Source organism: Pseudoalteromonas rubra, from assembly GCF_004212645.1.
Classification (GTDB): Bacteria; Pseudomonadota; Gammaproteobacteria; order Enterobacterales; family Alteromonadaceae; genus Pseudoalteromonas; species Pseudoalteromonas rubra_G.
On sequence record NZ_PPUZ01000018.1, the window covers coordinates 57,672 to 115,342 of the forward strand.

49 protein-coding genes (2 of these 49 cut by a window edge) are annotated in these 57,671 nt (G+C 49.7%); 9 read left to right on the top strand and 40 right to left on the bottom strand.

Annotation, left to right across the window (positions count from 1 at the left end; all coding sequences use genetic code 11):
- The 14 genes from C3B51_RS07030 to C3B51_RS07090 form a co-directional block, all read right to left on the bottom strand.
- Positions 1 to 1,592 carry the 5' portion of an amidohydrolase family protein gene (locus C3B51_RS07030; protein ID WP_240701863.1) on the bottom strand. Its footprint begins 436 nt before the window's first position, so 1,592 of the gene's 2,028 nt are visible here — the first part of the coding sequence; its start codon is at positions 1,590 to 1,592; its stop codon lies beyond the left edge, outside the window.
- 115 nt (positions 1,593 to 1,707) lie between these two features.
- A complete protein-coding gene (locus C3B51_RS07035; RefSeq protein ID WP_164519207.1) occupies positions 1,708 to 2,328 on the bottom strand; it encodes a substrate-binding periplasmic protein in 621 nt (206 codons plus the stop codon).
- 303 nt (positions 2,329 to 2,631) lie between these two features.
- The gene (locus C3B51_RS07040; protein ID WP_130244586.1) at positions 2,632 to 4,377 is read right to left on the bottom strand and encodes a PAS domain S-box protein; all 1,746 of its coding nucleotides are present in this window, start codon (positions 4,375 to 4,377) and stop codon (positions 2,632 to 2,634) included.
- Between the two features lie 150 nt (positions 4,378 to 4,527).
- Entirely contained in the window at positions 4,528 to 4,854 is a 327-nt protein-coding gene (locus C3B51_RS07045; protein WP_130244587.1) for a gamma-glutamylcyclotransferase family protein, read from the bottom strand.
- Between the two features lie 20 nt (positions 4,855 to 4,874).
- Complete coding sequence (locus C3B51_RS07050) at positions 4,875 to 5,774, bottom strand: helix-turn-helix transcriptional regulator (RefSeq protein WP_130244588.1); 900 nt, start codon at positions 5,772 to 5,774, stop codon at positions 4,875 to 4,877.
- A gap of 54 nt (positions 5,775 to 5,828) precedes the next feature.
- The gene (locus C3B51_RS07055; protein WP_130244589.1) at positions 5,829 to 8,921 is read right to left on the bottom strand and encodes an efflux RND transporter permease subunit; all 3,093 of its coding nucleotides are present in this window, start codon (positions 8,919 to 8,921) and stop codon (positions 5,829 to 5,831) included.
- On the bottom strand, positions 8,918 to 10,057 hold the full coding sequence (locus C3B51_RS07060; RefSeq protein WP_130244590.1) for an efflux RND transporter periplasmic adaptor subunit: 1,140 nt from the start codon (positions 10,055 to 10,057) through the stop codon (positions 8,918 to 8,920). The genes C3B51_RS07055 and C3B51_RS07060 overlap by 4 nt, the downstream gene beginning before the upstream one ends.
- Positions 10,047 to 10,679, bottom strand: coding sequence for an ABC transporter six-transmembrane domain-containing protein (locus C3B51_RS07065; RefSeq protein ID WP_430929837.1), 633 nt, complete (start codon positions 10,677 to 10,679; stop codon positions 10,047 to 10,049). Before C3B51_RS07065 ends, C3B51_RS07060 begins: the two co-directional genes overlap by 11 nt.
- Positions 10,666 to 10,929 carry an ABC transporter six-transmembrane domain-containing protein gene (locus C3B51_RS24165; RefSeq protein ID WP_430929838.1) on the bottom strand — a complete coding sequence of 88 codons (264 nt, stop codon included), beginning with the start codon at positions 10,927 to 10,929 and terminating at the stop codon, positions 10,666 to 10,668. Before C3B51_RS24165 ends, C3B51_RS07065 begins: the two co-directional genes overlap by 14 nt.
- Before the next feature lie 86 nt (positions 10,930 to 11,015).
- The gene (locus C3B51_RS07070; RefSeq protein WP_130244591.1) at positions 11,016 to 11,342 is read right to left on the bottom strand and encodes a hypothetical protein; all 327 of its coding nucleotides are present in this window, start codon (positions 11,340 to 11,342) and stop codon (positions 11,016 to 11,018) included.
- Between the two features lie 4 nt (positions 11,343 to 11,346).
- Positions 11,347 to 11,778: a GNAT family N-acetyltransferase gene (locus C3B51_RS07075; protein ID WP_125717467.1), complete on the bottom strand. Its 432-nt coding sequence runs from the start codon at positions 11,776 to 11,778 to the stop codon at positions 11,347 to 11,349.
- A 111-nt stretch (positions 11,779 to 11,889) separates the two neighbouring features.
- Positions 11,890 to 13,227 carry an N-succinylarginine dihydrolase gene (gene astB / locus C3B51_RS07080; RefSeq protein ID WP_130244592.1) on the bottom strand — a complete coding sequence of 446 codons (1,338 nt, stop codon included), beginning with the start codon at positions 13,225 to 13,227 and terminating at the stop codon, positions 11,890 to 11,892.
- A gap of 258 nt (positions 13,228 to 13,485) precedes the next feature.
- Positions 13,486 to 14,451, bottom strand: coding sequence for a calcium/sodium antiporter (locus C3B51_RS07085; RefSeq protein WP_130244593.1), 966 nt, complete (start codon positions 14,449 to 14,451; stop codon positions 13,486 to 13,488).
- 80 nt (positions 14,452 to 14,531) lie between these two features.
- Complete coding sequence (locus tag C3B51_RS07090) at positions 14,532 to 15,518, bottom strand: zinc-dependent alcohol dehydrogenase family protein (protein ID WP_130244594.1); 987 nt, start codon at positions 15,516 to 15,518, stop codon at positions 14,532 to 14,534.
- Positions 15,519 to 15,616: 98 nt separating this feature from the next.
- Between C3B51_RS07090 and C3B51_RS07095 the strand changes: the two genes are divergently transcribed.
- The 3 genes from C3B51_RS07095 to C3B51_RS07105 all read left to right on the top strand — a co-directional run bounded on the left by C3B51_RS07095 (position 15,617) and on the right by C3B51_RS07105 (position 17,442).
- A complete protein-coding gene (locus C3B51_RS07095; protein WP_130244595.1) occupies positions 15,617 to 16,510 on the top strand; it encodes a LysR family transcriptional regulator in 894 nt (297 codons plus the stop codon).
- A gap of 63 nt (positions 16,511 to 16,573) precedes the next feature.
- Positions 16,574 to 17,092 (top strand): RNA polymerase sigma factor, encoded by a 519-nt coding sequence (locus tag C3B51_RS07100; RefSeq protein WP_130244596.1) that lies wholly within the window; start codon positions 16,574 to 16,576, stop codon positions 17,090 to 17,092.
- A complete protein-coding gene (locus C3B51_RS07105; RefSeq protein WP_130244597.1) occupies positions 17,089 to 17,442 on the top strand; it encodes a DUF6768 family protein in 354 nt (117 codons plus the stop codon). Before C3B51_RS07100 ends, C3B51_RS07105 begins: the two co-directional genes overlap by 4 nt.
- Positions 17,443 to 17,458: 16 nt before the next feature.
- Here the strand turns inward: C3B51_RS07105 and C3B51_RS07110 are convergent, their stop codons facing one another.
- The 6 genes from C3B51_RS07110 to C3B51_RS07135 form a co-directional block, all read right to left on the bottom strand.
- On the bottom strand, positions 17,459 to 17,827 hold the full coding sequence (locus tag C3B51_RS07110) for a hypothetical protein (RefSeq protein ID WP_130244598.1): 369 nt from the start codon (positions 17,825 to 17,827) through the stop codon (positions 17,459 to 17,461).
- A gap of 28 nt (positions 17,828 to 17,855) precedes the next feature.
- Positions 17,856 to 18,506, bottom strand: a complete 651-nt coding sequence (locus C3B51_RS07115; protein ID WP_130244599.1) for a flavin reductase family protein — start codon at positions 18,504 to 18,506, stop codon at positions 17,856 to 17,858.
- A 63-nt stretch (positions 18,507 to 18,569) separates the two neighbouring features.
- Positions 18,570 to 20,132, bottom strand: a complete 1,563-nt coding sequence (locus C3B51_RS07120) for a cryptochrome/photolyase family protein (RefSeq protein ID WP_130244600.1) — start codon at positions 20,130 to 20,132, stop codon at positions 18,570 to 18,572.
- On the bottom strand, positions 20,125 to 20,277 hold the full coding sequence (locus C3B51_RS07125; RefSeq protein ID WP_130244601.1) for a DUF2256 domain-containing protein: 153 nt from the start codon (positions 20,275 to 20,277) through the stop codon (positions 20,125 to 20,127). The genes C3B51_RS07120 and C3B51_RS07125 overlap by 8 nt, the downstream gene beginning before the upstream one ends.
- A gap of 15 nt (positions 20,278 to 20,292) precedes the next feature.
- Positions 20,293 to 21,744: a cryptochrome/deoxyribodipyrimidine photo-lyase family protein gene (locus C3B51_RS07130; RefSeq protein WP_130244602.1), complete on the bottom strand. Its 1,452-nt coding sequence runs from the start codon at positions 21,742 to 21,744 to the stop codon at positions 20,293 to 20,295.
- A complete protein-coding gene (locus C3B51_RS07135) occupies positions 21,741 to 23,099 on the bottom strand; it encodes a DASH family cryptochrome (RefSeq protein ID WP_130244603.1) in 1,359 nt (452 codons plus the stop codon). Before C3B51_RS07135 ends, C3B51_RS07130 begins: the two co-directional genes overlap by 4 nt.
- A gap of 161 nt (positions 23,100 to 23,260) precedes the next feature.
- Here C3B51_RS07135 and C3B51_RS07140 point away from each other — a divergent pair, with 161 nt between their 5' ends.
- On the top strand, positions 23,261 to 24,100 hold the full coding sequence (locus tag C3B51_RS07140) for an alpha/beta fold hydrolase (protein ID WP_130244604.1): 840 nt from the start codon (positions 23,261 to 23,263) through the stop codon (positions 24,098 to 24,100).
- Positions 24,101 to 24,168: 68 nt separating this feature from the next.
- Here C3B51_RS07140 and C3B51_RS07145 read toward each other — a convergent pair whose 3' ends face one another.
- Positions 24,169 to 24,609, bottom strand: a complete 441-nt coding sequence (locus tag C3B51_RS07145; RefSeq protein WP_125717454.1) for a hypothetical protein — start codon at positions 24,607 to 24,609, stop codon at positions 24,169 to 24,171.
- 117 nt (positions 24,610 to 24,726) lie between these two features.
- Between C3B51_RS07145 and C3B51_RS07150 the strand changes: the two genes are divergently transcribed.
- On the top strand, positions 24,727 to 25,947 hold the full coding sequence (locus C3B51_RS07150; protein ID WP_130244605.1) for an endonuclease/exonuclease/phosphatase family protein: 1,221 nt from the start codon (positions 24,727 to 24,729) through the stop codon (positions 25,945 to 25,947).
- 83 nt (positions 25,948 to 26,030) lie between these two features.
- Here C3B51_RS07150 and C3B51_RS07155 read toward each other — a convergent pair whose 3' ends face one another.
- The 4 genes from C3B51_RS07155 to C3B51_RS07170 form a co-directional block, all read right to left on the bottom strand.
- Positions 26,031 to 26,534, bottom strand: a complete 504-nt coding sequence (locus C3B51_RS07155) for a hypothetical protein (protein WP_130244606.1) — start codon at positions 26,532 to 26,534, stop codon at positions 26,031 to 26,033.
- The gene (locus C3B51_RS07160) at positions 26,524 to 27,141 is read right to left on the bottom strand and encodes a DsbA family protein (protein WP_130244607.1); all 618 of its coding nucleotides are present in this window, start codon (positions 27,139 to 27,141) and stop codon (positions 26,524 to 26,526) included. The genes C3B51_RS07155 and C3B51_RS07160 overlap by 11 nt, the downstream gene beginning before the upstream one ends.
- A 191-nt stretch (positions 27,142 to 27,332) precedes the next feature.
- Positions 27,333 to 28,316 (bottom strand): hypothetical protein, encoded by a 984-nt coding sequence (locus C3B51_RS07165; RefSeq protein ID WP_130244608.1) that lies wholly within the window; start codon positions 28,314 to 28,316, stop codon positions 27,333 to 27,335.
- Positions 28,317 to 28,410: 94 nt separating this feature from the next.
- Positions 28,411 to 29,295: an NAD-dependent epimerase/dehydratase family protein gene (locus tag C3B51_RS07170; protein WP_130244609.1), complete on the bottom strand. Its 885-nt coding sequence runs from the start codon at positions 29,293 to 29,295 to the stop codon at positions 28,411 to 28,413.
- Positions 29,296 to 29,665: 370 nt separating this feature from the next.
- Between C3B51_RS07170 and C3B51_RS07175 the strand changes: the two genes are divergently transcribed.
- The gene (locus tag C3B51_RS07175; RefSeq protein WP_165389121.1) at positions 29,666 to 30,400 is read left to right on the top strand and encodes a substrate-binding periplasmic protein; all 735 of its coding nucleotides are present in this window, start codon (positions 29,666 to 29,668) and stop codon (positions 30,398 to 30,400) included.
- Between the two features lie 91 nt (positions 30,401 to 30,491).
- Here the strand turns inward: C3B51_RS07175 and C3B51_RS07180 are convergent, their stop codons facing one another.
- Both C3B51_RS07180 and C3B51_RS07185 read right to left on the bottom strand, forming a co-directional pair.
- Positions 30,492 to 32,894, bottom strand: a complete 2,403-nt coding sequence (locus C3B51_RS07180; protein ID WP_130244611.1) for a TonB-dependent siderophore receptor — start codon at positions 32,892 to 32,894, stop codon at positions 30,492 to 30,494.
- Positions 32,895 to 33,063: 169 nt separating this feature from the next.
- Complete coding sequence (locus C3B51_RS07185; protein ID WP_130244612.1) at positions 33,064 to 34,263, bottom strand: MFS transporter; 1,200 nt, start codon at positions 34,261 to 34,263, stop codon at positions 33,064 to 33,066.
- Between the two features lie 161 nt (positions 34,264 to 34,424).
- Between C3B51_RS07185 and gtfA the strand changes: the two genes are divergently transcribed.
- Positions 34,425 to 35,912: a sucrose phosphorylase gene (gene gtfA, locus C3B51_RS07190; RefSeq protein WP_130244613.1), complete on the top strand. Its 1,488-nt coding sequence runs from the start codon at positions 34,425 to 34,427 to the stop codon at positions 35,910 to 35,912.
- Positions 35,913 to 35,918: 6 nt separating this feature from the next.
- Here the strand turns inward: gtfA and C3B51_RS07195 are convergent, their stop codons facing one another.
- Both C3B51_RS07195 and C3B51_RS07200 read right to left on the bottom strand, forming a co-directional pair.
- Positions 35,919 to 36,962 carry a LacI family DNA-binding transcriptional regulator gene (locus C3B51_RS07195; protein ID WP_125717443.1) on the bottom strand — a complete coding sequence of 348 codons (1,044 nt, stop codon included), beginning with the start codon at positions 36,960 to 36,962 and terminating at the stop codon, positions 35,919 to 35,921.
- Between the two features lie 6 nt (positions 36,963 to 36,968).
- The gene (locus tag C3B51_RS07200) at positions 36,969 to 37,838 is read right to left on the bottom strand and encodes a LysR family transcriptional regulator (RefSeq protein ID WP_206076608.1); all 870 of its coding nucleotides are present in this window, start codon (positions 37,836 to 37,838) and stop codon (positions 36,969 to 36,971) included.
- Between the two features lie 126 nt (positions 37,839 to 37,964).
- Here C3B51_RS07200 and C3B51_RS07205 point away from each other — a divergent pair, with 126 nt between their 5' ends.
- Positions 37,965 to 38,339 carry a nuclear transport factor 2 family protein gene (locus tag C3B51_RS07205; RefSeq protein ID WP_125717441.1) on the top strand — a complete coding sequence of 125 codons (375 nt, stop codon included), beginning with the start codon at positions 37,965 to 37,967 and terminating at the stop codon, positions 38,337 to 38,339.
- A gap of 21 nt (positions 38,340 to 38,360) precedes the next feature.
- On the opposite strand, the gene C3B51_RS07210 is transcribed toward C3B51_RS07205, so the two are convergent.
- From C3B51_RS07210 to C3B51_RS07240, 7 genes are all read right to left on the bottom strand, one after another.
- Positions 38,361 to 38,747 carry a DUF805 domain-containing protein gene (locus C3B51_RS07210; protein WP_130244615.1) on the bottom strand — a complete coding sequence of 129 codons (387 nt, stop codon included), beginning with the start codon at positions 38,745 to 38,747 and terminating at the stop codon, positions 38,361 to 38,363.
- A 135-nt stretch (positions 38,748 to 38,882) separates the two neighbouring features.
- Complete coding sequence (locus tag C3B51_RS07215) at positions 38,883 to 39,671, bottom strand: tetratricopeptide repeat protein (RefSeq protein WP_130244616.1); 789 nt, start codon at positions 39,669 to 39,671, stop codon at positions 38,883 to 38,885.
- A gap of 185 nt (positions 39,672 to 39,856) precedes the next feature.
- The gene (locus C3B51_RS07220) at positions 39,857 to 42,250 is read right to left on the bottom strand and encodes a glycoside hydrolase family 15 protein (RefSeq protein WP_130244617.1); all 2,394 of its coding nucleotides are present in this window, start codon (positions 42,248 to 42,250) and stop codon (positions 39,857 to 39,859) included.
- Positions 42,251 to 42,269: 19 nt separating this feature from the next.
- Positions 42,270 to 43,760 (bottom strand): MFS transporter, encoded by a 1,491-nt coding sequence (locus C3B51_RS07225; RefSeq protein ID WP_206076609.1) that lies wholly within the window; start codon positions 43,758 to 43,760, stop codon positions 42,270 to 42,272.
- Position 43,761: 1 nt separating this feature from the next.
- Complete coding sequence (locus C3B51_RS07230) at positions 43,762 to 45,618, bottom strand: alpha-amylase family protein (RefSeq protein WP_130244640.1); 1,857 nt, start codon at positions 45,616 to 45,618, stop codon at positions 43,762 to 43,764.
- A 160-nt stretch (positions 45,619 to 45,778) separates the two neighbouring features.
- Positions 45,779 to 47,287 (bottom strand): tryptophan halogenase family protein, encoded by a 1,509-nt coding sequence (locus C3B51_RS07235; protein ID WP_130244619.1) that lies wholly within the window; start codon positions 47,285 to 47,287, stop codon positions 45,779 to 45,781.
- A gap of 67 nt (positions 47,288 to 47,354) precedes the next feature.
- Positions 47,355 to 50,210 carry a TonB-dependent receptor gene (locus C3B51_RS07240; protein WP_130244620.1) on the bottom strand — a complete coding sequence of 952 codons (2,856 nt, stop codon included), beginning with the start codon at positions 50,208 to 50,210 and terminating at the stop codon, positions 47,355 to 47,357.
- Positions 50,211 to 50,942: 732 nt separating this feature from the next.
- Between C3B51_RS07240 and C3B51_RS07245 the strand changes: the two genes are divergently transcribed.
- A complete protein-coding gene (locus C3B51_RS07245) occupies positions 50,943 to 52,565 on the top strand; it encodes an alpha-glucosidase family protein (RefSeq protein WP_130244621.1) in 1,623 nt (540 codons plus the stop codon).
- 55 nt (positions 52,566 to 52,620) lie between these two features.
- Here C3B51_RS07245 and C3B51_RS07250 read toward each other — a convergent pair whose 3' ends face one another.
- From C3B51_RS07250 to pheS, 4 genes are all read right to left on the bottom strand, one after another.
- On the bottom strand, positions 52,621 to 54,183 hold the full coding sequence (locus C3B51_RS07250) for an EAL domain-containing protein (protein ID WP_240701864.1): 1,563 nt from the start codon (positions 54,181 to 54,183) through the stop codon (positions 52,621 to 52,623).
- Between the two features lie 188 nt (positions 54,184 to 54,371).
- Positions 54,372 to 54,671 (bottom strand): integration host factor subunit alpha, encoded by a 300-nt coding sequence (ihfA, locus tag C3B51_RS07255; RefSeq protein ID WP_010384797.1) that lies wholly within the window; start codon positions 54,669 to 54,671, stop codon positions 54,372 to 54,374.
- Between the two features lie 2 nt (positions 54,672 to 54,673).
- Positions 54,674 to 57,061: a phenylalanine--tRNA ligase subunit beta gene (pheT, locus tag C3B51_RS07260; protein ID WP_130244623.1), complete on the bottom strand. Its 2,388-nt coding sequence runs from the start codon at positions 57,059 to 57,061 to the stop codon at positions 54,674 to 54,676.
- 13 nt (positions 57,062 to 57,074) lie between these two features.
- Positions 57,075 to 57,671: the 3' portion of a phenylalanine--tRNA ligase subunit alpha gene (gene pheS / locus C3B51_RS07265; RefSeq protein ID WP_125717431.1), read on the bottom strand. The gene runs 384 nt beyond the window's last position; 597 of the gene's 981 nt are visible here — the last part of the coding sequence; its start codon lies off the right edge, out of view; it ends in the stop codon at positions 57,075 to 57,077.

The following is a 57,671-nucleotide window of genomic DNA, read 5'->3' on the forward strand; positions in this document are numbered from 1 at the left end:
CTGCGTACAAAGTTGGGGGGCAGATGTGATGCGATTTCGGCAAACTCCTGATCAATTTGTTTATTTTGACTCATTAAAAGACTTCTGAAGGTAGACACGGTCGGGTCTATGACAACATTTTTATCAGCAAGCAGCTTGATAAAGGCGTCCATTTGCTCGCCTGTCATTGGCATGTCTGCGGCTTTTTCACCGATCAAGGAGAAGCGCTGCTTGGTGCGCGTGTCGACTTCTTCACCCGCCAGAAAGTTCAAAAACAACATGTTGATATGCTGGATCTCATTATATCCCGCGTGCACTGCCTGCTCTGCCGTCATAAAGGCCGGAATATGACCACTGAGACGCAGACCACGGCTGTGCGCCCGCTCTGCAATCGGTTTTACCCACTCAGGAGCAATCGAAGAATATAGCTTGATCTGAACATAGCCATTGTCGGCGAAAAAATCGACCATATCGAGCGCCTCTGTCAGGGTCTTCACACTTAAACCGGCAGAGTTCTCACTGTATTTGTCCATAAACCCGGCTCGGTATACGCGTGTGCCAAGCACTTTACCCGTATCAAATAAAGATTGGATCTCCATCAGGTTTTGATGCTCACTGCCCATGTCTCGTACGCTGGTGACACCGGTGGCAATGTTCAGGATCCCGGTATCTTTACTTAAATGGCCATGCATGTCCCACAGGCCCGGGATCAGGGTTTTACCCTCGCCATTCACTTTTGCCACTTGGTTACTAATCTTAATCGCCGGTGCAATCTGAACGATTTTGCCTTGTTCAATTAACACCTGCTGACCCTTAAGCACAGTGCCGGTATCCACGTCAAACACGTTCACTTTATCCAGTAATAACGCAGGATGATACTCGGTAAGTTGCTCCGACAGATTTTCCAGGTATGCCTGCTCGGCCTTAAGCTGACGGGTTTTTAGCTGCTCAAACTGTGCTTTATTAAAACCATCGCGGATCACATACATGCCACCCCAGCTCTGCGCAAAGTAGTTACCCGATTTGTCATACCAGGCAAAATCCGGCGTCATACTCAACCCCGACTTGGCATACAAGTAGACTTGCTCGTCACCCAGCTTTACCTCATCCAGCTTAGTCAAAGTCACTTTTCCGTAGGGCAACACGTCAGTCTTTTTCAGATCGTTTTTGATCATATAACGGATCAAGGCGTTATCTATCGCCAACGTGCTATTTTTCGGCACATAAAATTGAGGGTGGGCCGCTTTGGTGCTGCCCTGCTCGTCATCATTACGCCACTTTGCGTGACCATTTTCCCATTTATAAGACTCACTGATCTTCGCGCCAAAAGCCGACTGCCCCTCGGTTTTAAACGCAAGTACCCGGCCTTTATCATCAAGCTTGAGCGTTTCATCCAGTATAATTCGCCGGTTGTTCCAGCCAAATCGAGACTCAGACGTATAAGTATTTTTATCCACCTGAGTCTGGCTCATGGTGCCCGCAAGCCCCTTTTCTGAGTAGATGTTGTTGACTATGGTTTCGGCCAGTGACGAGGGCAGATACATGACAGATAAAAAGGTGGTTGCTGTTAGCAGATGTCGTGCTGCACAGCTCCTTGTGATGTACTGTTTCACTCTGTTTTCCTTAAATATTATTGTAATCAAGGATGTTTATATCATATTCAGCCGCGAATTCTTAGAACCGCTGAAATAATCAGCTGATTCATACCGGGAAATCACTTGTGATAACTTAGTTCTGCTCAGCGAGTTTTTGCTGGAGCAGTAAAATAATATCAGCTGAGGTCTGCCTGTTAGCTGCAAGATAAAAATCGTTGCTAAGCTCATCCAGTTCGAACAAAAAGCGAAAATCACTGCGCTTACAGCCTATTTTCTCACACATGTAGTCAAGGTGTATTGGTGAGGCAGCTATGATATCGGCGCGGCCTTTTAGCAGCATTTTTACTGTGACAAATGTCTCGGGCAACACCACAATGGTGTCTAGCATCCCCTTGCTTTGTAAGTACTGGAATACGACATCATCACGTTTTACCCCGACCCTGTAGTTAAGCAGGTCTGACAGTCTCTCAACTTTAATGTCGGATCTTTTGCGCAATGAGATAAGGTAGGTTTTGGTGCTCATTAATACACCCAGCCAGTGAAACAAGTCCTCTCTGGCAGGTGTTCTGACAATAGAAAAAATCAAGGTCCCCGGTTCATTCACTGCTATTTTATAAGCCCTGGCCCATGGCATAACCTGAATGTCGGCTTTAATGTTCAAATCGGACAGTAACTTATTGACCTTTTTGGCAGCCACTCCCTGAACTTTGCCATGCTGGTCTGGCATTTGATAGGGCGGCAAATTTTCAGTCACAATTTTGATTTTACTAAGGTCCGCCATCTGAGCATTTTGGCTTGCAACTGCAACTGAGTACAGCAAAAGTACAATAAAAAAGCAAAGGTTAGCGAAACGCATTTATAACCGACTTAAAGAGTGTAATAACCATAACAACATGTATTCTTTAATACGTCTGAGATTGTTTTTCAGATGCTCTACACCTCAAAAAATATACAATGTAGTGCAAACTATCGCTGCAAGCCCAACAAGGGCTTACATTTACTCCATGCAGCCCATTTGATTGAGATTACTTTCTGGCTGCTCAGTGCTGCGCTCACTTCACTTTGACTGTATGTAGCTACTTAACTGATCAACATGATGACGTGTTTCATCAATCAGTCCACCGCTCTCTCCGGCCGACTCTGTGGTGCGCATCGCAAGGCTTCTGACTTCATCTGCAACCACAGCAAACCCTCTGCCCGCATCGCCCGCCCTGGCCGACTCGATGGCCGCGTTGAGCGCCAGCAGATTGGTCTGATCTGAAATGCTATTGATGGTATTGATAATCGTGCTGATTTTTGACAATACCTGTTCCATGGCATGATGCGTTTCAGTGAGTACGGCGTTACGCTCAGAAACATCCGTACCGTAGAGCAAGATTTTATTCAGCTTGCCGTCTTCATCTAATACCGGAGAAATGGCGGCGTCTATCTGCACTTCACTCAAGCCAGTGGGCAAAGTAAGCTGGGTTTTAACAAACTGACCGGTGCGTATAGATTGCCATTGCTCATCACTGAGATAACTCGATAAGGTATTAAGCATTTGTTGTACTGCCCGTTTGTCGGTCGCGCCCAACGCACTAAGGCCCATCGGATTGATGAGCGTCAACTCGCCATGGGGATCAAACTCCAGCACAATATTGGCTTCGCCTATGGCTTTGAGGCGTACATCGTTTTCCAGCGCCACGCGCTTGGTGCTGTCAACATTCGCCTGAATAGAGACAAAGCGCACCAGGCTGCCCTGCTCGTCAAAAACCGGGTTAATGGCCAGACTTATCCAGTATGGCTCACCCTCTTTGGTGTAATTAAGGATCTCTTCATAAAACGGCGTGCGCTGTTCCAGGTTTTTTTTGATACGCTTTTTGGTATCTGGCGAGGTATGTTTACCCTGTAAGACATGTCCGGGCTTTTTCCCCAGCACCTCATGCTGTTCAAAACCAGAGAGCTTAGTAAAGCCAGGGTTTACGTATTCTATGAGCCCATTCGCGTCTGTAATAATCACTGAGTTATCGGTTTCATTGGCCACCAAGGAAAGCAGCGCAATCTGGTCCCGCTGAGCTTTTTCTTCGGTAATATCCTTAACAAAAGCGGTGTAAGCGATTTTTCCAGCCACATTTACTTTAGATAACGACAAATTTGCCCACAGCACCTGACCATCACTGCGTTCAATTTCCACATCCCGTGACGTGCCCACAATTTTGTCTTCGCCGGTCCGGCGATTACGGTTGACCATTTCATCATGGTTGCCCTGAATAACTTTGGGCACCAGCATTTTAACGTTATGGCCGATAACTTCTTCGCGCTGATAGCCCCATAATCGCTCCGCTGCAGGGTTAAAAAACGTCACTATGTTGTTGTGGTCAATAGATACAACAGCATCAATGCACTGCTCGAGCGTTTGGTCAATGCGCTCCTGGGCTTCTTTTTGCACCGTAATGTCTTTGATAAATGCAGTGTAATGAATGCCATCGGACTGGCGCACCTTAGACAATGACAGGCTGCACCACTTTTTATCACCACTGCGGGTTTCAATCTGGATATCGCGAGACGTACCGACAATTTTATCGGGCCCGCCATTGCGATTGGCATTAACATACTGGTCGTGATTGGTCGCAAATTCGCGTGGCACCAGCATTTTAACGTTTTTCCCCAGCACCTCTGTTTTGCCATAACCAAACAGTTTTTCTGCTGCCGCATTCATATAGGTAACATTGTTGTGTGTATCGATACTGATAACGGCATCAATAGCCTGGTCGAGGATCGCGCGAGTATTGTCCGACTTACTAAAAAAGAGTGACTGGATCATCAATTAACCTCAGAGCAAAGGTGAAAGCACGCCGCTAACAAGTTTAATGTGCTATGCAGATAAACATACCAGCATTACACTGCGGTTAATTAAACGTAGACCGAATTGTGGAATAGTGTCAATTTTAGGCATACCCGAATAATGCAATTTTTAGCGGGCAAGCGTATATACATAAACCTCTATAAATTGGCCGCCCTCCAGCTGGGCATTCGTTAGCACCCTGGTGTAATGCGCACCTTCAAAGTCATCCAACCTTTGCCAGTGGGCATCCAAGTCATCTGAAGTAAATACCAGACCTGTCACCTCCCCTGCGTGCTCATCCAAAATCAAACCGGGATAGCCTAACTTAGCGCCCCACCCCTCATTTTGTAGCTGGCCTTTTACTGTTGCGCTTTGCCATTGCCCGGTGAGTTCGGCCAGAATATGCGCATTCACGCGGCCCGGTGCCAAAGTACCATAGACAAATAAGTGCGCCATAGTGCCTCCTGAGATAACCATCAACAAAGTATGGGGATCTGAAATTGCATTGTGATCCCACCATAGTGCGCCATATCCACCTCTTCAATGTGCTCAATAAAATAGCCGTGCGGATCTATTTCGTACCCAGCGGTTTGCGCTTTGTCAAACAGGGTACTGAGCACCTGACTGTAGGCGACGTCCGACAACAAGTAAGCGCGGCAACAAAAATACGCACCGCCCGGAATGACAATATCATAGGGCTCAGACTGACTGACCATTCTTGCTATCTGAGTATTAATCGCAGACCAACTTTTCTCCAGTTCACTGCAAGGAGTAACGCCCAGCAAACCCACAGACTGCTCACCATATTGATCTAATATTTGGTCCCAGTCTGTGGTTGCACTGGCGATTTCCTTAATGTAGCGGGCATCTAGTCGCTCAAGCGTGCAGGGCAATGCCTCCGCCAGTTGCTTCTCCAGTGAACCTGCGTTACCCGGATGTGCCAGTTTGTCGAGCAGTACGGTGGTTTGCGCCGGGGTTGCCTGTTGACCCATCAAACGTACCGCTTTAGCGGTAAGCCCCAGTTCACGCTTAAGGGCCTTGGCCAGCGCTTGTGACGAGGCAAATCCGCACAATTGCGCAATGTCAGTGACAGACAGGGGGTCGTGATAGAGTAGATAATACACCGCATGTTGCAGTCGTATGCGGCTCAGGTAGCGCCCGGGTGTTTCATTGAACAGCTTGCTAAACTGACGATGAAAATGAAACGCAGAAATGGCGCTTTTTTTGGCTATTTGCTGCCAGCTTAACCCTGCTTCAAGCTGCTCATGCATCAGCAAGAGTGCCTGCTCAAAGCGATTGCGCATATGCTCGGGTAAAGGCGCCAGCAAAGCAATCTCTGGCACCAGATTAAACGCGGGTTCTTGTTTTTCAGACATAGGGGCTCACAGCTGAATCCTGGGCGACAAATATCACCCAGGCGGTGCCCCAAGTCAACCTGCTGTAACAACCTCCTGCTGCGACACGGTGACGGGTTTTGGCTTACGGTAAAACGCCCCCAGTAATACAGGAATTAAAAACAAGGTGATCAGAGTCGCAAACAGTTCACCAAACACCAGCGAGACCGCCGCGGGTTTAAGGTACTGGACCTGCTCCGATGTACCGAATAACAGCGGCAACAAGCCACACACCGTCGTTACTGTGGTCAGAAAAATGGCCCTGAAGCGGGCGGTCCCGGCAACTATTAAAGCTTGTCCGGGCTCAGTGCCCTTGCGATATTCGCTGTTAAAACGGGTCATTAACACCAGCGCATCATTCACCACAATCCCCGTCATGGCCATCATGCCAAACAGCGACAATAAACTGACCGGTAAGTCCATCACGGCGTGGCCAAAAATGGCACCGGCAAAGCCAAATGGGATCACGGCCATAATGATCAGCGGCTGCCAGTAAGACTTTAACGGGATCGCCAGCAACACGTAAATCAGCATCAGGGTCAGAATAAGCGCTCCTTTAAAGCCTTTGCTGACCTCTTCGATTTCTTCATACTCACCGGCCGGCTTAATCCTGACGTCAGGATACAGAGTGTTTAGTTGCTCAATGTCGCTTGCCAGCAGTGCCAGAGTTTGTTCCGGCGAGCCTGCGGTGCGATCCTGAGACCAATAGAGGTTGATCACCCGCGCGCGCTCACGCCGCTGCAGTGTCTGAGGTTCATATTCGTCATGCAGCTCAGCCACATCCCCAAGCGCCACGCTTTGCCCGTCATTGAGCATAACCCGCATGTCGAGCAATTCATGTTCGGTACGCACGGCGTGCCGTGGAAACCGCAGCACCACTTTTAGTTCCTGGGCCTGATAGAGGAGCCGATGTACTTCGCGCTCACCCAGGGCATTGGCAACCAGTTGCGCCAGGTGTGCCTGAGTCAGCCCCAGCTGACGACCAAATGCATTCAGCCTGACGCGAATTTGCCGCTGCGCAGCCTGATGATCGTCTCGCACATCTTTAACCCCAGGCAATCCTGCCAGTTTGCTGCTAAGTGTTGCACTCACCTGCTTAGCCAGCTGCGGATCAGCGGCTGAAATCGCCAAAAATGTCCCGCCCGCCGGTGGCTCCGCGGCACTGAAGTGCTGTGCATAGCTTCCTTCTATCAAGCCAGTCTGCGCACGCCATGCATCACTCAGTGTGTTTGCTGGTAAGGCATTTAAAGCCTCGGATGTGAGCTCGGCAGTCACCTCAATGTCGCCATGGCCGTTAGACCAGGCCAGAACATTGTTCATCGGCGCTGTGCTCAGACCATACTCAGCTTGCAAAGCCTGGTTAGTCTTTTGTGCACTCAGCTCAAGCTGGCTTAAGGCACGCGCCTGCAAGCCTAATGGCGCGCCCTCTTCCAGCGTCACTTTGGCAGTCACATAGCGCCCCGGAATTTCCGGGAACAAAGTACTGCGAATTGCGCCACCAAGCCACAATCCATATGCCAATACAAAGGCCGACACAAACATCACCAGGGTTGAAAGCTTATGATCCAGGCTCAATTGCAGTAAAGGTTTATAAACACGCTGAATAAACTGAGTTAACGCCCAGCGCGCCTTATTCTGAATTGTTGCAATTATGCCGCTTCGCGCTCCTTTTTTTGCCATTGCGGCCAGGTGGGATGGCAGAATAAATTTACTTTCAACCAGCGAGAAACACAGTGCCAGAATCACCACCGCCGAAAACCCCGCAAACAACTTGGCCAAGTCGTTATTGATCCACAACATGGGCGAAAACGCCGCAATACTGGTCAACACACCAAACACAGTGGCAACCGTCACAGACTCCACGCCGCTGTACGCCGCTTGTTTATAGTTTGCGTTACTGGTTTGATGCTCCTCAATGGCTTCACCCACCACCACGGCATCATCGACCAAAATGCCCAGCACCAGAATAAACCCAAATAAAGTGATGTCGTTAAGGCTGTAATCCAGCAGCTGCATGCCATATAAAGTGCCGCAAATGGCAACCGGGATCCCGGCAGCCACCCAAAATGCCAGCCTGAGATTTAAAAACACCCCCAACAGCAAAATTACTATCAGCAACCCCTGCCAGGCACTGGTGCCCAGTCGTTGCAGCTGCTCTTCGATGTAAGGCGCCATATCTGCCATAGTGGTCAGCTCAATGTCTTCAGCAAGCAAAGGCCTGAGCTTTGCCAGGGTATCGCGAATAGCTGCGCTGACGTCCAGCAGATTATCGCTTTGACTGGTGCTCACCATCAGTGCTATGCCCGGCATGCCATTGTTTCGCACAATGGCGTCACTTTGCTCATAGCCACGTCGCACTGTTGCAATTTCGGCTAAGGTCACTTCACCCGACGGACTCTGGATCACCGGCATCGTCTGCAACTCACCCAGCGCACTTAAATAACCGTCGCCGCGCAAAGTGATACGGCCGCCCTCGTGTTGCAACTGACCGCTGCGGGTTTCAAGTGACATTTGAGTCATGATATTGGCCAGTTGCTCTATCGTCATTCCATAACGCTGCAAGGCTTCAGGTCTGGGCTCGATTAATAGTCTGGGCTCCCGTGCGCCCCAGTTGCTGACTTTAGAAATATCCGGATGTGTTTTCAGGGCCAGCTCCACACGCCTGGCAACCTGCTGCAATGCGTCATCGCTGCGCGGCGCCGAGACAATGACAAAAGCTGCAAGATTAGTAAACTCGTCGCGCGTGACTATGGGTTTTTCGGCCTGCGCCGGAAAGTGGCTGATCGCATTAACCTGATTACGCACTTCTTCCAGTAGCTTGCCAAGATCGGCATCGGGCTTTTTACGCACGGTAACGCTCGACAACCCCGCCTGAGACTGGCTGGTAATTTGTTTGATACCGGCAATTGAGCTGACAGACTCCTCAATGCGCTGGGTAATACTTTCATCTATCTGCCTGGCAGTCCCTCCCGGATAGGCAACGTGAATACTGATGCTCGATGGGGCAATCTGTGGAAAAGACTCCACCCTGAGCTGACCAAACGCCAGCAGACCGCCGGCGATCACCATGGCCATCAGCAGGTTGGCTGCCACCGGATTGTCGATAAACCATTTACTCAGCCAGCTCATAGTGCCTCCTGTTTATCTGCGACCTGCACCGCATCGGGCTGAGTGCTGACACGTTTACCGGCCATCATGGAGCGCAGCGGATAACGCACCAGCTGTAAGGTATCAGGCTGCTCGCCTTCAAGCGAGGCGATCACTTTGTCCCCTCTGACTTCAATCACCTGCACCGGGACCTGACGCAATTGCTGCGCCTCGGTTACTATCCAGATTGTCTGGTCCGGGTCGACCGCACTCAGTGGCAGCTTATAGAGACCTTTGTGTGTAATTAGCTCAAAATGTACGGCTACTTGTTGATTTGGCAGCAGCCGGGTTGAGTGCTGGTAAGGCTCAGATACCGCCAGCACCAGGGTACGCTGACGGGTCATTGCATTCACCTGAGGTGACAAATAACGAACGAATGCGGGCCATTTTACGCCTGTGCGGCTAACGACTGTGATTGGTTGTTCACCCAGTGTCGCGCCAACTTTGTTCCAGTCACGCTGAGATAAGGGCACATGCACGTCAATGCTGTCACTGGCCACCACCTCAAAAAGCGTTTGTCCCGCTTCCAGCCACTCACCCGGGCTCACCAGCCGCTGCGTGATAACGGCGTCATAGGGCGCGACAATGATGGCATCGTCCAGTAACTGACGGGCACTTTCTACATTCTGTTGGGCGCGTGCCAGCTCAGAGCGTGCAGCAGCCACGTGCGGCTCCATTCTGGCAAAGGCCGAACTGGCACCCGGGCGCATGGTTTTGGCCACTTGCTGCTCATGTAACTGCTGTTGCAAGTTAAGCTCGGCCTGTTTCACTGTGCTCTGGGCCTGGGCAAGCTGAGATTCAAGTAACCGGGTGTTAAGCCGCGCCAGCACCTGACCTTTTTTTATGTGATTACCCGGCTCCATGTCCGCGCCTAAATAGTCTAATCTGGCACTGCTGGTTGCTTTGAGTTGCAACGGCCAGCGGGCCTGCGTGTTGGCCTGTATTGTTAACTTTGGATTAAGCTCGCTGCGCTGCACCGTTAACACCGAAACAACGGGCGGTTGTGCTTCTTCTGCCTCTATCTGTGGCTCAGATGGCGTCATTAATACGACGGTCACAAGCGCCAGCAGCAAGGTACTTGCGGCAACGATGGCCGGTTTTCGGAATTTAAACGTCATGGATAACCTCCTGGTTCGTCACCGAATCAACGGGCTGATTCAGTCGTTTACTAATTTCGCTTAAGCGCGACAGCGTCTGTAACGTGATTGGCAACATGATGGCTGTGTCGACAAATTCCAGTGAATAAGTCACGATGGAAAACACCTGACCGACACTGATATCGGGGATCAGCTGGACCATCCATAAATTGCTGAGCACCGCAATGAACAGCACCAAAAAGATCAGCCCATACACCCAGGCTTCGGTATCTGACAGGCGGATCTCACAGCGCTTAAGGCGCTCAAAATGCGCACTCACTGCAGCCAGTGGCCGATGGCTCAGCACCCACACTTGCTGCTCCAGTTGGTCATTCAAATTGCTGTTTAAGTGGGTGAAGCGATCATGAAACAGGCCATAAATCAGACACATTAAACCTGCGGCAAAGACCACACTGAACGCCAGATAGATATGAAAAGCAGCCAGGATAACCACAGTGGCAATTAGCTGAATAACGGCGGTAAACACCCCTGGTAGATCATTTTCGAGAAAGTCGACCAGCTCCCGTGACATCGTCAGGCGCGCATCTTTCACCGAGACGGGCGCGGCGCGCAGTCTAAAGGCCAGCATTTCAGCCAGTTTCACCCTCAGTGCGCCAAATACGCGAGTATCGTAAAAGCGCCTGAGCATACTGACGACTACCAGGGAAAACGCAGGCAAACCAGATTAACGGGGTCAATGACTGTTCAAGTACACCGTCGATGGCATAACCAATAAATAACGGTAATAGAATTAGCAAGATATTTTCTAAGATCACCATAGTCCAGGTGAGCAGAATTTTAACTGGGCTGGTGCGAATAATCGCACCAAATGAAATTGAATTATGGAGGTTCACAACCGGCTCCGCGAGTACTACAAACTTACGGCCAGTGTGACAGAGCACGGCACTAAAAAAGTGTCCCAGATTGCGCTTTACACTTTCTAACGTTTTTTGATTCGCTCTGCAAAACGTTTATGTAAAGCGATTATTTCCTCCTCTGAGGTGTCCTTTTTGAGCATATGAGCAGGCACTTCAATCACATTATTCGCCTGCTCTTGGGGTAAATCGGTTCCACACTGAGCACAAAAGCTACGGTACTTCCAGGTAGAGATCTGGCCTTTTTGAAGCCATCGAAAGTCGTTGCGATTTATCAAGTATTGTCTGTCGGATATTTCTCCGCACCGCCTGCAAATACCGGTCGAGATGTCATACATAGAATCCCCAACCTGGAAAATAAACGCTCCGCATTCGCACTGACCTAATTCCATAAGGTCACTCCTTAGCCTGATAAATATCGGGCTTACAAATTTGCATCAGGATACTTGGGTCTTCCACAGCAGCAAAATCAAACTGGGCATATAAGCCGTGCGCGTCCTTGGTTGCGAGCATCATTCGGCGCAGGCCTTGTAATTCAGGGTGATTAATCACCGCGTCCACCAGCTGCTTACTTAACCCCTGGCCTCTGTGCTGGTCTAGAATGAATACATCTGCAAGGTAAGCGAACGTGGCTTTGTCGGTGATCACACGGGCGAACCCCACCTGCTCTCCCCCCTCGCAGTACACGCCAAAGCACAGTGAATTGTCAATTGCCCTGGCCATAGTCTCGCGGGGAATCCCTTTTGCCCAGTAAGAGCCAGAGATAAAGTTATAAATTACGTCAAAATTGAGCCGGGTCGGATCGTTGCTGATGGTATAAGCAGGCATAATGTTCCTTTTAAGTAGTGCATGGTCTAGTTTTTATTATCAAGACCATTAAACCTGCTAACCCTTAACTCAGGCAAGCCCGCAAATGAAATTTGTTTCAGACAATGCAGTCTACGCCTGCTGAAACGGGTAAACCGACCCCAAATTCAGGATAGTCGTGAGCGTATCCAAAGCCGCCTGACTCTCTGCCATCAAACTTGGATCTGCGAGATCGGCTTCGCTCAACCTGTCGCGATAGTGCGTGTTTATCCAGTCACGCAGGCGATGATACAAACCCTCGTCCAGTAAACATGCCTGGTTCACTGCACTGAGCTCTTGCTGCGACAAAGTAACTCGCAGACGCAGGCAGGCCGGTCCGCCACCATTTTGCATGCTTTGTTTAAGATCCATATAGATCACTTCGCTTACCGGGTTGCTGGCCTGACACAGCGCAGATAAATACTGCTCCACTTTGCCTACCATCTGGCATTCTCCCGGCGCAATCACCGCCATACCACCGGACGGCAAGCTGACCAGCTGGCTGTTAAACACGTAACTCTTAACCGCATCCTCAACACTGATATCGGCATTTTTTACCTCAATCAAATGCAGCGGCCGGTCGCCCTGATAGCCCGCTTTGATCTGCTCAATCACGCTTTGCTGCTGATAAAACGCCTGCTCATGGAATAAAAAGACATTTTCATTGCCAATGGCAATCACATCATTATGAAACACGCCCTGATCAATTACCTCAGGGTTTTGCTGAATAAATAAAGTATGCTGCGGGTCCAACTGGTGGCTGCGCGCAACCGCCTCGGATGCCTGGCGCGTTTGGCGAGCAGGGAATAATTGCGGTTTGACCTGAGTATGGGCGTCTTCGCCATAAACGAATAATGCCAGACCCTGATGGCCGTAGCTGTCTGCCAGACGCGTGTAGTTTGCCGCGCCTTCGTCGCCATACAATGGGTGCTGTGGCAGTGCATCATGATGACTAAAAAAGTCAGGATCACTGAACATGGCCTTGAGGATCTGGCTGGTTTGCGGTGCTTCAATGGCCCTGTGAAGTTTGTTATTTAGATTAGCGGGTGTGATATGTAGTTTCCCGTCGGCCGAATCGCAGCTCGGCGAGACGGTCGCGGCATTCGCGGTCCACATTGAGGAGGCGGAATAACACGCCTTGAGCAGCTGAGGCTGGACTTTTGCCGCTTTGCTAATCACCGCACTGTCTGAGCCCTTGAAGCCGCAAGCCCTGAGCGTGAGCAGGTCCGGTCGGGCATTAGGTGCAACTACGCCCTGGTGCAGACCCAGCTGAACCAGGTGCCACATTTTCTCAAGCCCCTGAAGTGCCGCCTGTTTTGGGTTCGAGATTTTATTGGCATTTGATTTAGACGCCACATTACCATACGACAGCCCGGCGTAATTGTGCGTTGGGCCAACCAGGCCATCAAAATTTACTTCGTAGTAGTTCATATTGCCCCCTTTTGGTGCAAGCAGCCTGTTTCGGACTCATGGATTGCACCAGGTTGGTTATTGTTTTTGTTGATGATCTGCCTTGCATTTTGTCTATCCCCCTATAACTTCATACATTTCATAATGTTAGGTTTTCAATGTTCGCAAGACTTTAATTATTCCCCAGTGACAGAGTCAAAAGCTATGCCATGTCAGCCTGCCTAATGGCGTATCCTTTATTAGATAGAAGCAAGCTCCCTTAAATCGGTTATGTATTGACTACCTGCCAAAGACTTTAAAACTGAGGATCAGATAAGCTATGTAGCCGCAAAGCAACATGCCGCCTTCCAGTCGACTTAGACGACGCCCGGTGAACAGAAAAAACAACAAAATAAACGCACTGGCAAGTAGCACCCACAAATCAAACTGCAACACGCGAGGGTGAGCAGGTAGTGGTTGTAGTAAAGCAGAAACACCGAGGATCCCAAGGATATTAAAGATATTACTGCCCAGCACATTGCCAATGGCAACATCGGCATGGCGACGCATTGCGGCAATCAAAGAAACGGACAATTCGGGCAAGGAGGTGCCCACCGCCACTAAGGTTAAGCCGATCACCGCCTCTGAAATAGCAAAATGCTGAGCCAGGCCCACCGCACCTTTTAGCAGTACCTGAGAGCCCAGTAATAACAGCGCCAAACCGGCGACCAAAAACAAGATAATGCGCCAGGTAGCATCTGGCACGACTTCAATTTCTTTTGCCTCATCAGCATACACTTCAGAAGCAGGAGAACTGTGGTTTTTTTCGCTCCAGTAAGCAATACCCAGATAACTCGCAAGGGCTCCCAACAGTATAGTGCTGTCTGTAGCCGAAAGCCCCTGACCACCTATCAGTACCGCCAGCAACACAGAACTCAGCACCATGATAACCCCATCACGCCGCAGGATCAGCGGTTGCACCGACATGGGGCTTATCAGCGCACATAAGCCTAATATCAACAAGATATTGCCAATATTACTGCCAACTACATTACCCATGGCTATATCGGGCTGAGCCTGAGCGGCAGCATCCACCGAGACCACCAATTCCGGCGCTGACGTGCCAAACCCGACAATCACCAGGCCACTGAGCAAAGGAGAAACGCGCAACCGACGCGCCGCTGCCACCGCACCGCGGATCAGCGCCTCACCACCCAGTGTCAGCATGGCAATACCCGCTAAAATGAGTCCCAAATCCAGCATCATAAGTTGTTAGTCCTTGTCAATTAAGCACTTATACTTTAGACGCTGTTTCCTTTCTTTAACAGAGGTAATAACAAATAGCGCTAAACATCAATCACGACTTTGCCCATCGCCCGACCACTTTGCAGACGCGCATGTGCTTGCCCTGCCTGAGCCAACTCAAATCGCTGTTCATCCAGAACCGGCTTTAGCCCACCAGCTTCGACTATGTTTGTTAACTCGTTGAGAATGTAATGATGTGCTTCACGTTTGTGGTTATGCAGCATGGGGATCAGCATAAAGACGACATGCAACGACAACCCTTTAAAGTGCGCCTGCGAAAGATCGAGGTCCACCATGGCCACCGTTGAGGCAACATGACCATTGAGTGCAGCCGCCTCAAACGAGTTTGCCATATTAGCTCCGCCGACCGAGTCAAAGATCAGATCAAACCCCTTGCCATCGGTGTGCTTAGCAACATAATCGGCAACCGACTCGGTTTTATAGTTGATTGGTTCGGCGCCCAGACGCTGAATTAAGTCCAGCTGCGCTTCACCGCCGCCGGTAGAATAAACACGGGCGCCAAAATGCTTGGCTAACTGCAGTGCCACATGACCGACCCCACCAGAGCCGCCATGCACTAGCACCTGTTGGCCTGCGCTAATACCCCCACGCTGTAACCCTTCATAGGCGGTGATCCCAACCAGGGGTAACGCCGCTGCTTCTCGCATACTCAGATTGCGCGGTTTTCGTGCAATCAGTCGTGCATCTGCCAGCATATATTCGGCCAGTGCACCTTGTAAGTTCGCCAGCCCACCGGCGCAGCCATAAACTTCATCGCCTGGTGCAAAGCCGGTTACGCCTTCACCTACCTCAACCACGGTACCGGCAAAGTCCATCCCCAAAATGGCGGGTAAAGCTGGTGACAAGGGCAGCGCCTCACCCATGGTACGGATCATGGTATCCACGGTGTTAACACTGCTGGCCGCAACCTGCACCAGCACATGACCGGCGCTCACGCAGGGTTTAGCCACATCTGTAAGAGTAAACTCAGCGTCATCGCCATATTGATTCAAAACCATTGCTTTCATAATTGTGCTCTCCTGTGTTGATGACGAAAACTATACTTGCCTTTCACTATTTTGATAATAGACTTGGTTTTATAATCACTTTATGTATTTTGTTGATAATGAACATTGAACATCTGAAGCTGTTTATCCGCATTGCCTCCACCCACAACATCAGTCAGGCAGGTCAGGATCTGGGGCTGTCAGCCGCGGTCGCGAGCAGTCATATTAATAAACTTGAAACCGACTTAGGCGTAAGACTACTGCACCGCACCACCCGCAAGGTCGCTTTGACCGAAGAAGGGTTGGCGTTTTTACCCCATGCCGAGGATGTCTTGAATGGCGTTGAAGCCGCCCGCGCCGCCATCGGCGCAGGCACCACCAAACCCAGTGGCACACTGAGGCTGACCATGCCCGCCTCCTTTGGCCGCATGCACGTTCTGCCGGCTTTACCCGGCTTTTTTGCGCTTTACCCGGACATTAAGCTCGACCTGAAACTCTCTGACACCATTGCGGATCTGGTTGAAGGCGGGTTTGATCTGGCCATTCGAAATAGTGCGCTGAAAGACTCAACTCTGGTGGCCAAGCGGTTAGCAACAGACACTCGCCTGCTCACTGCGGCACCCAATTATCTGGCCCTTAAAGGACAGCCACAAAGTCCTGAGGATTTGCGGGATCATGCCTGCATTACGCTCTCTGGGCTGGAACACTGGTCTTTTCAAACCCCGAACGGCGTCCAGACCATTAAAGTTCAGGGCCAGCTGCGCGCCGACAATGGCGATGCCATCAGAGAAGCCTGTCAGCTTGGCCTTGGGATCACCATTAATTCGCGCTGGAGTGCGTATCAGGCATTACGCTCTGGTGAGTTAGTTGAGGTGCTCGCGGCCTACCCTCTGAAGTCTGATACCGCAATCTGGCTGGTTTACCCCAGCTCCCGATTACTCGCGCCTAAAGTACGGGTTTTTATTGATTACCTGACCCGCTATTTCGGCGATATCCCTTACTGGGAAAAATAATGTGATGTTCGTGAACCTTTTTATGTGCTGCGCCGTCTTGTAGAAAAAGCCACAAGGAATAGCATGGAACCATCAAAGGCCGCACTACTGGTATTGTCTGCCCAACAGGGTAACCGGCGTGCGTTCGAAACCTTATGCGAAGCGTTTTATCAGCCAAGCTGGCGGTTTGCAATGAAACTCAGTGGCCAGCGCGCCTGTGCAGATGATATCTGTCAGGATGTCTGGACCAGTGTGGCAAAAAAGCTGGGGCAGCTCAAAGAGCCCAGTGCGTTTCGCGCCTGGGTGTTCAGGGCCATCTATCGACGCTTTATCAGTCAAAAGCAAGGCGAAAGTCGGTTCGAAGACAGTCAGCCTGAACAAGCCTACGAGACACCGGATCTGGATACCTCGCTGAGCATTCTGGCACTGATAAATCAGCTTGGGGATGACGAGCGCCACTGCGTGTATTTATTTTATTTAGAGCAGATGTCGCTCAGAGACATCGCCAACATACTGGATGTCCCCCAGGGCACCGTTAAATCAAGATTAAACCGCGCACGAGCCCAATTGCGTGCCATGGTTAACGAGGAGCAAGCATCATGAATTTAGACAAAGAGATCAGTAAAGCATTACAGCAAGAGCAAGCAGAGATGGCCCCGATCCTCGCTGAGGAAAAAGGCCTGTTCACTATGTTAGGCAATGTATATCAGGGCAATACCCGCTTTTGGGTGATTTTGGCGTCTATCAGCGCCCTGTTGATCACTCTAGGTTTTGTGTACAGCGGTTATCGTTTTTATATTGCCACATCGGTGATGGATCAGGTCTTCTGGGCGGTGTGGTTTATTGTCGGGTTAGTGGTGCAAATAGCCACCAAACTGTGGATCTTTATGGAAATGAATCGCCAAAGTGTTCTTCGGGAGATCAATGCTCTGGCGATGCGATTGAGCAAATAAGCGCAGGGCCCCGCTTTTAGTGAGATGCAGCTGGCGGGGCTAGTTCACAGATCACTTTTCCAAACACGCTGGCGTCTACCTCAAGGCATTGCAAGCCATTGTTGACTGACTTTAAAGCGTCGCTGCAACGTTTCTCCCGCACCACCGGGTGACCCTTTGGCTCTACGCGATAAGTGCCACCTGCACACAACTCTTTTGCTGTGCTCAGCCACAATGTCTGCAATTCAGTTGCCAGCTCATCGGGATCAGATACGGATACCAAATACACTCCGTTTACCCGAGAGTCTGTTACCTCTATTTTTGGCGCTGCCAGACCCGTGCTACAGGCTAATAACAGCGTTGCTGCAATGGTTGCATGCCATAGCTTATGTGAAACGGTTGTCACCTTGCCTCAATGCTCCTTTTTGTGGTGCCTATTCGCCATCCAGACTCAGCGCTCTGGGCGGCTTTTCAGGCTTTGCATAACTCAAACGGCCCAGTCTTTGGGTTTTATGATAACTGTCGAGCCCGGATATAGCGACTGTGTTGAGAGACTCGATGTCGATATAACCATCGGCCTTGATGCTCTGTTGCGGCAACTGAATGTCCATCACCTCGCCAATCACCAAAATGGTGCCATTGATCTCCAGCTTATGCACTTCACGCAACGCCAGCGCAAACTTAAGCTGGCTTTGCGCCACATAAGGGGCAGCAATACCCGCTTCATGCTGAGTGTCCAGCCCGACCTGCGCAAATTCCGAAACGCCCGGCGCGTAGCGCGCCGATGTCTGATGTGCTTTCTGCCAGATGTCGGAGCTAACATGATTCAGTGTATAATGTCCTGTAGCCTGAAGATTGCTTAGCGTGTCTCTGGGTACCGTATCAGGGCGAATGATCATGCCTATCAGCGGCGGGTTAGCCCCGATATGAAATACCGAGCTGACAATGGCCAGATTCGGGTTGCCCTGCGCATCCTGAGTCCCCACCAGGTTAGCACTTTTAAACCCAGACAAGCTATTGATCAGCCGTGCCCTTTCTCGCTCCTGCATACTGGCTATGTCTTCCCGGTTGAGCTGTTTGATCATCTGTATACCTTCCTCATTTATCACTGTTTTTACTGCACTGAGTCCTCTTTTGGGACGCCAGTGTTAAAGCTGTTCAATATTATCGAGCACCTGCCTGGCGCGCTCGAGCACGGCTTGTTTGTCTTCGTCTGACTTTTTCAGCCAGTTGCTGTATACCATTTTGGTGCGCGGGTTACTGGCAAACTGTGCATGGTGCTGCTGCATAAAGTGCCAGTACAAGGCATTGAGCGGACAGGCAGAGTCAGTGACGGTTTCTGTCACCTTGTAGGCGCAATCGCCGCAATAGTCGCTCATTTTTTTTATGTAGTTGCCACTGGCCGCATAGGCCTTAGAGCCAACAATGCCGCCATCGGCAAACTGGCTCATGCCCCGGGTGTTTGGCATTTCAACCCATTCGATGGCGTCGATATAAATGCCCAGATACCAGTCATCCACCTCATCCGGGTCAATGCCAGCCACCAGACAAAAGTTACCTGTGACCATCAGGCGCTGGATATGATGCGCATAGGCATAGGTCAGCGATTGGGTAATGGCATGGCTGAGACAGCGCATTTTGGTCTCACCGTTCCAGAACCAGGATGGCAGAGCACGCTTGGCCTGCAAATGATTGAGCTGTGCATACTGGGGCATATTGGCCCAATAAATCCCCCGTACAAACTCACGCCAGCCAATGATCTGACGGACAAAGCCTTCAATTTGAGCCAGGCTAATGGCCCCCTGAGACTGCTCGAATGCTGCAATGGCTGCATCGACCACCATTTTCGGACTGAGTATTTTGGCATTAATCGCAAAAGACAGGCGGGAGTGATACAAGCTCCAGCCACGGTCTTCACCCAGCTCTATCAGCTTGCCCGTCATGGCATCCTGAAATCGTCCGAAAGACGGCAAACAATGTTGGCAAAAAAACGTCAGCAAGTCTTTTGCCTGAACCCGATTAACCGGCCACAATAACTGCTTATCTGCCTGCCCTATGGTTTTGATCTGGTGGCGTTCCAGTCGCGCTAAAATGTCAGTGACATCGTTGGCGAACACCAGTGGCTCGGGGATATCGGCAAGGTCCGCCGCTTTGAGTTTGTTGCGGTTATCGCTGTCAAAGTTCCACTGCCCCCCCTGTGGTTCACCATCGACCATCAACACGTTAAATTCACTGCGCATCTTGCGATAAAAGTGCTCCAGGCGATGACGCTTGTCGCGCTTGAAATAACGACTTAGCTGTTCGTCGGCGAGATAAAAATGCTCAGTGTCATACACACTTGATGTGATTGAAAGCGACTCACAAAACTCAGCCAGTTGCGTGCGCAGCCGATATTCGTCAGGAAGCTGATAGGCAAAATGACTGATGTTGTGCTCGATAAACAGATGCGTCAGTAGCTCAGGGAGAGAGACAAAATCCTGAGTATCATCCAGCGTCAGGTGAAGTACCCGGTGCCCGGCCGACTCAAGTGCCTGCGCAAAGGCTTGCATTGCAGCGAAAAACGCACACACCTTTTGAATATGATGGCGTGTGTAACTGGCTTCCTGATGTAGCTCGGCCACCACATACAGTACATCGTCGGATTTTTCTTTGTACCAGGTGTGACCAGCATTAAGCTGATCGCCCAGGATTAATCTCAGTTGCTTACTCATGAGGTTCTCTTTGTGTTGACTTGCTGCCTGCACAGCGTTTGGAGCAATACTTAACATTGGGCCAGTCCCGTTGCCATTTCTTGCGCCAGGAAAAAGGACGCTGGCAGACTGGACAGGTTTTTTGCGGTAACTGTGATTTCTTCATTCTCTCATCCAGCTTTTAACTTGGCCGTACGTGCCGTTTTAAGATCCGCTGCGCCTCTTTTTTTACCTGGGGTTTCTTGCGCCACTGCCACAGCAACTCCTGGGCTGCTTTATAGCTTAGCTTTAAATCAACAATCGGCTCGGGGTAATCTTTGCCAAGTTCAATGCCGTACATCAGCTGCTCCATTGGAGAAAGTGCCCAGGGCTGATGAACCAGCGGCGATGGAATATCTCTGAGCACTGGCAGCCAGGTTTTCACAAATTCGCCATCGGGGTCTTTTTCTTCCCCCTGCTTAACAGGGTTGTAAATACGGATGGTGTTAATGCCCGTCACGCCTGCCTGCATTTGAAACTGGCTGTAATGAATGCCAGGCTCGAAATCCAGAAACAAGCGAGCCAAATGCGCGACCCCGGCGCGCCAGTCAAGCTCAAGGTGGTGGCATAAAAAGCTCACCAGCATAGCGCGCATACGAAAGTTGATATAACCGGTTTCGAGCAGGCACTTCATGCAGGCATCTACCATGGGGATCCCGGTGTTGCCCGTTTCCCAGGCGTGCAACCTGCGCTGCGCCTCATCGCCAGTGCAGCGCGGCAGCTGCTCATAGCCCCGGTTAATGTGCCTGAACTGCATCTCGCATTCGCTTTCAAACTTCTGAATAAAGTGACAATGCCAGTGTAGCCTGGAAGAAAAGGCCACCAGAGTGCGACGCCACCCTATCATTTGCCAGTGGGCCAGCACACTCTGGTACACCTGACGCAAACTGATGTTACCCCATGCCAGATAAGCAGACATGCGTGAGCAGGCCTGCTGACTCAATAAAGGGCTTGAGAGACTGTATGAATAGCCTTTGCCCCGTCCCTGATAAAACTCGTCCAGTACCCGCTGCGCCTGCAACTCACCGCCCGACTGAAAATTCCCCGGCGGTGCACTAAAGCGTTGCTGAATGTCGCTAAGCTGACCAATGGGCTTCCCCGCCGTAAACCAGTTAACCTGCGACAGGTCGGGTGTGGCGCAAATTGCGCGCATGGTTTTTTGCCATTGTTTATCCCAGCTTTGCCTTTGCCTTAAGCCACGCTGGACCGCACCACTGCGCGACTCTAGCCAATCGATCCCCTGTTCGCGGCACCAGGCAGCAACGACCTTATCCCGCTCAAATGTATTCGCCAGGCCAATTTCCTGATGCGAATAAAGCCCCGCGATCTGGTGATCAGCATGGATCTGCTTAAGGGTTTGCAGTGCACTTTGCTCACACACCCACAATGCCGAGTGTGGCACACGTGCCTGAATGTCCTGTAGCGACTGTAAAACAAACTGCCAGTGACGCGGCGAATAATGCGGATCTTCCAGCAGCATGGGCTCAAAGCAGTATAACAACAACACAGGGTGACCACTGGCCACTGCCCGGCACAAAGGCTCGTGATCAGACAACCTTAAATCACGCTTAAGCCAGACCAGCGCCACACTCATACATCAGCCTCGGCAGGCATCGGCCAGTCAGCCGCATCCACACTATCCACAGCTGTTATACCTTGCTTACCCCGCCACTTAGCCACGAATACGCCTTGTGGGTCGTACAACTGTGCCTGCTTTTCAATATTAAAGTGACGACCACCACGGGGGTCAACGCCTACACCCGCAATATACTGCCAGTTACCCCAGTTTGAGGCGACGTCAAAATCGAGCAGTTGTTGCTGGAAATATGCGGCACCATAGCGCCAGTCCAGCCCCAGTTCGTGAACAAAATAACTGGCGACAATCTGGCGGCCGCGGTTTGACATATAGCCCGTTTCGTTAAGCTGGTTCATCAGCGCGTTAACCAAAGGTGAGGGCGTGTTGCCCTCGCACCAGCGCAAAAAGCGCTCGGGCATAAAGGTGGTTAAAGGTTTCGATGGGGCCAGCCCCTGAAAACGATAAAGCTTTGCTCCGAGTTTAAGACTCAACCACTGAAAATATTCACGCCACAGCAGCTCAAACTTGATCCAGTAGGTCGACTCATTGGCCTCTACTTGGCGCTCAAAGGCGTCTGTTGCCCACCAAATCTGGCGGGGTGACAAATTACCCAACGCCAGATAAGGGCTCATTTTGGTTGAATTGAGCCAACCATCCAGTTCATTGCGGGTCTCTTTATATCTGCGTGCCACGCCGCTCTCAAAATAGTCTTTAAGATGGGCCTGAGCGGCTTCTTCACCGGCTGGAAAGTCCAGCGGTACGCGGGTTTCTGACAAATTTGACTGGAGTTGTGCTTGCCACTGCTCAAGCTCTACGCCAGCGCTACTGTCGATGGTTAACGGAGCCGGTATATTGTTTGAATCAAAACGGCACGCAGTGACCACCGACAAAGGCGCCTTTTCAACGCGCTTGCGGAACTGAGTAAAGCTGCCTAAATCACTGTTGAGTGTCTGAATTTGAGCTTGGTCAAATAAAGTGTGCTGCCAAAAGCTATGCACAGGAACGGCGCCTAATGCCCGACGCATCTGCTGCAATATCGCTCGTTCATAAAACCCGACGGGCTCTGCACAGATCACTTGATTTATCTGATGCTTGGCAACCAATTCCGGCAACAGGAGATTGGGCTCCCCCTCCAGTACCAACAGCTTGTGGCCGCAGGCAGAGAGTTGGCTGTCCAGCGTCATCAGCGAATCCGCAACGAATGCCGCCTGTCGGTCGCCAAGTAATTTACAGTGATGGTTGGTCTGAGTGCGATACTTTGGGTTAATCACATACACAAACGTCAGCGCATCACTATTGTGAGCAGCAAAATCCAGTGCCAGATTGTCATCCAGCCTCAGATCTTGAGTAAACCAGTAGAGTGTTTTTTTCACACGCAGCCCTGTTGGATTCGGATATATGCCAGCTTTTACGAACCAGAAAAAGAAAAAGTTCAGCGATGAACTTTCAATTTTTATTGAAAGCTCAATAACAACCGCGCTAAGCTAGCTGGGGTGAATCAAATAATAAACAATCAACAACAGGAACTTGCACTATGAAGAAACTCGCCACTGTCGTGCTGCTGGGCACCGCATTTGCAGGCCAGACAGGCCAATCGCAGGATGCCCATGATTACCAATATACTGAGATCGGGGGAAAGACGCTGGCTTATGCCTGTGAGGGAGAAGGTAAAGTAACGGCGCTGCTGGTTGCAGGTATGGGGCTTGATGCCCATACCACCTATAAAAATACCTTGCACAATGCCAACCCTGAAGGATATCGGTTGTGCTTTTACGACCGCGCCGGTTATGGCAAAAGCCAGTATGAGAACCCTAAAGTCAGAACCATGGTTGAGCTGCGCGACGAGCTTGCCGGCCTGGTTGAACACCTTAAAGTCGAGTCTCTGGTGCTGGTACCACATTCTTTTGGCGGTTTTGTCGCCCGTGCTTACGCCAGCAAATACCCTGACAAGGTGAAAGGAATGGTGCTGATAGACACAGCCCATGAATCCTGGTTCGACGCCATGAAATCAAATATGTCTAAACCCGGTTGGAACACGATGGAAATGATCATCAACTGGGAGCGTGAGCATAACTCGTTTGAGGACTTTGCCGAGGCCTCCAGCCATTCTGCGCTTTATAAAATTAAGGATGATCTACCTGTTACCGTGTTATCGCGCGGCATCCCCCATGTAACCATAAGACAAACTAAAATGAGTTACGCTGATATTGATGTCTACACACAGACCTGGAACGACTCACAAAAGAAACTGGCCAAGCTCAATAACAATACGCAAGCGTTCACCATGAAATACGCCTCACACCTGTTTGATGAGACAGACCCCTGGATGGCACTTGAACATATAGAAGCCATGGTGAATAAAGCCAAGCTCTGAGGGCAAGGCCGACCCGCTCAGGCCCCTGCCCCGGATGTCCTGAACGAATTGCAAAAACACTGACGGGTTCAGCGTATGCAGTGTTTTTCGACCGCCCGATAGCCAAACCAATAACACAGCCCGACAACCAGCCAGGCAATGCCGGCTATCAGCACGGGCTCACTGATTTTTTCCGGATGACGAAAGAACAACTGAATGGGTAACACACCCCGGACAATACAGACCACTGATATGCTATAAATGCCCACACGCAAAAAGGGCAATCGCCGAATAAACTGGGCGGCAGACAAGGCGTAGCATCCCAACATGATAAAAATCGCAGATACAACCACAGTCAATAGCGGTGCCAATAGCGTACCTGCGCGAGCAGACTCCACCACAAATGACGGTGCCATCTGGGCTGCATAGCACTGCGGACCAAAGTAAATACATGACAAATGCGCTGCGGCAACTAAAAATGCGGCACAGGTTGCCAGCAGCAATAATGCTATGCCGTAACCTCGGCTCATACAGGCAAGCTCCTTATTTAACCTAGACTTAGAATCAAACTCACAACGAAATGTTAACACATTTTTGTGCAGAAAAACGCTATAGTAAAGCGAGTATTACTCTGTATCAGGCTAACAATGAAAGCAATTTTCTTACCTTTAGTACTGGCCGCCGGCGCTTTAAATTCTGGCTGTCAAAGCACCTCAACCACAACATCCTCAGACGCCCAGTCAGCAAATGAGCAGACTCAGCCCGCTCATACTCTAAGAGTGGCCACGTTTAATGTCAGTATGGAAGCAACCAACTATGATATGGCTCAGCATACTGCGCAGTCGGGGAATGCATTAACCTTTGCCCTGAAAAGCGGTGAATTCAGCCAGATCAACAATATTGCCCAGATCATTCAACGCACCCGCCCGGATATTATCCTGCTGAACGAGTTTGATTATATAGAAGACCCGGAGCAAGGCATTAACCTGTTCAAGCGAGACTACCTTGAAGTGTCTCAAAATGGCTTTGACCCCGTCGAGTATCCTTATGTGTACCTGGCACCGGTTAATACCGGTGTAAAAACCCCTTTTTCCGGCGATGATACCCGCCTGACGCATTATGGGTTTGGCAAGTATCCGGGTCAGTATGGCATGGTCCTGTTGTCCAGATACCCGATTAAACAAAATCAAATCAGAACGTTTCAGCACTTCCTTTGGAAAGATATGCCAAACAATCTAATGCCAACTCAGGCAGATGGCAGCAGCTGGTATTCTGCACAGGAGGTATCTGCCATGCGCTTGTCATCCAAGTCGCATTGGGATATTCCGGTGCAAGTGTGCAACAGACAGATCAACGTGTTAGCCAGTCATCCAACCCCACCGGTGTTTGACGGTCCGGAAGACAGAAACGGCAAGCGCAATTACGATGAACTGAGGTTGTGGAAAGACTATATCAGCGCCACGGGTAACGATTACCTGTATGACGACAAAGGACAAACAGGGGGATTTACTGATGCGTCATTTGTGATCCTGGGCGACCTGAATGCCAGCTCGGTTGATGGTGATGCGTATCCGGGCGCCATTGATCAACTACTTAAACACCCCCGCGTCAATAATTACCCGGCACCGACATCTCAAGGTGGGCAACTGAATAAACCCGAAAACAAGCATGGCGATACACACACCGCGCACTGGGGTATGCGAGCAGACTATGTCCTGCCCTCTGCAGACCTTGCCGTTACCGGCAGCGGCGTGTTTTGGCCTGCAAGCCATGAAGCGGGCGCAGAGTTGGTTGCCGACAGAGCCGCTTCATCCGATCATCGCTTGGTATGGGTCGATATCACGCTGCCAACTTTGCAATGCGATTAGTACAACGGGTAAAAGCAGTCGCGCTTTACCTGTGTCACCGGTTTTGATCTGAACGATCAAAGCCGGCTCCTCTTATCCTAAGTTCAGAAGCCCTTTTTAGTTAGCTGTTTTACCCTGGCCTTGACCGAAGGCGCTTCGTCTTGCAGCGCACACGCTAATAATTGCTGAACTTCCGGGCGATATTCGCAGTGCCGGAGAGCCAGTTCGTAGAAGCCTTGATAACTCCAGGCTCTGACAAATTTATTGTCGGCTGATATACATGCGCGTAAAAAAGAGTCGACCGCTTGCTTGTCGTTTTTGCTTATCGGTAAATATGGCAAGCACTGGAGCAAGTGCAATTTCGCCTGCCAATCTTTAATAGTAGATAAACGACTAAACAACAGCGCGACGTCCTTTTCCTTAATGGCGCCGGATGCATGCAGGTAGTGTTTAAGCAGCCAGGTTGCGCCCGCCTGCAGCGCTACCTGTTCGAGTAATATAATGAGTGTGCTGCTCAGTGCTTTATCATCTTTGAAGACGTAAAAAGTCTCCTCCAGATATGCCACGGATTTACCATCCCACTTAATGAGGTACTGCTCAAGCGTCATTGCATATTGTCTCTAATCGCTGCTCAAGGTCGCCCATGTGACAAAACCCCAAAGCAAGGGGATATGCATGGCCGGTATCGTTAATATAAAACAACGCCGGAAAGCCACTGACCTGCAGCTGACGGGCTATCTGTAAATGCTGTTGAAACTGTGCTTCGGTCGCAGCCGACTTTAGCGTGGCCTCAAAGACATTTTCGTCTAGCCCAATGGACTCGGCACAGGCAATCAGGGTTTTATCCAGTGACGGGTTTTTCGCTTCTAAGTAATAGGCTGCCTGAATAGCTTTGACCATTTCGATGGCGCTGTGAGCTTGCATGCTTTGCGCCGCAATTACCGCCCTGCAAGCCTGGTAAGTAGAACGCCTGGGGGTATTGAGCTGCCAAAAGTCATGGTTAAACCTCACCTGGGTTCTGCGCTCTATCTGCACCCAGTAAGAGGCGATGGTGTCTCTGAGCGCCGGATCCATCGGCTCGGTTGTGTCAGGTGCCAGGCCTCCCATGACCCAACTAATCTCCGCACCGGGCCGGTTGGACAAAAACAACTCTAACTCTGGCTGAAAGCCATAGCACCAGCCACACATAGGTTCCATCACATATACAAACTGCATTATTTGCTCACTTTAGAACGCTTGACCACAGTCACTATACCTCTTTTTTGCAGCCTGCTAGCAATTTTGGAGACAAATAAATAGCATACATAATGATCGTAAAACGAGCATTTTCGCTCCCTGAGTATATTTGAAAAAGCTCAGGCCCCCTCCTTGCAAAGCGCCCCTAAAGGATATAGATGGTTGATTCTTTAAACCACATAATCAACCTGCTGGACAAGACCTGGTTTTCCGTTTTCATCGAGATAAAACCCCGATTTTCGAATCGCGCCCTGTAACTGCCCGTCTGTTCTGATATTCATTGGCGTGTCTGCATTTTGCAAAGCAATAGCGCCTATGTTGGCATCACTGAGTGACACGAGCTCGTCCTGATCTTTGTTTTTAACCCAAACTTTAAGGCTGTCAAAGATAGCATCGTTTTCATCAATAAAGCCGTTACCATCGTCATCATACTGAGCCAGATCCGCGAACCCATTACCACTGAGCGCCCCAAAAAGCTCTTTGCCATCATCTATCTGGTTGTTTTGATTAAGATCCAGTGCCAGATAGCCATAGCCCTTTTTGAGCTGAGCAAAATTATCGCTCTGGCCGTCGGCATCAATGTCAAAATCCATACGCTCAGTGTCGAGCTCAACAGCCCGATTGGTAAAGCTGATGATCAGGGGATCTTTCATATTGACGTTTTCTATGATGCGCTCATAGCTGGTGTGAGACTGTTCAAAAACAGACTTAAACGCAAAGCTGATCTGCTGACCGTTTTCCAGACGGATCTGTCCGTCTGCTTTGAATACGTTGGACTGGCTCTCGTGCATCAGGCGTTCAACCAACACCTCGGTGGGTGGTGTTTCTTCTGCCGCCGACACTATCTCTGACATTTCTTCTTGTGAAATATCTTTACCGACCACAGCGTCGTACCACTGAACGTCACTGCCGGAGAGTTTCTCTACCAGTAATTTCAGGATGTACATCCTGGCACTGGTTTGCATATCCAGCTCATTGGCGCTGCTATCTACCTCAGCCACCTCCCCTTGCAACGCCTGACCCCCATTGTCAGACAGTGCCGGGTTATCGCTTTGCGACGTCGACGACGGTGTAATTTCAGTCCGCTTTTCATAAACATGGGTCTGGCCCTCATGCTTATTACTCATGTTAACTTGTGCATTTTCAATTTTCATAGCTCCTCCGCTCCCATCCATGTGGTTTGTTATCGGCTGAGCTGAACAAAGATTAAGCAAAAATTATCAACAAAGATACTGACTACGCCAACGGCTATATCTTGTGTTTTAATACGGGTAATACTTCTGCGCTTTGCGTATCGAGCATCTGCAAAACGTGCTCATACCCATAGTCCGGCTGCCAGTTCAGCTGTTGTTGCGCAGCTGAAGAGTCATAGACCCTATCCAGAGAATCAGGCAGGCTCCAGCCACGTTGTTCGAATGCCGACACAAGTTGCGGGCATTTTTTGGCTATCACTTTGCTGGCTTGCAAAAACAGGCGTGCCCGGTCGTCCCGGCTAAAGGGCGTTGCGCCAGAAATAATAAAGCGCGTAAAGCCTGGCAGACGTTTTTTGATAGCACACTGGTGTGCATTGGCAACATCCCGGGCGTCGATACCACGTGTCAGCCTGTAAACAGCCATCAGATCAGCGGGCTCGGGAAAACATCGGGACATCTGTAATACCGTTACCGGCAATCCGTGTTCTGTCGAGATAGTTTGCAATACTTGTTCTGCCAATATTTTACTTCGGTGATAAACCGATTTAGGCTGAGGCACGCATTGCTCGGTGATCCAGCCAGCTCGCCCTGAAGGTGTAGAGGCATGACCGTACAAGGCAGTCGTGCTGGTAAAAACAAAGTGCTTTATACCTGCTTTTACACCAGCCAATGCCAGTTGCTCCGTTGCATCGACATTGATGCTTTGAAACGCATCGTCATCAACAAGCCCGACATGCGGTGCATGTAACGCTGCCGTATGGACTATCGCCTCTACCCCGTCAAGCGCGCGGCCTAAAAGCTTGCTATCTCTTACATCACCAACAAAATCTGCTGTTGAGCAAGGTGTTTTATCCAACCCAACCACCTGGTGCTCATGCATGAGTTTGATGTAGATGGCGCGTCCAACTCTGCCCGCAGAGCCCGTTACCAGCACTTTCATTGTGTAAACCTTATTAACGACCGGGAGCACAAGGCTCCTTTAAAGCGAGCACTTTACTGTCCTGAACAGACAACATCAATATATAACACCTCTCGCAGAGGCATCTATATTGGTTGCATACAGACAAGGCGTGCTCAGCCTTAAGTAATTAGCGGGCTGTTTTTTCTAATAGCCATATTCTTGCATACACGTCTATACCTCCACCAAAAACATCATCGCTTCAAGCAAGCTCGTAATCATGCCCTCAACCCGGCCACAGTTCTATACATTGCCCCACGGCTGTTTATTGACTAGACTCCCAGTATCACCACCAATTTTCCCCAATATGCTACACTTTTTCGTTTTTATTCTGTTACTGAGTTCTACAACTGTGCTGTCAAGCGACGACAAACTGGTGCTAATCGCCGGCGACAACTGGTGCCCGGTGAATTGTGGCGAAACAGACAAAAACAAAGGCTTTATGATTGATGTCGCCACCGAGGCACTGGCCATTTCTGGCTATGAGGTTCGCTACATAGAAATGCCCTGGCTCAGGGCCATACACCAGACCCGCGAAGGAAAAGTACACGCCATTGTGGGCGCCTTTAAAGATGATGCACCGGACTTTTATTTTCCAAAAGTCCCGATCCTAAAATTGAGCCCAAATACCTTGTTTACCCTTTCGGACAGCACCTGGACCTATAAAAATCAGCATTCACTGAATAAAATTCGCCTCGGGGCAGTACAAGGCTACGATTATGGGAATTTACTCAATGCCTATATTAAGTCGCACCGCAGCTCGCCTAATAACTACATCACGCTGTTGTCGGGTGATAATGTGGTCTCTCGCAGCCTCAATTTGTTAATCAGCAAACGCATTGATGCTTACGTGGATGCCGGACCTGTTGTCTGGTATCAGGCTAAGCAACTTGGGATCAGTGAGAAAATAAAGTCGGTTGGCTCAGTCAGTCCGCCGGAGCCTGCCTACATAGCCTTTTCCCCGCGCCTCCAAAATAGTGAACAGCTGACACTGGCATTAGACTTGGGTGTGCTCAGACTGCAATTGGACGGTCGCCTTGCTGAAATTGCCAACAAATACGGGCTTCAGGAAATTCATTATAAGTAAAAGACCCAAGGGCATATAAAAAGCAGCATAACGACGCTGCTTTTACAATACAAACGCTAAGCCCCAAGGGCTGACTGCCTAAACAAAACAATTAAAATTGATATTTGACTGTAATAGACGTGGTACGACCGTTGATGGTACGTGCCCGAATAATACCCGAGTCCGGAATAATGCCTTCTTCTGCTTCTGTGATCCCTACCGCATTGAACAGATTGTTGACGTTGAGCGATAAAGACAAGTCATCGGTCATATCATAGCTGGCAAACGCATTAACCTGGGTGTAGCCATCAAATTTCAGCTCGTTATTGTCCTGTGCGTAGGCATCGGTTGAGCCAAGCAGGCTTAAACCCACTGCGCCTTGTGCCATGTTGTAACGCGCCATCAAAGAGTAAATAAAGTCTGCCTGGCGCCTTGGCGTGTTGCCCACCACCTCAGGTGACAGAGCATCTTTGGCGATCTCGGCGTCCGTCCAGGTCAGGCTGCCTCTGAAATCAAAGGAGCCAACAAAGTACACCCCTTCAAGCTCAATGCCATGCGCTTCATATTCACGGTCAAAAAAGCGCTGGCTGGTGGCTTCAAAATTTTGCTCTTCGGTTTGCGCATAAAAAGCGGTGGCAAACACACTGCCGTTTTCAAGCCGTTGCTTCAAACCAAATTCAAGCTGAGTTACTTCGTCAATGGCGTCTTCCTTTGCCACACTGCCGTCTGCATTCACTTTGCCAAACAACAGACGGTCCGCATTTGCTCTGGCCCCTTCACTGAAACGCCCAAACACCGCCCGCGTTGGGCTCAACTGATAATTAGCGCCGAGGGAGTAGCTGGTGTAATGCCAATCGTAATCAACAAGTGACGGATTAGCCAAATCTATGCCCGCAACCTGCTCTTCAGGTTTTGAAATCTCGCCATCGGCATTCACATCCCGCTGCGATACCACAGCCCCCGCATAGGTGCCCGAGGCTTCACCTGAGTCGTAACGCACACTGGCATCAACGGTTAAATCGCCCACCTGCGAGGAAACCGCCAGATAAGGCGCACGCGTTGAATAGTCCGTATTGTAATTACGCTGACAGCAATTGCCCCAGGCAGGTGTCCCGTAAGCGTACAAGCCATTGTCCGAAAAAGCCGTGCCATCAGCTGCAAAGACATCCAAAAGCGCTGCATTCTGCCCTTTTAACTCCAGCAAATAAGAGTTCCACAACCAGGACATTTCTATGGCCTGCTCGGATGCAAAATAACCAAAGGTCAAAGCGGTATCGCCCAGCTGTTTGGTCAGCTTAATGTCGTTGACCAGCGAGCCAAAGTCCTGCATCTCAACATCAAAAGTATGGATCCGCATCAGATTCTCGGCGCTGAATTGGCTGCCCGCGCTCGCACCATTGGCATATTTTAATGTCGCGCCCTCACCGGCGATGCTCTCGGCGATAGACTGGGCACTGCCCACTTCAGCCGGGAAAGGCGCATTAAACGTGCCTTTTACCTTGGCTACTCTAAACCGGTTTTCAATTTTCCAGTCGTTGCTCAGCTCAAAGCTGGCCTCAACGCCAACGCTGTCTACCTGAGGATGCATGCCATCACGCATATCTCCGCGGCGCACTTCGTTGTTGGCGCCCAGCCCCTGTGTTTGGGTAAACAAAACCGAATGCGGCGTATCTGACAAGGCATCAAATCCCGGCAGTGAGTCACCATTGGCATACATGGGCATAGGTAAGTAGCCGGTTGAGCGGTCATCCAGGTGCTTGAGGTAGACCCTGACATAGCCCGACTCAAACTCTTTGGTCAGATTGGCTTTAACCTGCCCGCCCTTGTTGCCGGTATAACCGGTATCACGCGGGCCTTCGCCCTGGCGCACAAATCCGCCGATATGGAATCGTACGGTGTCGGACAGATAGGAGCCAAATTCAAAGTCGGTTCTGAATTCGTCATAATCAAGACCCAGAGTCGTTGCAATGCTGCCCGACTCGCTTTCACCCGTTTTAGAAATAAAGTTGATGATCCCACCCGGCGCGTTACTGGCGGCAGTCGAAGCCGAGCCGCCACGAATGGACTCGATTGATTGCACCGTGTTATCCAGGCGCATAAAAATATCAGCATTGCCGAATGCAATATCGCCAAACTGTAATATGGGCAAGCCATCTTCTTGCAGTTGCAGGAACTTGGCCCCACCGGCCGCAACCGGTAGTCCGCGTACGGCAATGTTTGCATTGCCCTCACCCCCGGTTGACTCTGATCTCACCCCAGGTAATAAGCGAAAAGCTTCGGCTGTGGTTCTGGGTGTTGCGACGCTTATCTGCTGAGCAGAGATGCTACTGACAGACACACTGGATGCCATCACGGTGCGCCTTTGTGGCACGCCTGTCACAATGATTTTTTCCAGCTCATTCTGAGCCTGTGCCTGTGCATTTGCTTGGTCCTGGCTCTGTTGTGCCCACACTGTGGGGCTAAGCGCCAGAGTCAGTGCACTGAGTGCAAACCAACCGGGAGTGTATGTTGTCATAATGTGCCTCGTTGTTGTCAATTATATATTGCTGGCACCACATTAAGTGGATTTAGATACTTAATCGATTAAGTAAATTAGCAAATATTTGTCGCTTTGCAATCAAAAAATTACACACGACGGGTTTCTAGTTAGATAACGCTATGATTTAGTTTTAAAAGTATTTGAGCTAGTGTGCGTTTGCCAGCCTGAGCTGGGCTGGGTTTTTCCAGTAGTTGTACGCCATCGCTAGCATCAGCAAAGCCGCAAATCCCATCGCCAGTGCAAAGCCGTAGCGAATATGGCCAAAATAATCACTGACCATCCCCATCAGCAGAGGCGCCAGGGCTGCTGACAGCGCGGTAAAGAACAAAATCACGCCAGCGACCGAGCCATGCTGATGCTTATCGAAGCATGAGATCCCCTTCGAATTAAGTGTGGGGTATATCATCGACATAAAGAGCCCACTGAGTGGCAGCGCAATGACCGCTGCATTAACACCAAACACAAAGGTCAGCAGGTAGCAAAGAAAAATGGCCGAGCTCAGCGCAAACATCACGCTCTGCCAGCTGAACAGGTTAAGCAGCCAGACAGCCATAAAGCGCCCCACTGCCCGCAATATAAAAAAGATCGTCAGCGCATAGGTGGCCAGCAGGCCCCAACTCCCCTCGTAGGTTTTGAGTAAAGTCGGCATCCAGACATAAATGGCCACTTCTGTTGCGACATACAGCGCAATGGCGGCCGAAAAACCCAGTGCATGCTTGTCCGTCAGCATCAGCAGGGTCTGCCTGAATCCACTGCTGTGGTTAACCTGCTTAGCGGGCCGCTCAGGAAACTTCACAGCGAACGTGATTAAACACAAAACGCTGCATAAGCCCCCTGCCAGAATATAGAGGTAAACCCAGCTGACACCCGACGCCAACATGTAGCTCACCGCGGCCGGACCCACGATGGCACCGACTGCAAAGAAGCCTTCGACCATGTTCATGGTCCGGGTGTGCGCCTGACTGGTTGGCGTCAAATCGCCTAACAAAGCCAGTGCTGCGGTTTTAAACAGGCCGATCGCCAGGCCAATCACACTCAGTAAGCACACAAAAGTGATAAAGGTTTCACCCATCGCAAAGCCAAAGCAGGCACCGGCAAAGAGCACAAAACCAAGGATGATGGTCGGCTTGTGGCCTATTTTATCCGCCAAAAAGCCCAGCAACAGACCACTGGCGGCAATCCAAATCATTGGCGCGTAATGAAACGCGCTCGCCTGCGTCATGGTTAACTGATAATCCCGGATCAGCTCGGGAATGATCACGCCCACGGCGTCCGATGTCATGGCAAACATAAAAAACATCATATATGTCAGCCAGCGCAATGCGCCTAAGTTGCTGCTTGTCATAGTTATTACCTCTTAGGTATTGCGGCAAAGCCCGGTTAAGTTTAAAACTCAATCGCACCCTTGTGCCAATTTTCCTGTAAATAGTGCTTGAATATCTTGTCGTGCTGATTAAAGATATAACTTAATCGATTAAGTTTCAACAATGAGAATTGAACTGAACCATGAAAAACCAAGTGCAACTGATAACCTACGCCGATCGCTTAAGCGGTGCAGGCCTGACGGAACTCACTCAGCTGTTGGACGGTCCGTTAGCGGGATTGTTTGGCGGTGTCCATATCCTGCCGTTTTACTATCCGATTGACGGTAGTGATGCCGGGTTCGATCCGATAGATCACAGTGAGGTTGATAAACGACTGGGCAACTGGGCAAGTGTTAAAACTCTTGGAGAGCGCTTTGAGGTAATGGCCGATTTAATCGTCAATCACGCTTCGGCTCAGTCACCAGAGTTTCAGGATGTGCTCAAACACGGCGAACAGTCGCCCTACTGGCCTTTGTTTTTAAAGGAGCAGGATATTTTTCCAGGTGGGATCAGTGACGAACAAGCACAAGCGATATTCAGGCCCAGGCCAACCAGCTGTTTTACGCCTAAAAAGCTGCAAAATGGTGAAACGGTCAACTTCTGGACAACGTTTACTGATAACCAGGTTGATATCAATGTTGAAACGCCCCAGGGCAAAGCGTATCTGGACAAAATTCTTACCTTGTTTGCGCAAAACAATGTCAAGATTATTCGCCTGGATGCGGCTGGCTATGCCATAAAACGCGCCGGAACAAGCTGTTTTATGACCCCTGAATCATTCGACTTTATTAATCAGTTGTCGCGTCAGGCCAATGCGCTCGGTATGGAAACCATCGCCGAGATCCACAGCCATTATCAGACTCAAATTGACGTAGCATCGAAAGTAGACCGCGTATACGACTTTGCATTGCCACCGTTAATCTTACACGCTCTGTTTAGCAATAATGCCGATCCCCTGCTTTGCTGGTTGCAGCAATCGCCGCGTAATTGTCTGACGGTACTCGATACCCATGACGGTATCGGCATTGTCGATGCGGGTCCGGACGGTGATAAGCCCGGTCTGCTCAATGCACAGCAAATCGATACTCTGGTAGAAACCATTCACGCCAACAGCCGGGGCGAGAGCAAACAGGCGACCGGTGCCGCTGCCAGCAACGTTGATTTGTACCAGGTCAATTGCACCTACTATGATGCACTGGGTCGAAGTGATCTCGATTACCTGATAGCACGCGCAATTCAGTTCTTTTCGCCCGGCGTCCCGCAAGTTTATTACGGTGGCCTGCTGGCTCTGCACAATGATATGGCGCTGCTTGAAAATACCAACGTAGGCCGGGATATCAATCGCAGTTACCTTAATGAACAACAAGTTGAAGACGCATTATCCAAACCCGTAGTAAAGTGCCTGTGTAAACTGATTGAACTCAGGAATCACAGCAGTGCATTCGATGGAGAGTTTGTCATAACTGGGTCTGAAGAGGCGTTCTCTTTGCAGTGGCGCAATCAGGACGCTCGTGCTCAACTGCAAGTTAATCTGACGACACGCGAAGCGCACATCACACTGCAGGAGCCAGGGCGCATCAAATATCTCAGCCTGAGTGATTTACTTCACAACCTGGAAAAACTAAAGTGATGGCAGTCAGATTGACTGCCCTACTCTCAGTTCAAAAGGCAGGCGTATTTGCTGCTTCTCTTTACGAATAAACAAACTTGCCGCCTGTTCGCCCTTATTTTCGCTGTTTTGATGTATGGTGGTAATGGCAGGTTGAAACAGCTCTGCTTCATCTATGCCATCAAAGCCTACGATCTTGAGCTCCTCTGGGATCTGGATCCCCTGAGCAAGCGCTTCACGCGCGGCGGCCAGCGCAATTAAATCACTCATACAAAGCAACACATTAGGCCTTGGCCGAATGGCTAGCGCTTCCTTAGCGGCGATCCGCGCAAAGCGCTCGCTGCTTTCTGGAATGTTCCAGATCCGGTCTTCAGGGAGTGTCACCTGGCATGCTTCGAGCGCCTGCCTGTAACCCGCCAGGCGTTGGTGTGCGATAGAGGTACTGAGCTTAGGCAAGTGATGATCATAAACCCGGCAGATAAGATCAGTATCGAGCAGCCTCAGCCCCAGGATTGCCGCATCGGCCTGCTCAGACGGTTTAGTAAACTGCATTAAAGCTGCTTTGGCCACTTCCCGGGCTGCACCTTGATTGTCGATATTAACACTGGCCTGATCTTGCAGCTCAAAGTCGACGGTCACCACTTGCTTGGTTACCGTTGCCAGCTGTTCAATTAACTTGGGGTTACGCGGACGACCATAACAAATAAAGCCATCGACAAAATCCACTATGTTGTTAACGCTGTCGGTATTGCCTGAAAACAACAATAAATTGATCCCCTGCGGTTCAAGCACTTTGGCAACGCCGCGCATAAAGCTGCTGGCCACGGGATCAGACACCATATATTCAACGCTATCGGGTAAAACCAGGGCAACTATGTTAAACGTACCCTTTCTTAACGAGCGCGCCGCTTTATTTGGACCAAAGTAACCCAACGCCTTGCAGGCCGCCAGGATCTCCTCACGCTTTTTGCTGGAAAGCTGATCGGGTCGATTAAAGGCATTGGATACCGTTGCATTCGACACGCCAAGGTGGGCTGCAATGCTTTTAAGAGTCCATTTTTTTTCTGTCATGGTTCGCTATACAATCTGATTAATAGGCTTAGGCAATCTCTCTCGTATACCTGTACTCAGCGCATCCATGCATACCTGGACTGCCATTGGGGTATGTTTGGAAAAGGGAGTAAGTAAATACACTGAATTTTCGGGTAAACTGGCGTGTGGCATAAGCCTGATCACATCCGTCAAATCATTATTCAAATAGAAATCCGGCACTAAGCCTATTCCAGCCCCAGCCCGAATGAGAGAAACGGTACTATGAAATGCATTTGTGATGCAACTAACCTGAGGAGTTAGTTGCATTTTTTCACCGCTTTGGGTCATTAACTGATGCGTTACCTGTGCCCTTTCCCAGGCATTTGCAATGTAAGGGGCCTGTGTCAGTTCCTCGTGTGAAAAACGTGAATGTCCGCATAATACATCGCAAAACGTGCCCAGCCGCTGCTGCCTGAGTGTGCTGTCTTTCGACGCACCAATGCGAATAGCGATATCGATATTATGGGCCATCAAATCCAGGTGCTTGTCATCACAGGTCAGTTTTATAACCACCTTAGGGTAGCATTGCATTAGCTCTGAAATGACTGGTGCAAGTAAAGTATCAATCAGCGCATGCGGCGCGGTAATATGAACCTGGCCCTCTGGCTCCCCCTGCTGTGCTTGCGCATCATCCCAGGCATCAGCTGCAATCTGGTTGAGTGCTTTACACGCCTCATAAAAGCGCTTTCCTGGCTCAGTCAGAGACTGTCGACGGGTTGTTCGTTTAACCAGAACCACACCGAGTTCTTGCTCAAGCGTTTTTAAATGCTGACTGACCACAGACTTTGACACACCCAGCCTGTCTGCTGCCGCAGAGATAGAACCCGCGTCAACGACATGGGCAAACAGTGACATTTTTCCAAGTTGGTGCATTATTATTGTAAGCTTTAACTAAACAGTGTTTTTTATTATCTCTGTTTTTCACACCAGTTAATACCATTAAGCTTGCCTTACTGAAAACACAACAAGTGGAGTAATTACATGACACAACAACAAGAGCTGGACTTATGTAAGGCGGGCATTGCCGCGTGGCAGAACGCATTTAACAATCAAGATGCACGTGGCTGCGCCGCACAATATGCCACAACCTGTACTATGCATGCGCGGCCCATTGGTACGTTTGACGGGAGGGAAAACATTGAGGCATTCTGGCAGGGCATCATAGATCAGGGTTTCTGTGATGTTGCTTATACCGATGTGGTCTGGGAAAAACACCCTGAAGTTGGCTACCTGCTGAGTGCCAACTGGACGATGAACAAAGCGTTTGGCAAAATCCATGGTGAGCATTGGGTGGTTGAACAAGACGGCAAGGCCCGTCTGTACAGTGATGATTTTGAGATCCTGGGTGAGCGATAAACTCACCCACTTGATATAAAGCTAGGTGAGAGTGCTGGACGAATGCTCTTTCGGATTAGGGCCATAGTCGTTGTCACCCGGCGTACTGTCCATCACGTAAAACACCAACAGCACCAGTGGCCCTATCACAGGGACCAAAGAGATCAGTATCCACCAACCACTGCGCCCGGTATCGTGCAAGCGGCGAATGCTCAGCGCAATACTGGGGATGATCACGGCCAGCGCATATAGGCCACTGAGCAGCCCAAAGCCGGACTCTTCGGAGTAAAGCCCCAGCGTCATATCGACCAAACCCAGCACAATTGTAACTATGATATTACAAAACATAAACAGCCAATACTCTTTGCGTCTTGCTCGGCCGTTAAACACCGCATACTTTTTTAACGCAGATAAATAAATGTCGAACACAGCTTTTCTCCTTGTTAATTTGCTATGCCACAATGGCAGAGCCTCAGCACCGTTAGGGCGTGCTGTTTAACAGGATAGACAAAAACCTTTGCAATACAAAGTCAGCCTCGCGTGCTATACAAGACACGCCTGTCTTTATTGAGCCGCTCCGCGATTGCTTTCAAGTACCTGGTTTAACTTATTCACCATTTCCTCGAACGCCGCTTTTTTCTCGGGAAACTGCGTTATGCCTTGCTGAAATAAATCCATTGCAATCTGATATTCCCGCATTTCTGTATAACACTGGGCTTTGTAATACAAAGCTGTGGCGCCAGGTGATATCGCCAGAGAATGGTCAAATGCATTGATGGCATCCTGAAATTGACCATGATCCATCAAAATAAATGCGATGTTGTCGACAGCTTCTATGAACATTGGAAAGATGTCTAAAGCTTCATGGTAAAGATCTAGTGCCTGAGAAAATTGTTTTTGCTCACTCAGTGCATAGGCTTCACGATATTTTGCGTTGGCAGACGCAATCAGTTCATCCACTTTTTGGCCTGTAACGTCAGCGTATTTATTAAAATCGTTATGTTTCAAATAGTCCACATACCCTGCTCGCTCAAGCTCAGTTACTTCCTGATTACCCAGCCGACGCCAACCCTCAGACAGGACAGCCTGAGACAAAGGCGCATGGCGCAGTTGAATTGTGAGATTTTTAACATCTTGTAGCGTCGGTTTGCTTTCTGACGGGGTATACATAACTGCATGGTAAGTCGGCTCTGCCGGCACATCACTATCAATACTGACCAGTTTAAGGGCTTGCCACTGCTTATCTTGTTTTATGTACACATCACCCACGGTACCACGGGCCTGGGTGTGGCCACTTTTCAGTAGCAATACAGCAGCAAAAACAGACCCCAACACTTTAAAAACCTGACTCATCGTATTCCTTATTTAACATACTTCTTCTGGCCGCACGATGGGCGCTTAAGCCAGCAATAAAGGACACATTGTAAACTTTAACGGGACGAGTAACAAATACAGGGCAACAAGCGCAGACATCCGGGCAATAAAAAACGCGGTAACCGACAAGGTATACCGCGTTTTTTATCAGCCTGTCAGCGCGATTACTTAAGCGCCTGCTCAACAATCGGGTAATGATCCCAGACTTGCTTATCGGCAAGTGAACGAACCAACTTCACATACTCAGCATGTGTCCACGCCAGTGGTGTTGCGGAGTTGGTGCCCTCGCCCAGTGTATAACCAAATGGGTTAACACCCACGCCATCCCACACCTGCTCGGGCAGCATCAGGCCTTCGTTAGCAAAGTGCTCCATACCTTTGATGTAAGTGTATTTGATACGCTTAACCGCTTTGTCATCCAATGCATTAGCCTGGCTGGCCGCTGCAATTTCGTAATGACCGCGCTCACCGGTAAAGAAAGGCCATACCCGACCACGCTGACCGGCCGTGTTCTGACCCTGCTCAGCATAGTTGGTCCCGCGTACCTCATCTTCTCCATAGCCGTCGTTGCCATAGCGGCGGTAGCCCGGATAACTGTTCGGGTCACCGGCAAAGTTAAAGCTGTATTTAACTCGCAGGTTCTCCGGCAGGTTTTCATCTTCATACTCTGGCAAGGTATTGGTAATGCTGCTGGCATCTGCCGCTCTTACGCCATAGCGCACAAGCTCCAGGAACCCGCCATCAATGATCTGCTTCTTATCCATACCAGCACGGCCATTGTTGTCACTCAGCTTAGTATCGGTATTCGGGCTGGCGTCTTTGCCAATGCGGAAGAAATATTTGCCATCGCTTTGCTTAGAAGGCAGGTTACCCTCAGTGGTGAACATGGTCGATTCCACTTCACTGTCGTAACGCTTGGCCGTTGCCATGTAGCGCTCACTGCCGACTTTATCTCCGGCCAGTTTTGCAATGTCACTGGCAGCGACCAGACCCGCGATAATGGCAGCAGTTGTCGATGGTGAATAGCCGTCCTGCTCTTCCCAACGTTCCTGTTGTGTTGCCGGAGGTGTGATCTGAGTGTCGTTCCAGAGGATTTTTGCCAATCCGCCGTCGACTAAGAACTCAGCTGCTGGCTGGAGCATACGCTTGTACCAGTAGGCAAGCTTCTCATCGCTCAGTACGCCGGCCTGCCAGAGTTTCCACGCCAGCATAATCGGCATAGCAGTCTGGTCCAACTGCACGCCTACCCACTCAAGCTCACCGTCAACATGGGTTTTTTGTAAGAACCAGCCGGTGTCGCCGTGGTTGCCTGGCGTTTTGTCTGTGACCTGTACTTTTTCCAGATATTCAAATGCGGTCAGTGCGGTTTGCGGATCACCCATGGCCAAAAATGCCATCGCAACCTGATAGAAATCGCGCACCCAGACCGCTTTATAACCGGTGTGGCCTTGCTCTGCCGCCACGGTGTCACCCCAGGGGTTAGACAAAGAGGCAATCAAGGCGCCTGCGTGGGTTTTATCTTCCTGCGCCTTTAACACCAAAGCACTGGTGTAAAGTAGTTTACCCTGATCAGCCGTGTAGCCACTGAGCTTTTGCATAGGCTCAAGATTGTTCAGATAGTCGCGCCAGCCAATGGCTTCTCCCTCACCATTGTAGTGGGCCAGCACCTGTTGATAGCCACGCTTAAGTGACTGAGCACCTTCCTGGAAACTCGCGCTTTGCGATGTGCCAAAGCTCAGTGCCAGGTCGAATGTTGCCTGCTTGCCCACGTCACCCAGCTCCGCCAGCCAATTAACATTACCGCTTTGTGCACCGGTGCTGGTGTAACGCTGTGCCATTGACTGGCTTGCCTTAAGCTCTGCTAGACCATCGCTCTGACCGGTAAAGCCCACGCTTGCTTGCTTAAAGCCCGTACTGCTTTGCAGTGTCAGGTAATTGTCTCCTTCCCAGGCAACCAGGCCCTGCTCAGTGACTTTCGCAAAATCGTTCAGACCGTTGTTATTCACATACGGGTTTACGTTTACGAACAGCTTCACGCCAGCAAGCTCTGTGTGTACCTTCGCCCGGACGAACAGCGTTTGCCCGTCGGGATCGGTGAATATGTGTTTCTCAAGCGTAAAACGTCCTTGCTTGTCTTTGCTTGTCACTTTGTATGCTAACGACAGCGGACGACCTTGTGCGTCTTTATCGAGGTAATCAATGCTGACGTCCAGCGCGTCTTGCTCCGTTACCGTAAAATCCGGGCCGGTAACAATAAACTGCATGTCTTTGATCTGCGCCTGGTGAATAAGACCAAACATAGTTTCCGTGATCATGCCCTTGGCAATCGAAAACCACACTTTTGATACGGCTTTTGTGCTTGCCTGATCAGAATACTGGCCCTGCTTGTAAGCTTCGTAGGAAGTACCAATGCCGGTTTTACCTGAGTACGCCCAGAATGGCTTGTCACCCGGTGCGCCTGGCGCGGCTTGTTGCGATTGAGCCGCATTGTTGGCACTGCCGCAACCGACGAGTCCGGCCGTAATCAAAGCCAGGGTTAAACTAGATAGTTTTTTCATAAAGTCTCCTTGGGTGGTGTTATTCTTGTTCGATTTTCACCCGCATCACAGCAACCGCTGCGAGCAGGAACGACACACCACCAACCACTAATGCAAAAATCGGTTGATTATCAAATAGGTTTCTCAGGACCAGGCCAAGTACACTGGCGGCCATCAGCTGCGGGATCACGATGAAGAAGTTAAAGATCCCCATAAAGACGCCCATTTTGTGAGCTGGCAATGAATTACTCAGCATGGCGTAAGGCAGCGACAAAATAGACGCCCACGCAAAGCCAATGCCAATCATCGGCAGCCAAAGCAGGCTAGGATCGGCTATCATTTTAAAGCTCAATAATGCGCCTGCGCCCAGTAATAAATTAATGCAGTGTGCGCCACGCATGCCCAGACGATTCACCATCACAGGGATACACACAGCAGCCAGTGCGGCAAAACCGTTGTAGGCGGCAAACAGTACGCCCACCCAGTCGGCCCCATCGTTATAGGCTTTGCTGGTTACGTCGTTGGTGCCATAGTGAAAACTGGTGACTGCCGAGGTGGTATAGATCCACATAGCAAACAGGGCAAACCAGCTAAAGAATTGCACCACGGCAAGCTGGCGCATAGTGCCGGGCATAGTAAAGACATCGTAGATAACGTTATAAAAACCACCTGAGGTGCTGCCGCGCTGCTGCAGGTAGCCAGCAATTAACAGGACCAGCGTAAAGGATAAGAACAACCCGCTCAGCAGATACAGCTCTTTTTCCAGTTGCAGCCCAATCACCGCAGCCAGGATCCCCCCACCAATCACGCCAGAAATCAGTGCTGCGCGCGCATAGTTGATCACCTGATAGCTCTGACTGGTTTGCGTTTCAACCGCTTCACCGGCGAACTCCGCCAGCTGCTGTGGCGTATACTCTTTGGTTTTTAGGATGGTCCAGCCCACCGCCAAAAACAGCACCACACCACCGAAATAGAAAGCATACTTAACAGACTCTGGGATTTGACCCGCCTCAGCGGTATTGCTGATCCCAAACCAGTTAGTCATCATCCAGGGCAAGGCCGATGCCACTACGGCACCTACGCCTATGAAGAAGCTTTGCATCGCATAGCCATTGGCGCGCTGCTTTTCGTTGAGATTGTCACCCACCAGTGCGCGAAATGGCTCCATGGTAACGTTGATTGACGCATCCATGATCCACAGCATACCCGCGGCTATCCAGAGGGTCGGAGAGTTGGGCATAAAGAATAACGACAAGGTGGTCAGAATGGCACCATACAAAAAGAAAGGTCGTCTGCGCCCCAGCTTGCCCCAGGTGCGGTCACTCCAGTAACCAATGATTGGCTGCACAATCAGACCCGTTAATGGGGCGGCAACCCAGAGAATGGGTATATCATCGACTTTGGCGCCCAGCGTCTGAAAGATCCGGCTGACGTTACCGTTTTGCAGTGCAAAGCCAAACTGGATCCCCAGAAAGCCAAAGCACATGTTCCAGATCTGCCAGAAACTGAGTTGTGGTTTTTGTTTTTGCATATTAATTCTCTAGTTCAAAGACCGCGCTGGCAAGTGGTGCCAGGGTGACTGTCAGCTGATTATTGTTAAGCGCAACCTGCCCATGTTGTTCCAGTCTGTCAATTGCTTTACCCTGCCAACCAGCTGGCAAAGTGACAGAGACAGTTTGAGGAGCGTCTGCATCAAAGTTGCTGATCACAACCAGACGTTGTGACTCGCTCTGACGGGCAAACCCAATGACTTTGGTTGCGCTTTGACCGCTGCGCGTTGTGACTGGTGTTGAGACTAACTCGCCCTGTGCTATCGCACTGAATGAGGCCATGTTCATCAGTTTTTGATAATAAGCACGCAACGCCTTTTGCTCTTCACTCAGCAAGGCACCATCAAACTTGCCCTGGTTCATCCAGGCCTGATGGGCTGGTACACCAATGTAATCGAAGATACTGGTGCGGCTGGGTTTGCCGAATCCGGCCATTTCTGAGCCGTCTTCACCCACGCTCTGCGCAAAATACAACAAGGTTGGTGACTGACTGATCAAATGACTCACCACCATAGCGGATTTGCCTTTATTGGCGTCGCCTGCAAACTCGGGACTGGCGATACGTTGCTCATCGTGGTTCTCTAAGAAGTGCAGCATGTGCGGTGCAATATCCTTAACACTGGCATGCACATCCAGCACTTGCTGCGCCGTGCCTGTGCCCTGCATCAGGGCCTTGAGTGAGTCGTATAAACCCACTTTGTCGTACAAGTAGTCCATCTTGCCCAGCTCTATGTATGCACGGTAAAGCGTTGGGTTATACACCTCGGCAAGCAAGAAGGCGTCGGGGTTTTTCATCTTGATAGACGCGTTGAGAAAGCTCCAGAACTCAACCGGTACCATCTCGGCCATATCATAACGGAAGCCATCTACGCCCTTGTCCAGCCAGTAATAGGTGATATCGCGGAACTTATACCAGCTGTCGGGCAGTTTTTTATCCTGCCAGAATGCATAGTGGGCACGGTAATCAAGCTGGGCGTACTGCGCCGGTAAGGTGGCAAAATCGTAGCTGCCATCGGGCTTAACACCATAGTTGACCTTAACGGTTTCATACCAGTCATGAATATGGGGCTGCGCCGCGCGTGCGCCGTTACCGGTCCATTTGGCCGGGCTTTCAGTGAACTGACCATCGGCAAGCGGGTGTGGCTCGCCGCCAAGTACCTGATAGTCTTGCGAGACTGGCACGCTAAAATCTTCGCCGGTCACATAGTAAAAGTTATTATCACGGGCATAGGTCACTGAGGTATCGTCGTTCGCACCGAAGTCGCTGACACCTTGTGGTGCGCTGAGCGATTGATAATTTCGCGCAACGTGGTTGGGCACAATATCAATCACCACTTTCATTCCTGCTTCATGGGTGCGGGCGATCAGGGCTTCAAATTCAGCCAATCTGTTGGCCGGGTTCACTGCCAGGTCCGGATTGACGTTGTAATAGTCTTTTACGGCATAGGGTGAACCCGCACGTCCTTTGACCACATCCGGGTCATCCAGGGCTATCCCGTACTCGGTGTAATCCCCCACTAAGGCATGATGTAAAACCCCGGTATACCAGACGTGGCTCACGCCCATGGCTTTGATTTCGGACAGGGCTTTGGGAGTGAAATCAGCAAACTTGCCTACGCCATTTTGTTCTTTTGTGCCCCAGGGAATATTGTTGCTATTGGTGTTACCGAACAGGCGGGTAAAAACCTGATAAACAACGGGCTTTGCGTCGCCGTGCTGCGCTGCCAGACTATGAGTGTCGGTGATCGGTGTCTTGTTGTCGTTGGTACTGTTGCAGGCGCTCAGTACCACAGAGCCGGTGATCAGCCCAAGGGCAATCACCAGCGGTTTTATTGTCATCATAATATTGTCATTTTTAGTATTTTCAATGAGTCTACTGACTTGGTATTCACGGGTGAACCGCTTGCATACGTATTCAGAGCGGCTATTCATCCACGCGTCATGTTCAACATTCTTAGTGCCCAGATGTAAACTCTGCTCAGGGACAAAGAATGTCGATTTATCGCATCCTGGCCAATCGCTCAAGCTGCGCACGGTGATCTTCAAAATTTAATCCACACCGGGCAATGTAATCCTGTACCTGTGATAAGTCGTACTTGTTCGCCTCCTCATTGCCTGCGATCAATTGAGACTGCTCCGGATAAATGCCGTAACCGGCAAGTAAACAGTGCCAGCTCACAGAAGGGTAATATTTGTCGATATCCTGGCGATGTAATTCATCCGATAAGTTTTTGCCCGACACCCAGGTTTGCAATACGTCATATAAAGAACGTGAGAGCTGGTTGTTGTTTGCGTTATCGCGCCAGTATTGGGTATCGGTTCTGCTGTTTACACGATAATGCGCCACAATGTAGTCGCGAATGGCCTGATAGCGTGCATCGAGTGACTGGTTGTGTCTGGCTTTGAGCTTATCGGTGAACTCGCCCTCCTGATAGCATTCAATAAAACTTTGAACTGTTTCCTGAACAATATGCAGCGCCGTTGCTTCCAGCGGCTCAATAAACCCTTGCGACAGTCCAATGGCAAGACAATTCTTATGCCAGTGTTTTTTGACCTGCCCCACCTTCATGGTTAAATGACGCGCTTCAACCTCACTGTCAAGTAACCCCAGCGCGGTGCGTAATTCGGTTTCAGCTTTATCTGCATCGCAATAGCGTCGGCTGTAAACATAGCCGTTACCAATGCGGTTGGTCAGCGGGATATGCCAGCTCCAGCCAAATTTTCTGGCAATAGATTGGGTTTCTGACGAAATCACCTCGCCCTGCTCGGTTGGCAACACCACAGCGGCGTCGTTAAACAAGTTATTAGCAAAGGAGTCGAAGCCCACTTTTAAATGCTGCTGCATCAATAAACTGCGAAAGCCGGAGCAATCAATAAAGACATCTCCGGTGACTTCCATACCGGCTTCACAGATCAGAGCCGCTATATCTCCATCGGGATGTTTGCGCACATCGCTGACATTGGCCTGAATATGCTCTACACCTAAATCGCGGGCTGTTTGAGCTAAGAAGAGCCCAAGCTTACCGGCATCGAAATGATAGCCATAGTTAATTTCAAACGGGAAATGATGCGCAGCGATCGGCGCTTTAGCCTGCTCTGCCAGATAGGTGGTAAGGAAAAATGGGTCCGGGTGGCCCGCGACATCAATCGCTTTTCTTCGTACAAAGCTGTTGTGAAAAAAGGCAGGTGCTGAATAATCGTCGGGCTGTGAGGGAAAAGGATGAAAGTAGCTGCTAAAGCCGGGGCGCGTTGACCAGTCAATAAAGCGAATGCCATTTTTATAGGTTGCGTTACACGCTGGCATCCACTGCGCTTCACTGATCCCCATGAAGTCCATAAAGCCCTTAAACTGGGGAGTAGAGCCCTCGCCTACACCTATGATGCCAATATCCGGTGATTCAACCAGGGCAATTTCTATCGGCTGGTCCTGCCAACTTTTTGCCATCAAGTTAGCGGCCATCCACCCGGCGGTACCACCGCCTAAAATCACGATTCTCTTTTTTTTCATCATTTTCACCTCATAAAACAAAGCCACCAGTAAACTGGTGGCTTTTTATTACAGCAGCGCTCGGTACTTAGAAGCTATAGTTAAATCCTAAGAAGTACTGGCGACCGAACTCTTTGTACTCACCGGTTGCCAATGCCGTGCCATAGTTAGTGGTGTTTGGCTCATCAGTTAGGTTATTGATTTGCAGTACAGCCTGCAGGCCATTGTCAAAGTCATAAGTACCCTGCCAGTCAACCACCGTGTACTCATCCGCCCATGCCAAAGATGAACCACCTGGTGATGCGCCTTCATACACGTACTCATCACGATAACGTACGTTCAGGTGCGTGGTAAATGCATCGATATTCCAGAAAATCGTCGCACTCCAGACATTTTTAGACAAACCAGGCATAGGTAGCTGCTGATCCGGGAAGTTACCGCCACCATCAACCGTTGTTTCACTCTCGGTGTATGAATAGTTAGCGTTAAAGCCTAGACCAGAGAAAACGCCAGGCAGATTGTCAAACATAGTGGTATACGCCAGCTCGACACCACGGATATAACCACCCTGATCATTGTTTTGAGTTGTCTGGTACTGACCCGCTACAAAACCTTCCGGCACTTCAAGACCAATTGTCGCCCAGTCAACTTCGCCTTCCTGATAAGTGATGCTTTCAATCAGAGACTCAATGTCTTTCCAGAAAACGGCTGCAACGAACGCACCACCATCTTCAAAATAACGCTCATATGACAAATCAAACTGAGTTGCTCGGAACGGGTCAAGGTTTGGATTACCTTTTGACCAAACATTGTAACGTGGACTCTCACCATCATTGGCTGTATCAGCCCAAGAACCAGCGCCACCACGCAACTGATACACAGGCGGACGACCCATTACTTTCGCAGCCGCAAAGCGTATCTGATCTTCGTCAGTCACACGGAAGTTAAGGTTCAAAGACGGTAATGTATCTGTGTATTCTGGTCCGTATTCAACATTACGGTAATCAGTACGTGCAACCCCATTATCGTCAACAATGGTATCACCTACTTCATCACCTTGTATCTGCTGAATACCCACTGATTTAGTATCTGTTCTGACAACACGTACACCGAAGTTACCTGTAACTGGGATATCACCTATCTCAGTATCAATGTTAGCCATCACATAACCGGCTAAGACTTCTTCCTTAACGGCACCACTTTCAATCAGGGTCCAGTTGTGCTCCCACGTTTGCTGCGCGTCATAATTACCCGGACCAAATACCGCGTCGGCAATACCCATCAAGTCTAGCTCAAGATAATTGAATCCTCGGGTGTGCTCAACCGTAACAAAACCATCCAAAGAGTGCGGCACACAGGTGTGGTTTTGGTGGTTAAACTCACATCCTTTGTTGGTAACAATAGTGCCATCTGGCATTTTGTAGCCATTCTGGCCTTCGCGCGCGCCCCAGCGGAATGTTGAGCGCTGATCGGTAAACTCTCGGTCTGACCAGCGGGCACCTACTTCAATAGAAGAGATAAACCCGGCTTCAACATGATACTTAAAGTCTACTTTAAAGCTATCAAGTTCATCTGTGTATCTGTGTGGGAACTGCTCCCAGTCACCCAGGCGCATGTTAGACAGATCTGTATAGCTATTGCCTAAAGTCAACAGGGGTGAATCTTTCTCTTGCTGTACAAAAGAGAAGGTTTGGTTGCGCATTTCTTGCCAGGTTTCAACCAAAGTGCCATCGACGACTCCATTTCCAAACTCGTAGGCGTGCATAGATGCGATCACATCACGGCGCGTTTTTTCACCTTTACTGTGTGCAAAGTCCAGTCTAAGTTCCCACTTATCTGTCACGTACTCTAAATCCAGGCCAAAGCTGTCTGTAGTAGAGTCGGTAGACTGGTCTTCTGAACGCATTTCAACCCAAGGACCGTTGGGATCAGTGATCACAACATCACCAGCGACCAGGAAACCATCTTTTACTACCGCATTGTTCAGCGTGTATAGCGAGCCTAAGTTTTTCTCGAACCCTTCAATGTTCAAACCACTTTTACGATCTTCAGATTCAAACTCAGAACGGAAATAATCAAATTGTACTTTAAGGGCGTCTGTAGGCTGGTAGACCAAAGTGCTCATCAGGCCCAAACGCTCATCCGAACCTTTCGCTGAGCGAACCTGATAACCATTAACAGAGCGCTCTTCTGTGCCATCGCCATCAAAGTCTTGTGAGCGTTTTGGCGCATGTGCAGAAACATCAATCGCATTATTTGGCTGATTTAGAATAGCCGCACCAATACCAAAGCCTAAGGTCTCATCAAGAAATTTACCCTGATAAGAGAAACTAATACGCTCACCACTTGAATCGGCGCCGACATCAGATGCCGCATCATTATATGAATAACGAACTGATGAGTTAAAGTTGTGCTGCTCTTTCGCCTCAAGCGGGTTCACTGTTTTCAGCTCAACAGTGGCTGCAACACCACCTTCAACTAAAGAGGCCTTTGGCGACTTGTATACCGCAGCCTGATTGATAAGCTCCGACGGGTACTGGTCAAATGAAATCCAGCGACTACCCGCAGTGTAACCACTGGTGCTGGCCTGTTCACGGCCATTGAGTGTGGTCTGAATAAAGTCACCATTCATACCACGGATATTCAGCTGAGATGACTGACCACTTGCGCGTACCGCTGTAACGCCAGGCAAACGGCTCAGGGAGTCTGCAATGGAAACATCGGGCAAAGATGCCAGATCCCCGGCATCAACGACTTCTGCTACAGTGTCGCTGTAACGCTTTTTATCGATTGACGCGATGATACTGCGAGAGATACCACGTACCTCAATCACTTCAACGTCTTCTTGCTTTACTGCTTTCTCTTCTTCTGCAACGACCGAAAAGTGGCTAACGCCAGCGGCCATAAGCGCAACTGTTAGCATGCTTGGTTTGAACATAGACATAGTGTTTTATCCCAATTAACCATTTTTATGACGCCTAGTTGTTTGTTAATTCGTCACACGGTATCCCGTGGAGCGCTACAACGATTTATCAAGGCGGTAATTTTGTTGTCAGCGGCAATAGTAGCGCTGCGCTCAACATGCAAACAACTTTATGCATACGTATTCAACGCAACCCCCCTTTCATTTTGTTCACAGAACATTCACCCCTAATGGCGCTAAGCTACTGTTCCTTTTATAAATGTTATCGCAACAATCACAGCATGGGCGTCGGGTACTCTCCTTAACTTGAATTTACTAAGTGTTAACCAAATTCAAATATCTGCCAGTTAAAGCGTCGCAAAATTTTGCTAGTTTTTTTAGCTTATCACTCATCAGGTAATTGGTATTACCAATTAATCTAACTGTAACACAGGTGGTAAAAGGCCATGTCAGGCAGGGACATATATTGGTAAACAGTCCCGACAAGTTTGCCGAGGCTGATTTATATTAATCCAATCGCAACTAATTATGCTGCATACGTATGCAGGCTTTTTACTCATATCAGCGCATGCCGTATGCTTTTCGCCATTGTTAATAATACGTGTTGGCGTATCCAGCTTAACCAAAAACCTGACCTCAACTTGTCTGAATTGACTACAGTTATTGAGCCACTCAAAACAGAGTGTTGCTAAATGACCTCAGAGGCAGGTTTTTATATACGACAACTCAACTGCACGGCGCAGGAGAATGTGCATGGCTCAAAAAGAATGGTGGAAAGGCGCGGTAATTTATCAGGTTTACCCTCGCAGCTTTTGTGACACCAATAATGATGGAATTGGCGATATTCAGGGGATCATTAGCAAGCTTGACTATATTAAGTCGCTTGGCGTAGATGCCATCTGGGTCTCACCCTTTTTTAAGTCACCGATGAAAGACTTTGGTTATGATATCAGCGACTATCGTGATATCGACCCTATGTTTGGTAACCTGGATGACTTTGACGAGCTGATTGATAAGGCGCATCAACGCGATATTAAGATCATTATTGATCAGGTACTGAGCCATACATCGGATGAGCACCCCTGGTTCAGTGAAAGCCGTATCAGCCAGGATAATCCTAAGGCCGACTGGTATGTGTGGGCAGATGCCAAGCCTGATGGCAGCCCGCCGAATAATTGGCTGTCTATTTTTGGTGGAGTTGCCTGGCAATGGGACTCGCGCCGTTGTCAGTACTACTTGCACAACTTCCTGACCGAGCAACCGGACTTGAACTTCCATAACCCAGACGTGCGTCAGGCTGTGCTGGACAATGTTGAGTTCTGGCTGAAAAAAGGGGTCGACGGCTTCCGCCTTGATGCGATTAACTTCTGTTTCCATGATGAGCAGTTACGAGACAACCCGGCTAAACCTAAGGAATTGCGCCAGGGTCGTGGCTTTAGCGAAGACAACCCTTATGCATTCCAGTACCATTATTACAACAATACTCAGCCGGAAAACCTCAGCTTTATGGCCGAGATCCGTGCCCTGCTCGACCGTTACCCGGGCACTGTGAGTCTGGGCGAGATTTCATCAGAAGACTCTCTTCAGACCATGGCGGAATATACTTCTGGCGGCGATAAGCTGCACATGGGCTACAGCTTTGAGTTACTGACCAAAGACTACAGTGCAAGTTATATTCGTGAAACCGTATCGCGTCTTGAAGCGGTCATGACCGAAGGCTGGCCGTGCTGGGCTTTCAGCAATCACGACGTTGAGCGCGTTGCGAGTCGCTGGTCTAAAGACGGTAAAACCGTTGATGATCGTCAGGCAAGTATGCTCACCGCCTTGCTCGGCTCTTTACGTGGCAGCGTGTGCATGTATCAGGGCGAAGAACTGGGCCTGGGCGAAGCGGATGTTGCCTTTGAAGACTTACAAGACCCCTATGGCATTACGTTCTGGCCTAATTTTAAAGGCCGTGATGGCTGCAGAACACCTATGCCATGGGATACTCAGCTGGGACATGCGGGTTTTACTGAAGGCAAGCCCTGGCTGCCGGTTTCGCCAGCGCATCAGCTTCGAGCGGTCTCTGAGCAAGCCGACACGGCGGGCTCAGTGCTAAGTCGCTATCAGGCGTTTATGGCCTGGCGTAATACGATGCCTGAACTACAGGTCGGTGATATTGAGTTTATCGAGACTCCGGAACCGGTACTGGCATTTTATCGCCGTCATCAGAATAAGACTTTGTTGTGCGCGTTCAACCTCAGCGAACAACCTGCACAATTGGCGTTAACGCTTACAGGCCATGCTCAGCACCTGGAAATCGTTCACCATAATGGTCACTATGAAGACGGCCAGCTATCCCTGCCCGGATTTGGCTGCTACTTTGCTTCATTGTAACCCCTTGAACAAAAGCCCCGACATCGGGGCTTTTTACTGCCAATTTCATGTATTTTTAGCAAATTTGCTTCAATTCGTGAATGGGCATCGCTTTATAATAATACCAGCCCTGATGAATTGTGACGCCCTGGTGGGATAAATATTCAGCCTGATGCGCGGTCTCCACCCCTTCTGCTATCAGTTTTTTATCGAGCTTATTGGCCATTTCAATCACGGCATTGAGTACGGGAGATTGCAGGTTGTCCATGCCAATGGATGCAACAAAGGTTTGGTCAATTTTAAGCAAATCAATGGGAAAACTCTGTAAATAGTGCAGTCCGCTGTAGCCCGTCCCAAAATCATCTATTGCTATCTCAACGCCCTGCTCTACCAGGGATTGCAGCACCGAGTGTATCTGTGCCTGAGATAGCACGTCGCGCTCTGTCAGCTCTATCGTCAGCTGAGGGATAAGCTCATTGGCTTGATGTAGCATCTGAAGGTAATCCGGACATGTCAGCAGGTAGCCGTTTACGTTAAAAGAGACTTTAAAATTGCGTCTGCTCTGCACAATTGTGCGTAACTCGCTCAGTGCCTTTTCAATCTGGTAGACCGATAGTTCCTGAATACTGCCATCGCGCTCAGCTTCCGGAATGAAATAGGCCGGACTCAGCTCGCCTTCAAGGGGATGTTGCCAGCGGATCAATACCTCAACGCCAACAACCTCGCGGGTGGTCGCATCGACCAGGGGTTGATAGACGTTAAACAGCTCCTGCCGGCTTATCGCACCCAGCAAGAGTGCGCGGCTGCTCAATACGCGGCGATCATAATGGTTTAACAACATAGTTAATCCCACCAAAGAGGCGCAATAGAGCAGCAGCAGCGTTAGCAGCCATACCGGCTTAATGGTAGACAGCTGTTTTGCATCGCTGGCAACCATAATGGTCAGTTGCGGTAAAGCGGCCAGCGGGCGGGCAAAAATATATTTTTGTGTGCCGTCATCAAAGCCTCCTTCAAACTCCATCTCGTCACGCATCGGAAATATCACTTCACCCAGCGGTAAGGTGTATTGCCCACGCAAAAAAATGGGCACGCCTGTTTCGCCATCAAGCAATGCGATAAACGCGAGGTTTTTATGCCGCGTAATGTCCAGAGTATCGCTCAGCCAGCTGGTTGGCAATAATGCATTCACCTCAAAGCCATCACTGCGCGTACGCGCCAGTACAAACGCAGGTACTTGTAAAAAGTCCGTAATGATCGGGCCGTGGTATCTCAGCCCGGGTTGTTTGATAGGCTCGGTCGTTTGCACTGCGGGGTCCAGCCGACCAAAAGAGTTACACAACAAGCGCCCAGACTGATCAACGATCCCAATCTCACTCAAGGCAGGATTAACAAACACCTGCTCTCGCATCAAAGAAATTGTGCGGCCATCACACGCCTGATTAAGTTGCTCTGCTTGCTTGAGAAAACGATCTATGTTTCGCAGCTGAGTGTCCAGTTCAAGCCTGATCAGCTCTGAAGCGGCTTGCACGGATTGCTTAGCGGCATCTTTTTGCTGCACATAAACAAAAATTGCCAGTAAACCAAACAGTAAGGAGCTGATCAACCAAGCAACAACGATGTTTTTAATACGATCGGTCAAGGAGTGATTACCCTGAGTCAACTTCGCACTCCAAACTCAAATACAAAGGCCAGATGGTAAAACAGCTAAATGAAGTTTTTATGACAAAAAACCCCGGCTTGCGCCAGGGTTTCTTAATTATCAGACAGATAGCCCATGAGCACCCCAGGAAAAGCTCCCTGTGGTTAGCTACTTAGCACACTGCGTGATCACAGGTTTTTGCTGGTTCCTACTTCTACACGTGTCTTTAACTTCTGACCAGGTCTGAAAGTTACAACACGACGTGCCGAGATGGGAATGTCTTCACCAGTTTTAGGGTTACGACCTGGGCGTTCTTTCTTATCGCGCAGATCGAAATTACCAAAACCGGACAGCTTTACCTGCTCTCCACTTTCCAGCGCTGAGCGGATTTCTTCAAAAAACGCTTCAACTAAGTCTTTGGCATCCTTTTTATTTATCCCCAATTTCTCAAATAGGTGTTCAGCTATGTCGGCTTTAGTAAGCGCCATATCTAGTCCCTCAACGATGCATTAAATTGTTTGGCCAATTCGGCCACCACGATTTCTACAGTGTCGTTGATGTCTTTCTCTTCGAGCGTTCTATCAACGGCTTGCAGTGTTAGAGCAATGGCTAAACTCTTATAACCAGGCTCAATACCTTTGCCCTTATACACATCGAATAAGTTTAGGTCAACTAATTGATTTCCGCCAACTTTCTCAATGCTTTCTAAAATATCGCCTATTTTTACATCATCTGCAACTAAAATAGCAATATCACGGCGATTTGACGGGAATTTCGAGATACTAACCGCTTCTGGAAGCTGTCGCTGAGCGATTGCCGCTGTTTCAACTTCAAAAACATACGCGGTTTCATTCAGATCCAATGACTTTTGTAGTTGTGGATGCACCGCACCAATAAAGCCGACTTGCTCGCCGTTAGCATAGATTGCCGCTGATTGACCAGGATGTAGCCCATCACATGCCTGTGCTTTAAAGCTGAAACGCGCTTTATCGTTACACAGAGCCAGTAATGCTTCAACATCTCCTTTAACATCAAAGAAGTCGGTTTTACGGCTTGCAATACCCCAGTGTTCGTTGTGCGTATTACCATAAACCACGCCGCCAATGACCGGCGTTTGACGAACGCCGTTTTCTGCAGTTTCATCTTTAATGAACTTCAGGCCGTGCTCGAACAAACGAATACGTGACTGCTGACGGTTTTGGTTATACGCCACCGCATTTAGCAATCCTGGCATCAGGCTCACGCGCATTGCCGACATTTCAACAGAAATTGGGTGAGGCAATATCAGTGCGTCACTTTCAGGGTGTAACAGCTGTTGTTTCTTCGGATCCACAAAGCTGTAGGTGATCGCTTCCTGATAACCACGTGCAACCAGTTCATTGCGCAGGCGAGAAACCGGTAAACGCGCTTCCTGATGGTCGGTCATCTTTAACGCCGCTGTCGGTGCAACGTTTGGAATGTTGTTGTAACCAAACACGCGTGCGACTTCTTCAATCAGATCTTCTTCAATGCTGATATCAAAGCGGTAGCTTGGTACCGTGGCTGTCCAGCTGTCGTTGGCAAAGGTCACATCCAGACCCAAACGCGTCAGAATGTCTGTCACTTTGCTGTCTTCAATATGGTAGCCGATAACGCGGTCAAGACGTGCGCGACGAAGCGTTACGGATTTTGCATCTGGCAAATCTGACTCTGACACCGCTTCTACCACAGGGCCTGCCTGTCCACCCGCAATCTCAAGTAGCAACGCCGTTGCGCGCTCCATGGCATCACGTTGTAGTTGATAATCAACACCACGCTCGTAGCGGTGTGATGCATCAGTATGCAGGCCATAGCTACGCGCCTGACCGGCGATTGCCAACGGATTAAAGAAAGCACTTTCAAGTAAGATGTCTGTAGTGCCTTCTTTAACACCTGAATTTTCACCACCGAAGATACCGGCCATCGCCAGTGCTTTGTTGTGATCGGCAATAACCAGTGTGCTCGGCTTCAGCTTGGCCGTATTGCCATCAAGCAATACCAGCTCTTCGTTTTCTGCTGCGCTGCGTACTTTAATCCCACCTTCAATGGCATTTAAATCAAAGGCATGCATTGGGTGGCCCAGCTCAAGCAGCACATAGTTGGTAATATCAACAACCGGATCGATTGAACGAATGCCCGAGCGACGCAGTTTTTCAACCATCCATAAAGGCGTAACCGCATCCAGGTTGATGCCCTTAACCACACGGCCAAGGTAACGAGGACAAGCCTGGCTGTTCACCAGCTCAATCTCAATTTTGTCATCAATGGTAGGTTCAACAGCCGGGATAGCCAGCTCATTGACATCAATACCATTTAATACGCCAACTTCGCGCGCCAGGCCTTTAATGCCCAGACAATCACTGCGGTTTGCAGTCAGGTCAACGTCGATGGTCACATCGTCAAGGTTGAAGTATTCGCGAATGCTCTGGCCAATTTGTGCATCAGCTGGTAGCTCTAAAATACCATCTGAGCTTTCTGCCATGCCCAGCTCTTCAAACGCACACAGCATGCCGTGAGAAGGCTGGCCACGTAATTTTGCTTTTTTGATCTTAAAGCCGCCTGGCAAAACTGCACCGACTTTCGCCACAGCTACTTTCAGGCCTGCACGGCAGTTTGCCGCACCACAGACGATGTCCAGCAGCTCGTCTTCGCCAACGTTTACTTTGGTTACACGTAGCTTGTCTGCATCCGGGTGCTGACCACACTCAACCACTTGACCGATAACCACGCCTTCAAAATCACCAGCAACCGGATCGACACCGTCGACTTCCAGACCGGCCATTGATAGCTGTTCAGATAGAGCCTCGGTATCAATCGCAGGATTAACCCATTCTCTTAACCACTTTTCACTAAATTTCATTGTTGTATCGCTCTTATCTGAATTGGTTTAGGAATTTTAAATCGTTTTCGAAGAAAGCACGCAAGTCGTTAACGCCATAGCGCAGCATGGTCAGACGCTCTACACCCATACCAAATGCAAAACCGGTGTACTTCTCAGGGTCAATGCCGACTGAACGCAGTACATTCGGGTGTACCATGCCGCAGCCTAATACTTCTAACCACTTACCATTTTTGCCTTTCACGTCCACCTCTGCTGAAGGCTCAGTGAACGGGAAGTAAGACGGGCGGAAGCGGATTTCCATGTCTTCTTCGAAAAAGTTACGCAAGAAATCGTGCAAAATACCTTTCAACTCAGTAAAGCTCACGTCGGTGTCTACCATCAGGCCTTCTACCTGGTGGAACATTGGCGTGTGTGTCTGGTCGTAGTCGTTACGATACACGCGACCCGGAGAAATAATACGCAGTGGCGGTTGCTCAGCTTCCATAGTACGGATCTGTACACCACTGGTCTGGGTTCTCAGAACCAGCTTAGGGTTAAAGTAGAAGGTGTCATGATCGGCACGCGCAGGATGGTGCTCTGGAATATTCAGCGCATCAAAGTTATGGAAGTCGTCTTCTACTTCCGGACC

Excerpts from the sequence above, each read along its gene's own strand:
- C3B51_RS07150 (WP_130244605.1), top strand. The coding sequence starts at position 24,727 with ATGAAAGCAATTTTCTTACCTTTAGTACTGGCCGCCGGCGCTTTAAAT.
- C3B51_RS07125 (WP_130244601.1), bottom strand. The coding sequence starts at position 20,277 with ATGAAGAAATCACAGTTACCGCAAAAAACCTGTCCAGTCTGCCAGCGT.
- C3B51_RS07095 (WP_130244595.1), top strand. The coding sequence starts at position 15,617 with ATGAACATTGAACATCTGAAGCTGTTTATCCGCATTGCCTCCACCCAC.
- C3B51_RS07100 (WP_130244596.1), top strand. The coding sequence starts at position 16,574 with ATGGAACCATCAAAGGCCGCACTACTGGTATTGTCTGCCCAACAGGGT.
- C3B51_RS07145 (WP_125717454.1), bottom strand. The coding sequence starts at position 24,609 with ATGAGCCGAGGTTACGGCATAGCATTATTGCTGCTGGCAACCTGTGCC.
- gtfA (WP_130244613.1), top strand. The coding sequence starts at position 34,425 with ATGAAAAACCAAGTGCAACTGATAACCTACGCCGATCGCTTAAGCGGT.
- C3B51_RS07075 (WP_125717467.1), bottom strand. The coding sequence starts at position 11,778 with ATGCCTGCTTATACCATCAGCAACGATCCGACCCGGCTCAATTTTGAC.
- C3B51_RS07180 (WP_130244611.1), bottom strand. The coding sequence starts at position 32,894 with ATGACAACATACACTCCCGGTTGGTTTGCACTCAGTGCACTGACTCTG.
- C3B51_RS07120 (WP_130244600.1), bottom strand. The coding sequence starts at position 20,132 with ATGAGTAAGCAACTGAGATTAATCCTGGGCGATCAGCTTAATGCTGGT.
- C3B51_RS07130 (WP_130244602.1), bottom strand. The coding sequence starts at position 21,744 with ATGAGTGTGGCGCTGGTCTGGCTTAAGCGTGATTTAAGGTTGTCTGAT.
- C3B51_RS07085 (WP_130244593.1), bottom strand. The coding sequence starts at position 14,451 with ATGATGCTGGATTTGGGACTCATTTTAGCGGGTATTGCCATGCTGACA.
- C3B51_RS07040 (WP_130244586.1), bottom strand. The coding sequence starts at position 4,377 with ATGATCCAGTCACTCTTTTTTAGTAAGTCGGACAATACTCGCGCGATC.
- C3B51_RS07165 (WP_130244608.1), bottom strand. The coding sequence starts at position 28,316 with ATGAAAATTGAAAATGCACAAGTTAACATGAGTAATAAGCATGAGGGC.
- C3B51_RS07170 (WP_130244609.1), bottom strand. The coding sequence starts at position 29,295 with ATGAAAGTGCTGGTAACGGGCTCTGCGGGCAGAGTTGGACGCGCCATC.
- C3B51_RS07215 (WP_130244616.1), bottom strand. The coding sequence starts at position 39,671 with ATGAGTCAGGTTTTTAAAGTGTTGGGGTCTGTTTTTGCTGCTGTATTG.
- C3B51_RS07090 (WP_130244594.1), bottom strand. The coding sequence starts at position 15,518 with ATGAAAGCAATGGTTTTGAATCAATATGGCGATGACGCTGAGTTTACT.
- C3B51_RS07225 (WP_206076609.1), bottom strand. The coding sequence starts at position 43,760 with ATGCAAAAACAAAAACCACAACTCAGTTTCTGGCAGATCTGGAACATG.
- C3B51_RS07195 (WP_125717443.1), bottom strand. The coding sequence starts at position 36,962 with ATGACAGAAAAAAAATGGACTCTTAAAAGCATTGCAGCCCACCTTGGC.
- C3B51_RS07160 (WP_130244607.1), bottom strand. The coding sequence starts at position 27,141 with ATGCAGTTTGTATATGTGATGGAACCTATGTGTGGCTGGTGCTATGGC.
- pheT (WP_130244623.1), bottom strand. The coding sequence starts at position 57,061 with ATGAAATTTAGTGAAAAGTGGTTAAGAGAATGGGTTAATCCTGCGATT.
- ihfA (WP_010384797.1), bottom strand. The coding sequence starts at position 54,671 with ATGGCGCTTACTAAAGCCGACATAGCTGAACACCTATTTGAGAAATTG.
- C3B51_RS07200 (WP_206076608.1), bottom strand. The coding sequence starts at position 37,838 with ATGTCACTGTTTGCCCATGTCGTTGACGCGGGTTCTATCTCTGCGGCA.
- astB (WP_130244592.1), bottom strand. The coding sequence starts at position 13,227 with ATGAACTACTACGAAGTAAATTTTGATGGCCTGGTTGGCCCAACGCAC.
- C3B51_RS07155 (WP_130244606.1), bottom strand. The coding sequence starts at position 26,534 with ATGACGCTTGAGCAGTACCTCATTAAGTGGGATGGTAAATCCGTGGCA.
- C3B51_RS07220 (WP_130244617.1), bottom strand. The coding sequence starts at position 42,250 with ATGAAAAAACTATCTAGTTTAACCCTGGCTTTGATTACGGCCGGACTC.
- C3B51_RS07240 (WP_130244620.1), bottom strand. The coding sequence starts at position 50,210 with ATGTCTATGTTCAAACCAAGCATGCTAACAGTTGCGCTTATGGCCGCT.
- C3B51_RS07050 (WP_130244588.1), bottom strand. The coding sequence starts at position 5,774 with ATGTCTGAAAAACAAGAACCCGCGTTTAATCTGGTGCCAGAGATTGCT.
- C3B51_RS07045 (WP_130244587.1), bottom strand. The coding sequence starts at position 4,854 with ATGGCGCACTTATTTGTCTATGGTACTTTGGCACCGGGCCGCGTGAAT.
- C3B51_RS07060 (WP_130244590.1), bottom strand. The coding sequence starts at position 10,057 with ATGACGTTTAAATTCCGAAAACCGGCCATCGTTGCCGCAAGTACCTTG.
- C3B51_RS07070 (WP_130244591.1), bottom strand. The coding sequence starts at position 11,342 with ATGGAATTAGGTCAGTGCGAATGCGGAGCGTTTATTTTCCAGGTTGGG.
- C3B51_RS07230 (WP_130244640.1), bottom strand. The coding sequence starts at position 45,618 with ATGACAATAAAACCGCTGGTGATTGCCCTTGGGCTGATCACCGGCTCT.
- C3B51_RS07185 (WP_130244612.1), bottom strand. The coding sequence starts at position 34,263 with ATGACAAGCAGCAACTTAGGCGCATTGCGCTGGCTGACATATATGATG.
- C3B51_RS07105 (WP_130244597.1), top strand. The coding sequence starts at position 17,089 with ATGAATTTAGACAAAGAGATCAGTAAAGCATTACAGCAAGAGCAAGCA.
- C3B51_RS07245 (WP_130244621.1), top strand. The coding sequence starts at position 50,943 with ATGGCTCAAAAAGAATGGTGGAAAGGCGCGGTAATTTATCAGGTTTAC.
- C3B51_RS07205 (WP_125717441.1), top strand. The coding sequence starts at position 37,965 with ATGACACAACAACAAGAGCTGGACTTATGTAAGGCGGGCATTGCCGCG.
- C3B51_RS07235 (WP_130244619.1), bottom strand. The coding sequence starts at position 47,287 with ATGAAAAAAAAGAGAATCGTGATTTTAGGCGGTGGTACCGCCGGGTGG.
- C3B51_RS07140 (WP_130244604.1), top strand. The coding sequence starts at position 23,261 with ATGAAGAAACTCGCCACTGTCGTGCTGCTGGGCACCGCATTTGCAGGC.
- C3B51_RS07055 (WP_130244589.1), bottom strand. The coding sequence starts at position 8,921 with ATGAGCTGGCTGAGTAAATGGTTTATCGACAATCCGGTGGCAGCCAAC.
- C3B51_RS07115 (WP_130244599.1), bottom strand. The coding sequence starts at position 18,506 with ATGATCAAACAGCTCAACCGGGAAGACATAGCCAGTATGCAGGAGCGA.